This window comes from Actinoplanes subtropicus, from assembly GCF_000721705.1.
Taxonomy (GTDB): Bacteria; Actinomycetota; Actinomycetes; order Mycobacteriales; family Micromonosporaceae; genus Actinoplanes; species Actinoplanes subtropicus.
This window is the reverse complement of record NZ_JOJL01000042.1, coordinates 1-56,583: the sequence shown is the minus strand read 5'-3', so window position 1 is coordinate 56,583 and position 56,583 is coordinate 1. Positions and strand designations below refer to the sequence as shown.

50 protein-coding genes and 1 pseudogene (1 of these 51 only partly in view) are annotated in these 56,583 nt (G+C 72.0%); 18 read left to right on the top strand and 33 right to left on the bottom strand.

Features of this window, described 5'->3' with window-relative positions; all coding sequences use genetic code 11:
- Positions 1-202: the 3' end of an FAD-dependent monooxygenase gene (locus IH26_RS0143530; RefSeq protein WP_030442174.1), read on the top strand. It extends 971 nt beyond the left edge of the window; 202 of the gene's 1,173 nt are visible here — the last part of the coding sequence; its start codon lies beyond the left edge, outside the window; the stop codon is at positions 200-202.
- A 90-nt stretch (positions 203-292) separates the two neighbouring features.
- Here IH26_RS0143530 and IH26_RS0143525 read toward each other — a convergent pair whose 3' ends face one another.
- Entirely contained in the window at positions 293-901 is a 609-nt protein-coding gene (locus tag IH26_RS0143525) for a TetR/AcrR family transcriptional regulator (protein WP_245665946.1), read from the bottom strand.
- A 22-nt stretch (positions 902-923) separates the two neighbouring features.
- Positions 924-2,513, bottom strand: a complete 1,590-nt coding sequence (locus tag IH26_RS0143520; RefSeq protein ID WP_030442172.1) for an MFS transporter — start codon at positions 2,511-2,513, stop codon at positions 924-926.
- A 159-nt stretch (positions 2,514-2,672) separates the two neighbouring features.
- On the opposite strand from IH26_RS0143520, the gene IH26_RS0143515 reads away from it, so the two are divergent.
- Positions 2,673-4,862: a putative bifunctional diguanylate cyclase/phosphodiesterase gene (locus IH26_RS0143515; protein ID WP_030442171.1), complete on the top strand. Its 2,190-nt coding sequence runs from the start codon at positions 2,673-2,675 to the stop codon at positions 4,860-4,862.
- Here the strand turns inward: IH26_RS0143515 and IH26_RS0143510 are convergent.
- Positions 4,832-6,109 (bottom strand): acetyl-CoA C-acetyltransferase, encoded by a 1,278-nt coding sequence (locus tag IH26_RS0143510; RefSeq protein WP_030442170.1) that lies wholly within the window; start codon positions 6,107-6,109, stop codon positions 4,832-4,834. The two genes, IH26_RS0143515 and IH26_RS0143510, sit on opposite strands and share 31 nt — an antisense overlap.
- Positions 6,110-6,156: 47 nt before the next feature.
- Here IH26_RS0143510 and IH26_RS0143505 point away from each other — a divergent pair, with 47 nt between their 5' ends.
- From IH26_RS0143505 to IH26_RS0143485, 5 genes are all read left to right on the top strand, one after another.
- Positions 6,157-7,467, top strand: coding sequence for a 3-oxoacyl-ACP reductase (locus tag IH26_RS0143505; protein ID WP_030442169.1), 1,311 nt, complete (start codon positions 6,157-6,159; stop codon positions 7,465-7,467).
- 4 nt (positions 7,468-7,471) lie between these two features.
- Entirely contained in the window at positions 7,472-8,299 is an 828-nt protein-coding gene (locus IH26_RS0143500; protein WP_030442168.1) for a MaoC family dehydratase, read from the top strand.
- A 48-nt stretch (positions 8,300-8,347) separates the two neighbouring features.
- Positions 8,348-9,559 (top strand): acyl-CoA dehydrogenase family protein, encoded by a 1,212-nt coding sequence (locus IH26_RS0143495; protein ID WP_030442167.1) that lies wholly within the window; start codon positions 8,348-8,350, stop codon positions 9,557-9,559.
- On the top strand, positions 9,559-11,091 hold the full coding sequence (locus IH26_RS0143490; protein WP_030442166.1) for an AMP-binding protein: 1,533 nt from the start codon (positions 9,559-9,561) through the stop codon (positions 11,089-11,091). The genes IH26_RS0143495 and IH26_RS0143490 overlap by 1 nt, the downstream gene beginning before the upstream one ends.
- Positions 11,092-11,222: 131 nt before the next feature.
- Complete coding sequence (locus tag IH26_RS0143485) at positions 11,223-12,911, top strand: GGDEF domain-containing protein (RefSeq protein WP_084599624.1); 1,689 nt, start codon at positions 11,223-11,225, stop codon at positions 12,909-12,911.
- A gap of 106 nt (positions 12,912-13,017) precedes the next feature.
- Here IH26_RS0143485 and IH26_RS0143480 read toward each other — a convergent pair whose 3' ends face one another.
- The 7 genes from IH26_RS0143480 to IH26_RS0143450 all read right to left on the bottom strand — a co-directional run bounded on the left by IH26_RS0143480 (position 13,018) and on the right by IH26_RS0143450 (position 20,860).
- Positions 13,018-13,962, bottom strand: coding sequence for a helix-turn-helix domain-containing protein (locus IH26_RS0143480; RefSeq protein ID WP_030442164.1), 945 nt, complete (start codon positions 13,960-13,962; stop codon positions 13,018-13,020).
- An 8-nt stretch (positions 13,963-13,970) separates the two neighbouring features.
- Positions 13,971-14,966 (bottom strand): serine hydrolase, encoded by a 996-nt coding sequence (locus IH26_RS0143475; protein WP_030442163.1) that lies wholly within the window; start codon positions 14,964-14,966, stop codon positions 13,971-13,973.
- A 171-nt stretch (positions 14,967-15,137) separates the two neighbouring features.
- Positions 15,138-16,715: a rhamnogalacturonan lyase B N-terminal domain-containing protein gene (locus IH26_RS0143470; protein ID WP_030442162.1), complete on the bottom strand. Its 1,578-nt coding sequence runs from the start codon at positions 16,713-16,715 to the stop codon at positions 15,138-15,140.
- Positions 16,670-17,761, bottom strand: coding sequence for a hypothetical protein (locus tag IH26_RS0143465; protein WP_030442161.1), 1,092 nt, complete (start codon positions 17,759-17,761; stop codon positions 16,670-16,672). The genes IH26_RS0143470 and IH26_RS0143465 overlap by 46 nt, the downstream gene beginning before the upstream one ends.
- Positions 17,758-18,894 carry a glycosyltransferase family 87 protein gene (locus tag IH26_RS0143460; RefSeq protein WP_030442160.1) on the bottom strand — a complete coding sequence of 379 codons (1,137 nt, stop codon included), beginning with the start codon at positions 18,892-18,894 and terminating at the stop codon, positions 17,758-17,760. Before IH26_RS0143460 ends, IH26_RS0143465 begins: the two co-directional genes overlap by 4 nt.
- A 36-nt stretch (positions 18,895-18,930) precedes the next feature.
- The gene (locus IH26_RS0143455; protein ID WP_051809589.1) at positions 18,931-19,386 is read right to left on the bottom strand and encodes a sortase domain-containing protein; all 456 of its coding nucleotides are present in this window, start codon (positions 19,384-19,386) and stop codon (positions 18,931-18,933) included.
- A 142-nt stretch (positions 19,387-19,528) separates the two neighbouring features.
- Positions 19,529-20,860, bottom strand: a complete 1,332-nt coding sequence (locus tag IH26_RS0143450; RefSeq protein ID WP_030442158.1) for a jacalin-like lectin — start codon at positions 20,858-20,860, stop codon at positions 19,529-19,531.
- 122 nt (positions 20,861-20,982) lie between these two features.
- Between IH26_RS0143450 and IH26_RS64105 the strand changes: the two genes are divergently transcribed.
- The gene (locus IH26_RS64105; protein WP_030442157.1) at positions 20,983-22,710 is read left to right on the top strand and encodes a phosphatase PAP2 family protein; all 1,728 of its coding nucleotides are present in this window, start codon (positions 20,983-20,985) and stop codon (positions 22,708-22,710) included.
- A gap of 1,154 nt (positions 22,711-23,864) precedes the next feature.
- Here IH26_RS64105 and lhgO read toward each other — a convergent pair.
- Positions 23,865-25,067 (bottom strand): L-2-hydroxyglutarate oxidase, encoded by a 1,203-nt coding sequence (gene lhgO, locus IH26_RS0143435; protein WP_030442156.1) that lies wholly within the window; start codon positions 25,065-25,067, stop codon positions 23,865-23,867.
- Between the two features lie 5 nt (positions 25,068-25,072).
- On the bottom strand, positions 25,073-25,540 hold the full coding sequence (locus IH26_RS0143430; protein WP_030442155.1) for an aldehyde dehydrogenase family protein: 468 nt from the start codon (positions 25,538-25,540) through the stop codon (positions 25,073-25,075).
- A gap of 120 nt (positions 25,541-25,660) precedes the next feature.
- Between IH26_RS0143430 and IH26_RS64795 the strand changes: the two are divergent.
- A pseudogene (locus tag IH26_RS64795) lies at positions 25,661-25,780 on the top strand (hypothetical protein); the annotation flags it as partial.
- Between the two features lie 115 nt (positions 25,781-25,895).
- Here the strand turns inward: IH26_RS64795 and IH26_RS0143425 are convergent.
- The 4 genes from IH26_RS0143425 to IH26_RS0143410 form a co-directional block, all read right to left on the bottom strand.
- Entirely contained in the window at positions 25,896-26,333 is a 438-nt protein-coding gene (locus tag IH26_RS0143425; RefSeq protein ID WP_030442154.1) for a hypothetical protein, read from the bottom strand.
- Positions 26,334-26,345: 12 nt separating this feature from the next.
- Positions 26,346-26,531, bottom strand: coding sequence for a heme-binding protein (locus tag IH26_RS0143420; protein ID WP_245665945.1), 186 nt, complete (start codon positions 26,529-26,531; stop codon positions 26,346-26,348).
- A 57-nt stretch (positions 26,532-26,588) separates the two neighbouring features.
- Entirely contained in the window at positions 26,589-28,577 is a 1,989-nt protein-coding gene (locus IH26_RS0143415; protein ID WP_051809643.1) for a PAS domain S-box protein, read from the bottom strand.
- Between the two features lie 218 nt (positions 28,578-28,795).
- Positions 28,796-29,173, bottom strand: a complete 378-nt coding sequence (locus tag IH26_RS0143410) for a hypothetical protein (protein ID WP_030442151.1) — start codon at positions 29,171-29,173, stop codon at positions 28,796-28,798.
- A 277-nt stretch (positions 29,174-29,450) separates the two neighbouring features.
- Here IH26_RS0143410 and IH26_RS0143405 point away from each other — a divergent pair, with 277 nt between their 5' ends.
- A complete protein-coding gene (locus tag IH26_RS0143405) occupies positions 29,451-30,077 on the top strand; it encodes a GntR family transcriptional regulator (RefSeq protein WP_211268865.1) in 627 nt (208 codons plus the stop codon).
- A 149-nt stretch (positions 30,078-30,226) separates the two neighbouring features.
- Here the strand turns inward: IH26_RS0143405 and IH26_RS0143400 are convergent, their stop codons facing one another.
- From IH26_RS0143400 to IH26_RS0143365, 8 genes are all read right to left on the bottom strand, one after another.
- Positions 30,227-31,807: a purple acid phosphatase family protein gene (locus IH26_RS0143400; RefSeq protein WP_030442149.1), complete on the bottom strand. Its 1,581-nt coding sequence runs from the start codon at positions 31,805-31,807 to the stop codon at positions 30,227-30,229.
- A 99-nt stretch (positions 31,808-31,906) separates the two neighbouring features.
- Positions 31,907-33,319: a sensor histidine kinase gene (locus IH26_RS0143395; protein ID WP_030442148.1), complete on the bottom strand. Its 1,413-nt coding sequence runs from the start codon at positions 33,317-33,319 to the stop codon at positions 31,907-31,909.
- Positions 33,316-34,020, bottom strand: a complete 705-nt coding sequence (locus IH26_RS0143390) for a response regulator transcription factor (RefSeq protein ID WP_030442147.1) — start codon at positions 34,018-34,020, stop codon at positions 33,316-33,318. Before IH26_RS0143390 ends, IH26_RS0143395 begins: the two co-directional genes overlap by 4 nt.
- A gap of 10 nt (positions 34,021-34,030) precedes the next feature.
- Positions 34,031-34,495, bottom strand: a complete 465-nt coding sequence (locus tag IH26_RS0143385) for an FMN-binding protein (RefSeq protein WP_030442146.1) — start codon at positions 34,493-34,495, stop codon at positions 34,031-34,033.
- 16 nt (positions 34,496-34,511) lie between these two features.
- The gene (locus IH26_RS0143380; protein WP_030442145.1) at positions 34,512-35,891 is read right to left on the bottom strand and encodes a ferredoxin reductase family protein; all 1,380 of its coding nucleotides are present in this window, start codon (positions 35,889-35,891) and stop codon (positions 34,512-34,514) included.
- Between the two features lie 121 nt (positions 35,892-36,012).
- Positions 36,013-36,480, bottom strand: a complete 468-nt coding sequence (locus IH26_RS54735; RefSeq protein WP_030442144.1) for a hypothetical protein — start codon at positions 36,478-36,480, stop codon at positions 36,013-36,015.
- A gap of 79 nt (positions 36,481-36,559) precedes the next feature.
- A complete protein-coding gene (locus IH26_RS0143370; protein WP_030442143.1) occupies positions 36,560-37,108 on the bottom strand; it encodes a TetR/AcrR family transcriptional regulator in 549 nt (182 codons plus the stop codon).
- A 50-nt stretch (positions 37,109-37,158) separates the two neighbouring features.
- Entirely contained in the window at positions 37,159-38,673 is a 1,515-nt protein-coding gene (locus IH26_RS0143365) for a serine/threonine-protein kinase (protein ID WP_030442142.1), read from the bottom strand.
- A gap of 86 nt (positions 38,674-38,759) precedes the next feature.
- Between IH26_RS0143365 and IH26_RS0143360 the strand changes: the two genes are divergently transcribed.
- Entirely contained in the window at positions 38,760-39,770 is a 1,011-nt protein-coding gene (locus IH26_RS0143360) for an aldo/keto reductase (protein WP_030442141.1), read from the top strand.
- A gap of 147 nt (positions 39,771-39,917) precedes the next feature.
- Here IH26_RS0143360 and IH26_RS56665 read toward each other — a convergent pair whose 3' ends face one another.
- Positions 39,918-40,733 (bottom strand): AbfB domain-containing protein, encoded by an 816-nt coding sequence (locus IH26_RS56665; RefSeq protein WP_030442140.1) that lies wholly within the window; start codon positions 40,731-40,733, stop codon positions 39,918-39,920.
- Between the two features lie 208 nt (positions 40,734-40,941).
- On the opposite strand from IH26_RS56665, the gene IH26_RS56660 reads away from it, so the two are divergent.
- Positions 40,942-41,982: a hypothetical protein gene (locus IH26_RS56660; RefSeq protein ID WP_051809586.1), complete on the top strand. Its 1,041-nt coding sequence runs from the start codon at positions 40,942-40,944 to the stop codon at positions 41,980-41,982.
- On the opposite strand, the gene erm is transcribed toward IH26_RS56660, so the two are convergent.
- Positions 41,951-42,727, bottom strand: a complete 777-nt coding sequence (erm, locus tag IH26_RS0143345; protein WP_030442138.1) for a 23S ribosomal RNA methyltransferase Erm — start codon at positions 42,725-42,727, stop codon at positions 41,951-41,953. The genes IH26_RS56660 and erm overlap by 32 nt on opposite strands.
- 304 nt (positions 42,728-43,031) lie before the next feature.
- On the opposite strand from erm, the gene IH26_RS54725 reads away from it, so the two are divergent.
- A complete protein-coding gene (locus tag IH26_RS54725) occupies positions 43,032-43,973 on the top strand; it encodes a DUF5995 family protein (RefSeq protein ID WP_030442137.1) in 942 nt (313 codons plus the stop codon).
- Positions 43,974-44,036: 63 nt separating this feature from the next.
- Here the strand turns inward: IH26_RS54725 and IH26_RS0143335 are convergent, their stop codons facing one another.
- Complete coding sequence (locus IH26_RS0143335; protein ID WP_030442136.1) at positions 44,037-45,536, bottom strand: DHA2 family efflux MFS transporter permease subunit; 1,500 nt, start codon at positions 45,534-45,536, stop codon at positions 44,037-44,039.
- Positions 45,537-45,713: 177 nt separating this feature from the next.
- Between IH26_RS0143335 and IH26_RS0143330 the strand changes: the two genes are divergently transcribed.
- The 3 genes from IH26_RS0143330 (at position 45,714) to IH26_RS0143320 (ending at position 49,300) form a co-directional block, all read left to right on the top strand.
- Positions 45,714-46,571 (top strand): oxidoreductase, encoded by an 858-nt coding sequence (locus tag IH26_RS0143330; protein WP_030442135.1) that lies wholly within the window; start codon positions 45,714-45,716, stop codon positions 46,569-46,571.
- A gap of 135 nt (positions 46,572-46,706) precedes the next feature.
- On the top strand, positions 46,707-48,653 hold the full coding sequence (locus tag IH26_RS0143325; RefSeq protein ID WP_030442134.1) for a peptidoglycan-binding domain-containing protein: 1,947 nt from the start codon (positions 46,707-46,709) through the stop codon (positions 48,651-48,653).
- Positions 48,650-49,300 carry a hypothetical protein gene (locus IH26_RS0143320; RefSeq protein ID WP_030442133.1) on the top strand — a complete coding sequence of 217 codons (651 nt, stop codon included), beginning with the start codon at positions 48,650-48,652 and terminating at the stop codon, positions 49,298-49,300. The genes IH26_RS0143325 and IH26_RS0143320 overlap by 4 nt, the downstream gene beginning before the upstream one ends.
- 2 nt (positions 49,301-49,302) lie before the next feature.
- On the opposite strand, the gene IH26_RS0143315 is transcribed toward IH26_RS0143320, so the two are convergent.
- From IH26_RS0143315 to IH26_RS0143305, 3 genes are read right to left on the bottom strand one after another with little or no spacing between them, the layout of a single operon-like run.
- Positions 49,303-49,902: a class I SAM-dependent methyltransferase gene (locus IH26_RS0143315; protein WP_030442132.1), complete on the bottom strand. Its 600-nt coding sequence runs from the start codon at positions 49,900-49,902 to the stop codon at positions 49,303-49,305.
- Positions 49,903-49,913: 11 nt separating this feature from the next.
- Positions 49,914-50,465 carry a carboxymuconolactone decarboxylase family protein gene (locus IH26_RS0143310; protein ID WP_030442131.1) on the bottom strand — a complete coding sequence of 184 codons (552 nt, stop codon included), beginning with the start codon at positions 50,463-50,465 and terminating at the stop codon, positions 49,914-49,916.
- A complete protein-coding gene (locus IH26_RS0143305) occupies positions 50,462-51,244 on the bottom strand; it encodes an IclR family transcriptional regulator (protein ID WP_030442130.1) in 783 nt (260 codons plus the stop codon). Before IH26_RS0143305 ends, IH26_RS0143310 begins: the two co-directional genes overlap by 4 nt.
- A gap of 139 nt (positions 51,245-51,383) precedes the next feature.
- Between IH26_RS0143305 and IH26_RS0143300 the strand changes: the two genes are divergently transcribed.
- Both IH26_RS0143300 and IH26_RS0143295 read left to right on the top strand, forming a co-directional pair.
- Entirely contained in the window at positions 51,384-52,643 is a 1,260-nt protein-coding gene (locus IH26_RS0143300) for an amidohydrolase family protein (RefSeq protein WP_030442129.1), read from the top strand.
- Positions 52,640-53,422 (top strand): alpha/beta hydrolase, encoded by a 783-nt coding sequence (locus IH26_RS0143295; RefSeq protein ID WP_030442128.1) that lies wholly within the window; start codon positions 52,640-52,642, stop codon positions 53,420-53,422. The genes IH26_RS0143300 and IH26_RS0143295 overlap by 4 nt, the downstream gene beginning before the upstream one ends.
- 130 nt (positions 53,423-53,552) lie before the next feature.
- Here IH26_RS0143295 and IH26_RS0143290 read toward each other — a convergent pair whose 3' ends face one another.
- From IH26_RS0143290 to IH26_RS0143280, 3 genes are all read right to left on the bottom strand, one after another.
- Positions 53,553-54,338 (bottom strand): alpha/beta fold hydrolase, encoded by a 786-nt coding sequence (locus IH26_RS0143290; RefSeq protein ID WP_030442127.1) that lies wholly within the window; start codon positions 54,336-54,338, stop codon positions 53,553-53,555.
- Positions 54,339-54,436: 98 nt separating this feature from the next.
- The gene (locus IH26_RS0143285; RefSeq protein WP_030442126.1) at positions 54,437-55,258 is read right to left on the bottom strand and encodes a fumarylacetoacetate hydrolase family protein; all 822 of its coding nucleotides are present in this window, start codon (positions 55,256-55,258) and stop codon (positions 54,437-54,439) included.
- Between the two features lie 2 nt (positions 55,259-55,260).
- Positions 55,261-56,142, bottom strand: coding sequence for a fumarylacetoacetate hydrolase family protein (locus IH26_RS0143280; protein ID WP_034217243.1), 882 nt, complete (start codon positions 56,140-56,142; stop codon positions 55,261-55,263).
- Positions 56,143-56,583 lie beyond the last annotated feature (441 nt).

Sequence of the window (56,583 nt, the reverse complement as noted above, 5' to 3'; positions counted from 1 at the left end):
CGGCAGAAGCAGCAGCGATCCGGGGACGGCGCTCAAGCGCTACGAGACGGAACACCGCCGGCGCACCGGCCCCAAGGGCCGGAACGCCCGCCTCTCCGCCGCGCTGGTGGTGCCGAGCACCCGCCCGGGCATCGCGCTGCGAAATGCCGCGGCCCGCCTGGCAATCCGTGGCGGGAAGCAAGCCGCGCGGCAACCTGCCTGAGAAAGAACGCGGGGAGTAAACAGGCCGCCCAGCGGCCCGAAGACGGGCCGCGAGCCACGACGCGTTGAATGTTGATGGGGAATGTGAGGTTCACGCCGCGGCGCCGCGGAGGAAGGCGTCGACCAGGGCCTCCGCGAAGCCCTCCGTCGGCACCGCGAGGTTCCACTGGAACGTGTTCTGCATCATCGACGGGCCGTTGAGCATCAGCAGCGAGAGCTCGACATCGAGATCGGCCCGCAACTCGCCGCTCGCCACCCCGCGCCGCAACACCTGGCGCATCACGTCGCGGCGCGGCTCCATGACCGCCCGCCACATCTGATGCAGCCCCTCGTCCTTCAGGAACTCCGGCATCAGGCACACCGTGGCCTGCCCGAACCGCAGCGAGCGGCCCGTCCGCGACGCCTTCAGCAGCATCACCAGATCGTCGCGGACCGACTCGCCGGCGGGCACCGGCAGCGGCCCCTTCATCGAGGCCACCGCGTCGATGATCAGCGCTTCCTTGTTGGGCCAGCGGCGGTAGATCGTCGCCTTGCCGACCCCGGCCCGCGACGCGACCGCCTCGATCGAGATCGCGGCGACGCTCTGCCCGCCGCTGAGCATCTCCAGCACCGCGTCGAGGATCGCTTCGTCGGCCTGCGCGCTGCGGGGCCGGCCAGGAGCCTTGCGGTCCTGGCCGGTCTCGTTGACAGCCGTGGTCATGGCGTTCATTGTTACTTACGCGTCACGCCTCGACCAGTTCCACGCCCTGCTCCTCGGCCAGACCCTCGGCCGAGGTGGCGGCGGGCGCGGCTGCCGGACGCTTGCCGGGCAGCCACAGCACCGCGACCAGGGCGCCGAGCAGCGCCACCACCACGCTGCCGATCGACGCGTAGTGCATCGCGGTGAGGAACGAGTCGTTGGCGCCGTGGATCAGGCCCGGACCGGCGGCGCCGGCCTTCTCGGCGACCGCGTACGCCCCCGAGATGGACTCGCGGGCGGCTCCCGCCGCGGCGGCCGGCAGGCCGTCGGTGGCCGAGCCGAGGTGGTCCCGGTAGACCGAGGAGAGGATCGCGCCGAGCGCCGCCACGCCGAGCGCACCGCCCAGCTGACGGATGGTGTTGCTGACCGCGGAGCCGACGCCGGCCTTCTCCCGGGGCAGCGCCGCCATGATCGACTCAGTGGCCGACGGCATCACGTTGGCCATGCCGACGCCCATCAGGAAGAACGCCGCGCCGACGATCCAGATCGGCGTGGTCGCGCTGATGAACAGCCACATCGCCAGGCCGGCCGCGACCAGCAGCAGGCCGACGGTGCTGACCGCCTTGGGGCCGAACCGCTTGACCATCGCCGCGCTGCGCGGCGCGAACACCATCTGGGCCACCGCGAACGGGACGAACAGCGCGCCGGAGGCCAGCGGACCGTAGCCGCGGACCAACTGCAGGTAGAAGGCGCCGAAGAACATGGCGCCCATGGCCGCGAAGAAGACCAGGCCGATCATGCCGGTCGAGGCCGCGAACGTCTTGTTCCTGAACAGTCGCACGTCCAGCGACGGGAAGGCGACCCGGCGCTCCCAGGCGACGAAGCCGGCGAGCACGACGACCGAGGCGGCCAGCGTGGACCAGGCGAGGGTGTCGCCGAAGCCGTCCTCGCCGCCCTTGATCACGCCGTACGTCAGGAGGCCGATGCCGATGATCGACAGGAGCACGCCGACCACGTCGATGCGGCCCGGCTTGGGGTCGCGCGACTCGGGGATGATGATCAGGCCGAGCACGATGCCGACCACCACGATCGGCACGTTGATCAGGAAGACCGAGCCCCACCAGAAGTGCTCGAGCAGCAGGCCGCCCACGATCGGGCCGATCGCGACGCCGAGGCCGACCGCGCCGGCCCAGACGCCGATGGCGCGGCCGCGCTCCTGCGGCGCGAAGACGTTCGCGATGATCGACAGCGTGGCCGGCATGACGGCCGCGGCGCCGAGACCCATCAGGGCGCGGGCGCCGATCAGCTGGCCGGCGGAGTCCGCGTACGCGGAAGCCAGCGACGCGATCCCGAAGAGCGCGAGGCCGGTGATCAGGGTGATCCGGCGGCCGAGCCGGTCGGCGAGGATGCCGGCGGTGAACAGCAGGCCGGCGAAGACCAGGGTGTACGAGTTGATGGCCCACTCGAGCTGGCCCTGGGTGGCGCCGAGCCCGCGCACGGGGTCGGCGATGGTGCGCAAGGCGACGTTGAGCACCGTGTTGTCCAGCACGACCACCAGCAGGCTGATGACCAGGACGCCGAGGATGACCCAGCGCCGAGGGTGGCCGGTTTGCACAGCGGCAGGAGTGTCCATGTGGTTCCCCGCAATTTCGAAACGAGACGGTTCCGTATCCGAAGAAGACCCTAGGCCCCCGGGAAGCGAAACGGAACGTCTCCGTATCGGAATGTGAGGCAACCCACCTGCTACCGGCCGGATCCTGTTCCGCACGGATGACGCGCCGATCAACAACACGTGACGACCGGGAGGCTCGGCTGGCTGCGCAACGCGGGCCGGCTCGGCGACGACGATTGGGCTCGCCGCCATCGGCTGCTGACCATGCTGCTCGCCGCCACCGTCATCGGTCCAACGATTTTCGGCGCGTTCCTCGGCGGCGGCCTGGCCGGGCCGTGGCTGGTCACGGTGCTGCTGGTGCTGCCCTGCGTGCTCGCCGCGGCCCGGCTGCCCGGCCGCCGGCCGCCGTCGGTCGCGGTGGCGCTCGGTTTCACCGTGGGCTGCGGCGGCCTCGTCGCCATGTGCCACGGCCGCCCCGAGGCCCGTTTCGCCTTCTACATCGTGCTGGCGGCGCTCGCCCTGTACCGGGACTGGGCGCCGTTCGGGGTCTTCCTGGTCGCCACGACGGTCGTCACCGGCCGGCCGGACCCGCCGCTCACCGCGGCGCTGCACGGCGTGGCGCTCTTGATTGCCGCCTCCTTCCAGGTGGCCGGCTGGTACCTGACCACGGCCGAGGAACGCCGGGCGCAGGAGAACCTGGACGACTCCCAGGCCCAGCTGACCGCGGCGTTCGACGAGACGCCGGTGCCGATGGCGATGTTCGCGCCGGACGGCCGGCTGCTGCGTACCAACGCGGCCTACCGGCGATGGCTGGGCCTGCCCGAGGTGCTGCCGCCCGGCTTCACCGTCCGGGACCTGCCGCTCACCGCGATCGAGGGCCTGCCGCCGCTGTTCGACGAGATGGTCGCCGGCCGCACGAAAACGCAGACCCGCGCCTACCGCCGGCACGACGACGGCTCGACCATGTGGGTGGAGGTGCACGGCACCGCGCTGCACGACAAGGCCGGCCGCGTACGGCTGATGGTCGCGCACAACGTCGACGTGACCGTCACCCGGCGCCAGGAGGAGGAGCTGCGCCACCAGCTGCGGCACGACGCGCTCACCGGGCTGCTCTCCCGCCAGGGCTTCGAGCAGGACCTGGCGGCGATGATGGCGGCCACGCCCGGCCCGGCCAGCATCCTCTACCTGGACGTGGACCGGTTCAAGTCGGTCAACGACGGCTCCGGGCACGCGGCCGGCGACCTGGTGCTGCGCTCGATCGCGGCCCGGCTGCGCGGCCTGGCGCCGTGCGTCGCTCTGCTGGCCCGCTTCGGCGGCGACGAGTTCGTGGTGGCGCTGCCGGGCGACCTCGAGGCGGGCGTGGCGCTGGGGCACGCGATCGTCGCCGAGCTCGCCGAGCCGACCCCGGTCGACGGCCACGTGCTGGCCCTGTCGGCGAGCGTGGGCCTGGCCGTGGCCAGCGACGCGGGCCGGGCGGAGGACGCGGTGCTCTCCGCGGACACCGCCATGTACGCGGCCAAGCGCGGTGGCGGCAACCGGATCAAGGTCTTCAGCGACCGGATGCGGATCGCCGTGCAGGGCCGGATCGCGGCCGAGAAGCTGCTGCGCGAGGCGCTGAACGGGGACCGCCGGGAGACGCTGCCGGTCTGGTTCCAGCCGATCGTCTCGGCGTCGACCGGCGAAATCATGGGCGCCGAGACACTGGTCCGGATGCGTACGCCCGATGGGGTCCGGCACGGCCCGGCCGGCTTCGTGCCGGCCGCCGAGGAGACCGGGCTGGTCGTGCCGCTCGGCGAGCACGTGCTGACCGAGGCACTGCGCCACCTGGTGGCCTGGCGTGACCGGCTGGGCTACGTGTCGGTCAACGTGAGCCCGCGCCAGCTGGGCGAGCCGGGCTTCGTGCCGCTGCTCGCCGGCCTGCTCGCCGCCAACCCGGGCATCGATCCGCACCGGCTGGTCCTGGAGATCACCGAGACCGCACTGCTGGCCGCCTCGGTCGACGTCCACGAGCGGCTGGCGGCGATCAAGACCTTGGGCGTACGCCTGGCGCTCGACGACTTCGGCACCGGCTACAGCTCGCTGACCTGGCTGCAGTCGGTGCCCGCGGACATCGTGAAGCTGGACCGCTCGTTCGTGGCCGGGCTGTCCGCCGACGCCCGCAAGGCCTCGATCATCCAGGCCGTGCTGTGGCTGGCCGGGTCGCTGGGCATGTCGGCGGTGGCCGAGGGCGTCGAGGAGGAGGCCGACTGGCACGCGCTGCGCGAGGCCGGCTGCCCGCATCTGCAGGGTTACCTGTTCGGCAAGCCGATGCCGCCGGCCGAGTTCGCGACCGTCCTCGCTCAGCGCTCCAGGATGGCCACCACGCCCTGACCGCCGGCCGCGCAGATCGAGATCAGGCCGCGGCCGGAGCCCTTCTCGGCCAGCAGCTTGGCCAGGGTGGCGACGATCCGGCCGCCGGTGGCCGCGAACGGGTGGCCGGCGGCGAGCGAGGAGCCGTTGACGTTGAGCTTGGCCCGGTCGATCGAGCCGAGCGGCGCGTCCAGGCCGAGCTTCTCCTTGCAGAACGACGGCGACTCCCAGGCCGCGAGGGTCGCGAGGACCTGCGACGCGAACGCCTCGTGGATCTCGTAGAAGTCGAAGTCCTGCAGGCTCAGGCCGTTACGGGCCAACAGCCTCGGGACCGCGTACGCCGGAGCCATCAGCAGCCCCTCCTCGCCGTGCACGAAGTCGACCGCGGCGTCCTCGGCGTCCACGAACCACGCCTGCACCGGCAGTTTGCGCTGCTCGGCCCACTCCTCACTCGCCAAGAGCACGGTCGAGGCGCCGTCGGTCAGCGGCGACGAATTGCCCGCGGTCATCGTCGCCTCCTCCTTGCCGAAGACCGGCTTGAGCTTGGCCAGCTTCTCGATCGTGGTGTCGGCGCGCAGGTTCTGGTCCTGGGTGAGCCCCAGATACGGCGTTACAAGATCATCAAAGAAGCCGTTTGCGTACGCCGCGGCCAGGTGCTGGTGTGATGCGAGTGCCAGTTCGTCCTGATCCTGGCGGGCGACGCCCCACTTGAGCGCGGTGATCGCGGCGTGGTCGCCCATGGACAGCCCGGTGCGCGGCTCGGCGTTGCGCGGGATGGCCGGCTGGAACGCCTGCTGCGGACGCAGCCGGGCCACAGCCTTCAACCGATCCGGCAGCGTACGGGCCCGGTTGAGCGCCAGCAGCGCCCGCCGCATGTCCTCGTTGAGCTGCAGCGGCGCGTCCGACGTGGTGTCCACGCCGCCGGCCACGCCGGCGTCGATCTGGCTCAGCGCGATCTTGTTGGCGACCAGGATCGCCGCCTCCAGGCCGGTGCCGCAGGCCTGCTGGATGTCGTACGCCGGGGTGCGCGGGTCGAGCCGCGAGCCGAGCACCGTCTCGCGGGTCAGGTTGAAGTCGCGGGAGTGCTTGAGCACGGCGCCGGCCACCACCTCGCCGAGCCGCTCCCCCGCCAGGCCGAACCGGGCGACCAGGCCGTCCAGCGCGGCGGTCAGCATGTCCTGGTTCGAGGCCTCGGCGTACTTGCTGTTCGAGCGGGCGAACGGGATCCGGTTCCCACCCAGCACGGCGACACGACGCACGCTCTGCACGACAATCTCCTTCACTTCGGAACCCTACTCGCGAGTAGGCTACGCGCATGGGAGACAGATACGCGAGCTTCGCGAACTCTGGAGTGGGCCGCGGCGTCGTCAAACGGCTCGGGCTGCCCGATCCGCCCCGCCTGCGGCGGTACCAGGTCGGCGACCCGCTGACGAACGGCCCGGTGCTGCTCGGCGCGGCGACCGGCGGCCGCTTGGCGGACGTGATCGGCAAGCTGTTCGACACCACCACAGCCTTCGATGAGCAGACCCGCTACGGAGCGCTCGTCTTCGATGCGACCGGGATCACCGATTCGACCGGGCTGCGCGCGCTCTACGACTATTTCCACCCGGCCGCCCGCTCGCTGCGGAGCTCGGGCCGGGTGGTCGTGCTGGGGACGCCGCCAGCCTCCGCGGCCACCCCGCGCGAGGCCACCGCGCAGCGCGCCCTCGAAGGGCTGACCCGCAGCATCGGCAAGGAGTTCGGCCGCGGCATCACCAGCCAGCTCGTCTACGTCGAGTCCGGCGGCGAGCAGGCCATCGAGTCCACCTTGCGCTTCCTGCTCAGCGGCCGGTCCGCGTACGTCTCGGGCCAGGTCATCCACGTCGGCGCCGGCAGCGCGCCGGCCCCGGCCGACTGGGACCGCCCGCTCGCCGGGAAGACCGCGCTGGTCACCGGCGCCGCCCGGGGCATCGGCGCGGCGATCGCCCGGGTGCTCGCCCGGGACGGCGCCGAGGTGATCGCGCTGGACGTGCCGGGCGCCGGGGACGCGCTCGCCGGCGTGGCCAACGACGTGCGCGGCCGGGCGATCCAGCTCGACCTCACCGCGCCGGACGCGCCTTCCCGTTTGGCCGGGCATCTCACCGGGCTGGACATCCTGGTGCACAACGCCGGCATCACCCGGGACAAGACGATCGCCCGGATGGACGAGAGCCGGTGGGACTCGGTGCTCGACGTCAACCTGTCCAGCCAGGAGCGGATCAACGACCTGCTGCTCTCGGAGAACCTGATCAACTCCGGCGGCCGGCTGATCGGGGTGGCCTCGATCGCCGGGATCGCCGGCAACCGCGGCCAGACCAACTACGCCACCAGCAAGGCCGGGGTGATCGGGCTGGTCCGGTCGATGGCGCCGGTGCTCGCCCCGCGGCACATCACGATCAACGCGGTGGCGCCCGGCTTCATCGAGACCGCGATGACCGCGAAGATGCCGTTGTTCCTGCGCGAGGCCGGCCGGCGGATGAACAGCATGTCCCAGGGCGGCCTGCCGATCGACGTGGCCGAGACCATTTCCTGGTACGCGTCGCCGGGCTCGGCGACCGTCACCGGCAACGTGGTGCGGGTCTGCGGGCAGAGCCTGCTGGGGGCGTGAACCGATGGCCGTGGTCGAGCTCTCCTCGGATCCGTCCGGCATCTACCTGAAGGCGGCGCTCGGGCTGCTGCCGTCGCGGCGCGGGTCGGCGCTGCCCGACCGGGAGATCGTGCGGCGCGGGGTCACCGTCTCTCCGGCGCACCTCGCGCAATATGACCGGGTGTGCGGGTTCCGGCTCACCGACACGCTGCCGGCGACCTATCCGCACGTGCTGGCGTTCCCCCTCGCGATGACGCTGATGACCGCGTCGGACTTCCCGTTCCCGGCGGTCGGCATCGTGCACGTGGCGAACCGGATCACCGTGCGCGGGCCGCTCTCCGCCTCCTCGACCCTCGACCTCACGGTGCGTGCCTCGCACTTGCGGTCGCACGACCGGGGCCGGGTCTTCGACATCCTGGCGACGGCGAGCGTCGACGGCGAACAGGTGTGGAGCGGCGTCTCGACGTACCTCTCGAAAAGCTCGTCGAAGAGCAAGGGGAAGCGGGACCATCCGCCCGCGCCGGCGCCGACGGCCGTCTGGAAGGTGCCGGCCCGGGTCGGCGGCGACTACGCGGCGGTCTCCGGCGATCACAACCCGATCCACACGTCGCGGATCGGCGCGAAGCTGTTCGGCTTTCCGCGGCCGATCGCGCACGGCATGTGGACCAAGGCGCGGGCGGTCGCGGCGCTCGAAGGACGGCTGCCCGCGGCGTACACCGTGGACGTTTCCTTCAAGCAACCGATACTGCTGCCGGCGACGGTCGGATTCACCGCCACCGAGCGCTCGGACGGATGGGATTTCCGGGTGGACGGAAAGCGTCCGCATCTTGCGGGCCAGGTTACGCCACCGTAATGTTACCGGCGAGTACGATCCGTCTCGGTCCGAGGGGTGTCCGCGCGCATGGAGTTCTGGCTCGACCTCAATGAGGAACAAACCGACCTGCGCGATTGGGTGCACGGATTCGCCGAGGGCGTGATCCGGCCCGCGGCGTCCGAATGGGACGAACGCGAGGAGACGCCCTGGCCGATCCTGCAGGAGGCGGCAAAGATCGGGCTCTATGGGTTCGAGTTTCTCGTGAACACCTGGTCGGACATGTCCGGGCTCAGCCTGCCGCTGGTGAACGAGGAGCTGTTCTGGGGCGACGGCGGGATCGCGATGGCGATTTCCGGTACGTCGCTGGCGGTGGCGGCGATCTATGGCTCGGGCACGCCGGACCAGCTGGTGGAATGGGTGCCGCAGTGCTTCGGTGACGCCGCCGAGCCGGCCGTCGGGGCGTTCTGCACGACCGAGCCGGAGGCGGGTTCGGACGTCGGGTCGATGCGGTCCCGGGCGGTGTACGACGCCGTCAAGGACGAGTGGGTGCTCAACGGGCAGAAGGCGTACGCGACCAACGGCGGCATAGCCAACGTGCACGTGGTCACGGCGTCCGTCGACCCGTCGCTCGGGTCGCGCGGGCAGGCGGCGTTCATCGTGCCGCCGGGCACGCCCGGCCTGGTCGGCACGAAGAAGCTGAAGAAGCTCGGGCTGCGGGCCTCGCACACCGCGGACGTCTTTCTCGATGACGTACGGGTGCCGGGGCACTGCCTGCTCGGCGGCAAGGAAGCGCTGGACGAGCGGCTGGAGCGGGCCCGGTCGGGGCAGCGCGCCTCGCGGCAGGCGGCCATGCGGACGTTCGAGTTGTCCCGCCCGGCGGTCGGGGCGCAAGCCATCGGCATCGCCCGGGCGGCGTACGAATACGCGCTCGAATACGCGAAGAACCGGGTGCAGTTCGGGCGGCCGATCATCGAGAACCAGGCGATCGCCTTCGCCCTCGCGGACATGAAGATGGAGATCGATGCGGCCCGGCTGCTCGTGTGGCGGGCGGCGTGGATGGGCCGCAACGATCGGCCGTTCGACGCCGGCGAGGGGTCGATGTCCAAACTGAAGGCCGGCGAGGTGGCCGTGGCGGTCACCGAGAAGGCGGTGCAGATTCTGGGCGGGGCGGGCTATCTGCGCGAACATCCGGTCGAGCGGATGTTCCGGGACGCCAAGATCTACACGATTTTCGAGGGGACCAGCGAGATCCAGCGGCTGGTGATTTCCCGGGCCATCTCCGGAATGCAGATCAGGTAGTGGACGCGCCCTTCGTGATCGCCACGATGGCGCGGCGCGGGCTGTTGAGGCCGGGGCCGCCGCATCGGGTTGTGCAGCAATTCGTCGAACTGGGCCGGTGGGGCTACGGGCTCGCCGGGGAACTGCGGCAGGCGGCGGTCCGGTCCCCTTCCCAGGTCGCGGTCGTGGATTCCGCGGGGGCTTCCTACACGTACGGGGAAATGCTTGATCGGTCTTCCCGGCTCGGCGTGGCCCTGCCGATTTCGGCGGGCGACCGGGTCGGGGTCCTGTGCCGCAATTCGGCGGACATGATCGTCGTGCTGGTCGCGGCGGCGTCGGTCGGGGCGGATCCGGTTCTGATCAATACCGGGTTGTCGGCCGCGCAGCTTTCCGCGGTCATCGAGGCTCAGGGGCTCAAGTCGGTGGTGCACGATCCCGAGTTCGCCCCGCTTCTGTCCGAATTCCCCGGAGCGATCGATATCGAGCGAACCTCCGAGCTGATCTCGTCGTCGCCGGCGACCGTCTTGTCGCCGCCGGCCCGGCCGGGGCGCACGATCGTGCTGACCTCGGGGACGACCGGGATGCCGAAGGGGGCGCAGCGGCCGACGCCCGGCGGCTTCAGCCCACTGTGCTCGATCATCGACCGGATCCCGCTGCGGGCCGGGGTGCGGATGATGATCGCGGCACCGCTGTTCCACACGTGGGGCTTCGCGGGGCTGCAGATCGCGCTCGCGCTGCGGGCCACGGTTGTGCTGCGGCGGCGGTTCGAGCCGGCGCCGGTCGTCGAGTTGATGCGGGAACAGGAGTGCACGGCGCTGATCGCGGTGCCGGTCATGCTGCAGAGCCTGATGGAGCTGGAGCCCGGCCTCCCGCTCCCGGCGCTCTCGATCGCCGCGGTCAGCGGCTCCGCGCTGCCGGGCGGGCTGGCGACCCGCTTCATGGACCGCTACGGGGACATCCTCTACAACCTGTACGGCTCGACCGAGGCGTCGTGGGCGTCGATCGCCACCCCGGCCGACCTGCGGGCCGCGCCGGACACGGCCGGCCGGCCCCCGCACGGGACGGTGGTGGCGGTGCTCGGGCCGGACGGTTCCCCGGTTCCGCCGGGCACGACCGGCCGGCTGTTCGTCGGCAACGAGATGCTCTTCGAGGGCTACACCAACGGCAGCTCGCGGGAGTTGCGCGACGGCCTGCTGGCCACCGGCGACCTGGGGCACGTCGACGAGGCCGGCCGCGTCTACGTGGACGGCCGCGAGGACGACATGATCGTCTCCGGCGGCGAGAACGTCTTCCCGTCCGAGGTCGAGGGCCTGCTCGCCGACCTGCCCGAGGTCCTGGAGTGCGCCGTGATCGGCGTCCCCGACGACGAGTACGGCCAGCGCCTGGCCGCCTACGTCGTCCTCCGGGAGGCGGCGGCCCTGGAGGCGGAGGCGATCCGCACCTATGTGCGGGCCAACCGGGCCCGCTTCTGCGTCCCCCGCGACATCGTGTTCCTGGACGCCCTCCCCCGGAACGCCACCGGAAAGGTAGTCAAGCGCGACCTGCCTCGGTGATCCCGCGCGCCGGCGCGTGTCTGCTTTCCGCTCCCGGACGACCGTTACTAAGCGAGCGCTTGCCCTCGGGTGATCGAGTCTGCTTCGCTTGCTGTGGTTGTTCCGTCGCTGATCGCATTGGAGCGTCGCCCATGCAGGACTCCTCGCGGCGGGCCGCGCGCTTGCTGGAACGCGCACGGGCCGGCGAGGCCGACACCGTGTTGGCCGAGGTGACGGCCGGGCTGCGTACGCCCGGTGGTGATCTGGCCGGGATGCACTTCGTGCGGGTGGTCGCGCTGATCGTCCGGGGCGACCTGCGGGCGGTCCTCGACGGGGTCGAGCTCATGCTGCACGCCGCCGACCGCGAGGGCAGCCCCGGCTGGCGGGCCTGCGCCCTGGCCACCCGCGCCTCCGAGCGGCTGCGGCTCGGCGAGCGGGACGGCGACGAGTACGACGTGGACGCCGCGCTCCGCGACCTCTCCGCCGCCGAGACCGCCCTGCTGCGCGAGACCGACCCGGTGGCCGCGGTCAACGCCCGGGTCGGCATCGCGGCCGGCTACCTCCAGCTGCGGCTCTACGAGCTGGCCGGCCCGCAGTACGAGGCCGCCTACGAGCTCAGCGCCGCCTCACCCGAGCGGAACGGCAACCGGGCGATGTGGCTGTCCAACCTCGCCGGGATGCACCTGCACTGGGCGCTCGAGCTCTACCAGGTCGGCGAGGTCGCCGCGGCCAAGCAGCACACGGCGTCCGCCGAGCGGTTCGCGCTGCGCGCCGCGGCCGAGTCCGCCGGCCCGGAGGCCGCGACCTGGCGCGAGATGGCCCTGCTGATGGCCGCGTGCTCGCGCGCCGACCGGGTCGACCCGGCCGGGGCGGCGGTGGCGATCGAGCGGCACACGGCCACGCTGCTGGCCCGCGGGATCGGCCCGGCGATGCTCGCCTTCAGCGCGCCGTTCCGGGCCGTGGCGCTGAAGCGGTCGGGCCGCCTCGACGAGGCCCTGGCGGTGATGGCGGAGGCGGTCGCCAAGCTGCCGCCCGACTCCGGCTGGCTGATCACCGCCGCCACCCACCGCACCCACGCCGTGCTGCTGGCGGCCCGCGGCTCGGCCGACGCGGAGGCCGGCCTCGCCTACGGCGACACGCTCGCCGCGGCCCTGTGGCGCCAGCGCCAGCACACGCTGCACACCGCGGCGACGCTGAAGTCGCTGGAGGCGCTGCGCGCCAAGCACGAGCAGGCCACCCGCGCCGCCGACCTGGACCCGCTGACCGGCATCGCCAACCGCCGCGCCTTCGACCGCGCGGTCCGCCGGGCCCAGGCCCTGCCCGGCGCCGCCGCCACCACGGTCACCGTGATGATCATCGACACCGACAAGTTCAAACAGATCAACGACACGTACGGCCACCCGGCCGGCGACACGGCCCTGCGCGCGATCGCGGCCGCCCTCTCCGCCGAACTCCGCGACCAGGACCTGATCGCCCGCCTCGGCGGCGACGAGTTCGGCGTCCTGCTGCCGGACGCCTCCCCCGCCGCCGCGGCCGGCGTCGCCGTCCGCATGCTGACCGCCGTCCGCGCCCTCCCGGACTGCCCCGCCACCATCAGCATCGGCGTGGCGGCGGCCCCCGCGGCCGCCCTCGGCGACGCCCTGCACCGCGCCGACCAGGCCATGTACGAGGCCAAACGCGCCGGCGGCGACGCCATCCGCTCGGCCCACCGTGACGCCCACCGCGACGCCCACCGCGATGCCCACGGCGATGCCCACCGTGACGCCCACCGCGATGCCCATGGCGACGCCCACCGCCACCAGCTCCACCACGACCTCCGCCACCCCGAGCCGGCCCCCTGACCCACCGGTGGAGCCGCTACCAGGTCACCGAGTCCAGGTAGAAGGAATACCCGGGCGCACGTCGTCCACGGCCGCGCGGGCCTGAGCCGGCCGCACGGACCGGGCGCTACCAGCTGACCGCGTCCACGGCGACGACGCGCGGCACGTCGTTCTCGGCGTACGGCTGGATGCCTATGCCCGCCACCTCGGACACCGGCGGCACCGTCCAGGTCACCGTCGTCCACCTGGTGCCGCCGGAGATCGGCACCTCGCTGCCGTTGCCGGGCGTCTCCGGCGCCCACACCGGCCGGGAAACGGGATCGTAGACGAAGAACCGCACCCCGTTGCTCGGGTACGACGTCCACAGGTGCATGGTCACCCGCATGCCGCTGTGCAGGCTCCGCAGGCCGTGCGTGGTGCCGAAGGCGACATAGCCCTTGGCGGAGGCGCCGGTGATGCTCACCTCGTAGGAGTGCGCACCCTCGTACGCCAGCGAATCGGTGACCCGGCCGGACGCCGCCTGCGAGCCCCACAGGATCGACCAGCGGTCCTGCGGGCTCTCGAACCCGAACCGGAGCGTGCCCTGGCCACCGCCCGGCCGGAACGCCGCCGCGGTCAGGCCGGCCGCCAGCAGCGCGAGCACCGCGACCAGGGCGGGCCAGCGGCGCCACCACCCGCGGGCCGGCCGGGCCGCCGCCGGCGCCGGCGCATCCTCCGGCGGTCGCGTCCCGCCCGCGCCGGAGGACACATCGGAGGACGCACCAGAGGACGCACCGGAGGACGCGCCGGAGGACGCGAGCAGCAGCGCCGACTGCTGGCCGGCGCGCTCGGCCAGGGCGGCCACGCGCAGCCGGCGCAGGCTGCCGTCGTCGACCTCGAGGACCTTCTCGCAGGCGACGATCAGATCCTCCGGCGGGATGCGGCGGCCGTGCTCGTAGTCGACCAGCGTGCCGTGCGCGGTCAGCCCGACGCGCTTGGCCAGCGCCCGCAGCGACATCCCTTGCGCCAGGCGCCGGTTGCGCAGTGCGGCACCGAGCGCCCTGGTGGCTTCGTTGCGGCCGGCCCCATCCATGATCGCCGTCAGCCGCCGTTGTTCGGGGTGAACGGTTCGATGCGTTCGGCGCGGGCCGACCGGAGGGCGGTCGCCGCCGCTCCGGTCGGGAGGTTGTCCATCATGGTGCGGCCCAGCTTCGCGTGCGCCTGCACCGCCGGGTGGGTCGAGCCGTAGTTGTCCAGGTCGCCCAGGCCCTCGGCGAACATCGCGTACGTCAGCTTGGGCAGGCCGTCGGGACCGAACATGATGCCGGCCTCGTGGCGGGAGGCGCCCAGGGTGTTGAAGTCGGCGCCGTACTTGGTGGCCACCCGGCTCCGCTCCTCCGACGACATTACCCGGCGGACGCCGTCCATGTAGCCGTTGATCCAGCGGGTGATGCTCAGCAGGAACGTGCACGACTGCGGCGACAGCAGCGTCTTGGTGGCCAGCCGCCAGAGCAGGTCGTGCATCTCGCGTGGGGTCGTGACGCCGAGGAAGAACCGGTTCGGGTTGGCCACCGGCTGGACCCGGGTGTAGGTGAAGCCCTTCGCGGCCAGGATCTCGTTGACCTCGGCGGCGGGCACGACCCGGCCGCACATCCGGACCGCCGTGTTGTCGGAGACCAGGAGCATCGCGGTCAGGAAGTTCGCGATGGTGATCTCGTCGCCCCAGACGGTGTGCAGGAAGTAGATGCCGCTGCCGCCGAGGATGATGTCGGCCTGCAGGTCGAGCTTCTGGCCGAGGGACAGCTCACCCCGGTCGATCTTGTCCATGACGGCGGTCGCCACCGCGAGCTTCTGCACGCTGTAGCCCTGCGTCACGTGGTCGATGTCGTCCTCGACGATCGGCACCGGCGTGCCGGTCGCGTCCACGCCGGCGATATGGGAGTGCCAGGTGCCGCCCGCTTTCGCCTTCTCCCGCTCGTACGTCGCCTTGATGCAGGCCGGCCCGCTCGGCGCGGCCTCGGCCGGCGTGCCGATGGCGAGCGCGGCCGAGGCGGCGCCCAGCCCGAGTGCGGTGCGGCGGGTGAACTGCATGGACATGTGACTCCCCGGGACAGGTGACGACGGAAATCGGCAGGCGTCAACCTATCGGACGGGATCAACCGAGAGGCGCGGGATCAACGAAGAGGCGCGGGATCAACCGAGAGGCGCGGGCGACGGGCCGGTCGTGGGACGCCGGACCGCCGCCCGCGACATGGGGGCGGAAAAACGTCAGGCGGGATCGATGGCGATCGCGTCGAAGATGAAGTTGGGGCTCAGGAACGTGGCGCCGCTGCTACCGCTGAGCACCGAGATGGACAGCGTGTTCGTGCCGGTCTTCAGCGCGCTCCCCGGCACCGTGAAGACGTACGTCGCGTTCACCCCGCGCCACGTCCCGCGGGTGACGCCGCGCGAGTCGAGGTTGACCGGGGCGGGCGAGGCGGACGCCGGCGAGGTGAAGCCGCCGATCGCGATGGCCGGCCGGGCCCCGGCGAAGCTTCCGGTGGTGGCGATCCGTACGCGTACGCCCGCGGCGGGAACGGCCGTGAGCGGAAAGCTCAGCGCGACCGGCGAATTGACCGACTGGAAATCGGCCATCGGCAGCGTCGCCGCCGAGGTCGCCGTCCCGGTCCACGCCGACATCCGCGGGTCGGACGGGTGCATCGTCTCGATCTTGTCGGCGTTCTTGAAACCGGCCGGCGTGCCGTCGAACGTCCCGATCTGCAGCAGCTTCCCGGTGGCCGGTGCCGACCCGGTCATCGCCAACGTCGCGGTCGCGCCCGCCGTCACGGTGACCGGCTGGGTCGCGCCGACCGCCAGCTCACCCGAGTAGAGCGTCGCCGTGTACGTACCCGGCCGGATGTGCCCGATCAGGAACTTCCCGGCCTTGACCGGCCCCCAGTACTGGCCGTTCGGCCCGGCCAGCGCGACCGTGCCGCTCGGCGCCGTCCCGCTCACCCCGCCGCGCTGCGCGTCGGAGAGCAGACCGGGGAGGTACGCGGACAGGAAGTCCAGGCTGTGCCCCGTGGGCAGCGCCCCACCGGTGACCGCCAGCGCGTACGGCCCGTGTAGCCCCAGCCGCAACGACTCGGTCTGGTAGTGCCCGCTGAACATGTAGTGGGTGATGTTCACGGCCGAGCCGGTGTCGTTGACCTCGATGTCCCGGAAGAACGGCCCGCCGGAGGTCATCTCGTTGGTGCCGGGCTGCACGAAGACCCCGTGCCCGCTCCCGCTCGCGCCGAACGGCTGCTCGACGATCAGCCGCTGCGAGCTGTAGAACTTCGACGCGGTGGTGCCGTCGGCGAACCGGAAGACGTCCGAGCCCTCGACCGCGCTCACGCTGCCGACCGTCCGCGCGGCCACCGGCGAGCTGGTCAGGATCTTCGGGTTGAGCCGGGAGATGAACCGGGCCTCCCCCGGGTTCAGCGCCTTGGTGATGTTCGTGGCGATGTAGATCGTGTTGTCGTGCTTGCGGGCGAAGTAGTACATGGTCACGCCGATCGCGCTGTTCGCCGCACTGACCAGGATCGCGCCGTTGCCGAACGTCTTGCTCGTGACGGTCGCCGACTTCCAGCCCGACTCGAACTGCCCGGCGGCCTGCCCAGGGGCGGCCAGCTCGGTGCCGTTGTGCCTGAGCGACGTCAGGTTCCCGTTCGCCGAGTCGACCACGAAGGTCAGGCCGCTGCCGGTGTCGTAGCTGATGTTGCTGGCCGCCGAGGCCCACGGCTGCCCGCCCAGCAGCCCGATGCCGGCCACCGCGGCCGTCACGGCCAGCCCGCCGGCGAGCAGGGCCCGTCCTTTGATCGACATGTCTGGCTAGTGGCCGGAACTCCCGGAAAGGTTGCCACCCGCGCCCGGGTTTTTCCGGTCACCGCGACCAGCAGCGCGAGACAGGCCAGCCCGGCGGCCAGCGGCCAGGACACCGCCTCGCCGAGCAGCACCGCGTAGCCCAGCGCGGCCGCCGGCACCCACCGCCGCATCAGGGCGATGAGCAGCAGCGATGCCACCGCCGCCGGGTACCAGTAGTAGGGATGCGCCACCGGGTCGGTGGCCACCCGCAGCAGCGTGGCGGCCAGCGGCACCACCGCGATCGCCGTCCGCCGGCCGCGCATCCGCCACGCGGCCAGCGCCACCCCGGTGATCATGACCAGTCCCTGCGCGGGCCGCAGCCACCAGCCGGCCGTGCTCAGCCCGAGCAGCGACGCGGCCGTGCCGGGCGCGACCGCCCACCGGTACTGGAACATCGCGAAGTGCCCCGTGAGCGCGCACGGCAGGTACCAGGCCACGCTCAGGACGGCCGCGAGCGCTCCCAAGCCCAGCGCTCGCCACGCCCGGCCCGTGGCCAGCAGCGCCGGAATGCCGATGATCGCCCAGGGCGCGATCGCGACGCCGAGCGCGAGAAGACCCGCTGCCGAGAGATCACGGCCGCGACGGTGACAGACCATGGCGTACGCCCAGAGCACGGGCACCAGGATCTCCGCGGGATGACCGTTCCACGGCAGCGGCGCTGCCACCCAGAGCAGGGCCAGGAGGCCGGCCGCCGCCTCCCGCCGCAGGTCGCCGCGGCAGAGCCACATGATGCCGGCCACGAAGGCGGCCGACCACACCGCCACGACCGGCGGCCAGGGTGTGCCGTCCGGCGCCGCACCGGCCGTAAGCAGGCGGCTGATCAGCAGCTGCACCGGGCCGGCCTGGTTCCACGGCTGGGCGTAGACCTCGCCGAACCGCCCCCGCAGCAGCAGGTCACCGGCCCGCGCGAAGTCCGCCAGATCCGGCGTGGCGGTCGGCGTGAGCAGTCCCAGGAGCGCGGCGAGCAGCGCCGCGACCGCCCGGCGGTACCGGATCAGCAGCGTCACGCCGGCGCCAGGGCAAAGGCGGGCGCGGGACGCCGGACCAGCAGCGCCCCGAGCACCAGAAGCTCGGCGAGAACCAGCCAGCTCTGCCCGTCCGCGGTCCGCCCGAGCAGCAGCGTCAGGTATCCGGCCGGCGCCGCGAGCAGCGCCAGCCCCGGCACGAACGGCCGGACCGGCGGCCGATCCACGACGACGTGCAGCAGGACTACCGCGTACCCGATCAGCAGGAAGTGCACCTCGGAGATCCCCCCGGCCAGAAACGTACCGAACAGCAGCACCGCTCCCAGCCAGATCGGCGACGGCCGCCCGCCCGCGCGCATCTCCCGGTACACCACTAGCACCACCGCCACCAGCGTCACCACGGCCGCCGCCACCCCGACCGCGTACGGCGCGTGCCGCCCCTCCGCCCAGCCGCGCAGCGACAGGTTGTTGACCGCGTTGTCGCCGTGCAGGTTGGTCCCGGTGAGGCAGTAGCGCAGCACACTCGGGAAGGCCTTCCCGCCGGGCACCAGCCCCACCGCGAGCAGCAGCAACGCCCCGCCCGGCAGCATCGTCCGCACCAGCGGCCCCCATTGCCGGTGCAGCGCCGGCACCAGCACCAGCGGCGCCAGCAACGGCTTGACCAGCAGCGACGCCGCCAGCAGTGCGCAGCCGAGCACCCACCGCCCGCGCCGGCACGCGAGCAGCGCGCCCACCGCGACCGGCACCAGCAGCTCGCTGAGGTTGCCCAGGAACAGCGACCGGTTCGCGATCACCCCGCCGAGCAGGCCCATGACCGCGATCCCGAAGATGGCCGGGCGGCGCGACGTCGGCGCCTGGCGGGCCACGATCCCGGCCGCCAGCAGCAGCGCGGCGAGGCCGGCGAGCACCCAGGCGACGAAGCCGGCGGTCAGCGAGCCGAGCGCGGTCGGCAGCAGCAGCACCGCGGCCGTCGGCGGGTACACGAAGAGCGGATCGGTGAAGACGGACTGCCCGGCCAGCAGGGCCTGGGCCGCGTTGCGCAGCGGCAGGTAGTCGATCCCGACCGCCACCCAGCCGCCGAGCACGTCGTTCAGCTCGAGCCCGATGAAGAGCACGGCGACGGCGATGATCAGCAGCCCGCCGGTCCGCGGCGGGATCCGGCGTAGCGGTTCCACCCCCGCAGAGTCGGAAAGCGCGGGCGGCGGTTGAGGTCAGTCCGGGACGCTGCGGGCGTATACCACCAGGTTGCTCCCGTAGGCGCCGCCGCCGCGGGTGACCAGGGTCAAGGCCGGATGGTCGCGGGGGCCGTAGACCCGCTCGTTCGGGAACGCCTTGCGCGGGTGGAGCCCGACGCCGGTCACCACGAACCGGACGAGCACCCCGTCGGCCCGGCGCACCACGATCTCGTCGCCCGGGCGCAGCAGCCGCAGCCGGGAGAAGGCCGCGCCGGCATGCCCGGCCATCACCGCGGACCCGGGCTCCCCCGGCGCCGGCGACCGGCGGTCCCAGGCGACCGGCTCGTCCGCGCCGGCGGCCGGCACGTCGAGCGCCCGCTCCGGCCGCGACCCGATCGGCACCACGCCGGTCCGCACCCCGACGGCCGGAATCTCCAGCCCGACCGGCGCCGAAGGGCCGAGCACCTGTTCTTTCCCGGCGTCAGCGAGCACGGCGTCTCCCCAGAAGCGCGGCAGCGGGGCGACACCGCCCCCGCGCACCGTAACTCCGCCGGGAAACGTGCGATACGTACCTGTCTGTGATCGGTCAGAAGCGGCCGGGCCCCCGCCGGCGCGGAGGCCCGGACCGGACGACTCAGCGTTGCGTGTAGATGAACCCCACCTTGTCCACCTCGTCGCCCGAGCGGCCCTGGAAGCCGGCCACCTGCCAGCCGCTGGGCGCGGTGCGGGTGACGCAGTCCGACGTGGTGGTGCCGCCGGCCAGGGTGTCGCCGGCGCTGGTGGTGAACTGGGCGTAGAAGATGCGGGTGGTGTTGTTGTACTTGCCCTCGCAGAGCTTCACCGAGGTCACGTACTCGTTGCTGCCCAGGGTGAGCGACGACGCGGTGCCGCCGGTCCCGCCGTGCACGAGCACCGTGCCGTTGCTCAGGGTGAGCCCGACCTGGTCGACCCGGCTGCCCGACCGCATCGAGATCACGCCGGGCCGGCCGGCCGCGGGAACCGAGTCGATGTCGGTGTAGTAGTCGCCGTGCGGGCCACCGAACTGCTCGCTCATCTGGAACGCCGCGTTCGTCGACCAGGTGAACTTCACGCTGATCGGGTCGTGGTCGCTGAGCATCAGCCCGGACGAGTCCTCGAGGAAGCCGGCGTGCTGGTTGTGGTACGCGGTGGCGTTCAGCGTGACGAACTTGCTGCTGCGGTAGAGGACCTTGTCGACCACCTCGCAGGTGTCGGTGATCGCGTTCTCGTCGCAGAGCAGCGGGTCGGCCCCCATGGCCGGCGGCACACCGCCGCGCTCCAACTGCACCCAGGCGTCGGTGAGGCCGTTGCTCTGGGCGAAGGACAGGATCGTGTCCCCGGTACGGGTGTACCGCGTATTGGTGTCACCCATGACCACCACCGCGTTCCCGGCCGAGTGGGACGCGATGAACGAGCTCAGCTGACTGAGGTTGTCCGCCCGCGAGGACAGGTCGCCCGAGTTGGTGCCCGCGTTCGTGTGCAGGTTGTAGAAGTCCACGTAGACGCCCTCGGCGAGCCGTTCCCGCATGAAGGTGAAGCCCTTCGGGGTCAGGCAGTCGCCGGAGTCGATCTGGCACGAGTTCCAGTGCACCCGCTCGAAGTCGTCGGCGTCGTACGCGTAGTTCGACAGCGAGTTGAGCCCGCTGCCGATCCCGGCCCCGCCGCTGGTCGGTGTCCGGTACGGGTGCGTGTCGGCCGCGTACAGGTAGGCGTGGTAGTTGAAGTCCTCCTGGACGTGGATGATGTCGTACGGCCCGAGGCGCTGCCCGATGGCCGTGGTCGCGGTGTCGCGCGGGGTCGGCGCGCTGGACAGGCTCTCCGGGAGCCCGGCGACGTTGTAGGTGAGTGCGGTGAAGGAGCCACTGGCGGCGAGGGCGGGCTGCGGGGCCACGGCGAGGACCGCGCCCACGGTGACGACTGCGGCCAGGCCGGCCGCTATCCGAGACATGTACCGGAGAGTAGGTTTTTATCGCGGTCGATGGAATCCATGTGTTAAAACTCCTAGGTGAAAAAAGTTCTCGTTCTGGCGTCATTCACCGCCGGTTCGCCGTCGTCATCGAGCATTCGCCCATGATCAATTCTCAGCTGAGCCGTCGCGCGCTGCTGCGCGCCACGGTCGCGGCGTCCGCCGGCGTCGTCGCCGGGCCGGCCATCCTCCGCGGACTGCCCGCGGTCGCGGCCCTCACGACGTCCTTCGTAGACAACTACCAGACCAATATCGGCGCCAACGTCACCGTCGACACCAACGCCGCGGTCCGCGCCCTCTCCGGCATGCAGCGGCTCTGGCAGACCGGCACGGCCTGGAACACCGGCACCGTGCTCGACGCCCCCGCGCTGCACGCGAGCATGGGCTACGCGGCCCGGATCACCCGGACCCGCACCGCCGCCGACGAGGCCCGCGCCTTCGTCCAGGACCGGCAGAACCAGAGCTACGCCGCCATCTCCGGCCTCGGCCCGTGGGCGGCGAGCTACCGGGCCGGCGCCCTCGCGGTCACCTCGATCACCTCGGCGCCCGCCGGCACCCCCGCCACCACCATCGACGACACCGTCCCGGCCGGCGCCCCGGCCGGTTCGACCCTCGGCGCGGGCTCGCCCACCTCCGCGCTCGGCCAGGTCGTCACGCTGGTCAACACGCTGCGCGGCAACTACTCCTCGGGCAACCCGAGCAAGGCGGCCTACCAGTACCCGCGCCCGTGGCGGATGAACAAGGACAGCGTCGTGGTGGACACCGGTGCGGTCGACGCGCTCGGCTACCCGGTCTACGACTCGCCGGTCGTCGTGGTGCCGCAGTTGCTGCGCCAGCGCAGCGCCACGCCGGCCACCGACGGCGGCTTCCCGAGCGGCCACACCAACGCCTTCTTCCTGGCCGCGCTGGCCTTCGCGTACGCGATTCCGGAGCGCTTCCAGGAGCTGGTGACCGCGGCCTTCGACCTCGCCGAGACCCGCATCGTGGCCGGCATGCACTCCCCCGTCGACGTGATCGGCGGCCGGATCCTGGCCACCGCGCTGGCCGCCGCGATCCTCAACGACCCGGCCAACGCGACCCTCAAGGCCGCCGCCCGCGCCCAGGCCCTCGCGTACTTCGGTTCCGTGGTCCCGGCCGGCCCCGACGCCTACGGCGACCGGGCGGCGAACGAGCGCCTGGTCACCCCGAAGCTCACCTACGGCCTGCCCCGCGGCCGCTGCTCGGCCGGCGCGTACGTGGTGCCGAAGGGCGCCGAGGTGCTGCTCGAGACCCGGCAGCCGTACCTCTCCGCCGACCAGCGCCGCGAGGTGCTCCGCACGACCGCGATCGGCGCCGGCTGGGCGCTGCTCGACGGCCCCGAGGGCTGGGGCCGCCTCAACCTGTTCGCCGCCGCCGACGGCTACGGCTCCTTCGACCGCGACGTCGTCGTCTCGCTGGACACCGCCGACGCCTGGCGCAACGACATCGACGGCTGCGGCGGCCTGGTCAAGACCGGCGCGGGCACCCTGACCCTGACCGGCGACAACTCCTACCGCGGCGGCACCACCATCGCCGCCGGCACCCTCGCCGCCGCCTCACCCGGCGCACTGGGCCGCGGCGACCTGGTCGTCACCGCCGCCGGCACCCTGGCCGTCTCGCACACCGTCGGCATCGACGGCGACGCGGCCCTCGACGGCACCCTGACCATCGAGAACGCCGGCCGCTGCGACGGAACCGTGCTGCGCGCCCGCCGCATCCGGGGCCGCTTCGCCAAGGTGGTCGCCCCCACCGGCTACCGCGCCGAGGTGTCCTACTCCCGCACCGCGGTGGCCGTCCGCCTGCACCGAGCCTGACGAGAACCGGGCAGCCGGCACGGTCCGGCTGCCCGGGACTCAGGCGCCCGCGACGGTCCGGCGTCATTGCCCCCGCTCGCAGGTCCCAACCATGAGCGGCCCCAGCCTGACAGGCCCCGCTGAAGCGACCCTGGCACGCCGCTGAAACGCGATGCGAGACCTGAGCGTTTCCCTTTCGCACCTTTACCGTACGGGCGCCAGACAGGTCCCCGGCGTGCCCGGAGCGCCGGCTGCAACACCGGCTCCGACCCCGGCCGCCGCGCGGGCCCGGCCCAAGACCACAACCCCCGCCCCTGGGCACCATCACGCACCGGTGCACCAGAACCCACTGCTGCTCACCGCTCGCCGACGTCCCCGGCAGATCTTGAAGGCCCGCCGTTCCCCGCGAACGGAAAATCCACACCGATGCGCTCGACTTGGCCGAGAGCGGAGATTTCCGGTTAGCTGGGAACGCCGCTCCTTCAAGATCGCCCCGCCCTCGCCCTCGCCCCCGCCCCCGCCCCGCGCGCCGCGCCACCCCGCCCAGCCCCCCGCGCCACCCGCCCCGACCCGCCCCGCGCCACCGCGCCGCGCCGGCCCCGCACGCCGCAGTGGCCACGCCGACCCTGGTGTCTCACGCCGGGCGAGATACTCGCTGGGCGAGATACTTGCTGGGCGAGATACTTGCTGGGCGAGATACTCGCCGAGCGAGATACTCGCCGAGCGAGGCAACTGCTGCAGCTGTGGAAGGGGCCCCGTCCTGAAGGCGTCGACCACCGGCCAGGCCCGGGTTTGGGTGGTCGGGCCAGCGCGGACTGTCGCCTCAGCCCTCGTCAGCGCGGCGTGGGCATCACGACGCCGAGCTTGTCCGCCGCGACTTCCAGCTCGGCCCAGACCTTCGGGGCGACCGGGACGCAATTGGCCGCCCGCGACTCGGCGACCGCCGCGCTGTTTTCGCCCGGTAGCGGATCGGGTTGGCCGGGTCGTGCTGGGGCAGGCCGTGCAGGGCGGTCAGTGTCTCCGCGACGTGCCGGGTGAACTCGGTGGCGTCGCCGAACGCGGCCGGGTCGAGGGCCAGGATCAGTGCGTTCTGCCGGTGTTGGCGACCACCCGGCTCGCCGGCGGGCCGTGCTAAGTCCCTGGCGCGCAACCGGTTGTTGCAGGAAGAGTCCGCGCTACGTGGCCTTGCCGTCGATCACGTCGAGCACGTGCTCGGCGATGGCCATGCTGGAGGTGGCGGCCGGCGAGGGCGCGTTGCGGACCGCCGTGACCGGGCCCAGCCGGTGGATGCGGAAGTCGTCGACCAGGCTGCCGTCGCGGTCCAGGGCCTGCGCGCGTACGCCGGCACCGGCCCGCACCACGTCCTGCACGCCGATCTCCGGGACGTAGAGCCGGGCCGCCTTCATGTACGCGCTCTTGGAGACCGACCCGTACATCTCCTTGATGCCGGTCCGCCAGTGCTTGGCCGCCATCCGCCAGGTCCCGGGCCAGGACGCGATCCCCCACAGGTCGCGCGCCGAGAGGTCGCCCAGCCGGTAGCCCTCGCGCGCCGTCGCGAGCACCGCGTTCGGCCCCACCTCGAGCGTCCCGTCCACGCGGCGGGTGTAGTGCACGCCCAGGAACGGGTACCGCGGGTCGGGCACCGGGTAGATCAGCCCGCGTACCATATCGGCCTTTTCGGGTTTGACCTTCATGTACTCGCCGCGGAACGGAATGATCCGTGGCGCCGCGATGTCGCCCGCCAGCCCCGCGACCAGGTCGCTCTGGATGCCCGCGCAGACGATCAACTCGTCGGCCCGCACCTCGCCCGCCGGGGACAGAACGGACAAGGCACCGGTATCCCGCCGCACGGAAGTGACCGGGAAGTTGAACCGCACCTCGCCGCCCGCCGCCATGATGTCGTCGGCGAAGGACTGCGCGATCTTCACGTAATCGGTGATCGCGGTCTTCGGCGAGTAGAGCGCGGCCAGCCCGGTCCCGTGCGGCTCGATCTCCAGGATCTCCTCGGGCCCGACCCGCCGCAGCCCCGGCACCAGGTTCGCCCCCGCGCGGGCGGCCAGCGCGTCCAGCCGGGTCACGTCGTCCGCGTTGACCGCAACGACCAACTTCCCACATTCGTCGTACGGCAATTTCCGGTCCGCGCAGTACTCCCGCAGCATGGCCCCGCCGCGGGTGCAGAGCAGCGCCTTGAGGCTGCCCGGCCGGTAGTAGATGCCCGCGTGCACGACCCCGGAGTTGTGCCCGGTCTGGTGCACCGCGACGCGGCTCTCCTTCTCGACCACCACGACCCGCGCGCCCGGCCGCCGCTTGGTCAGCTCACGCCCGATGGCCAGGCCCACGATGCCGGCCCCGATGATCCCGATCGTCTCGTCCGACATCCCGGTCACCGCCCGAAGTGGATCGCGACGGTCTTGACCCGGGTGTGGGAGGTCAGCGCCTCGACGCCCTGCTCCTTGAACGCCGAGCCGCTGTCCTTGCGGGTGTCCGGGCGTACGTCATGGACGAGCGACCCGTACGCCTCCCGGGCGTGCCCCGCGCAGTAGTCGAGGAAGTCGGCGGCCTTCTCGACCTCGTCGCGCGCCGCCCGGAGCGTCTTGCCGTTCTCCGTGGCCACGCCGAGCGCGATCTCGCCGGCCCGCTCCCGCCGCAGCCCCCCGGCCCTCGCCAGCACCTTTGCACGCTCCGGCGCCGGCGTGCGCCGCCAGACCGCGAAGCCCCGCCCGGCCGCGTCGTAGATTCCGGTGACCTGGGCGGCCGTGAGCGCTGGAACCCGGACCACGGGCTGCCGCACGTCCACCGGGTCGAACACGCCGACCCCTCCGGCGAGCGTTTCCATGGTACGTACGAACATCCCCACTCCTCGGGTTCGCGCATTCAGGCCGAATAGTAGGAACCCTAATGGTGAGCAACCACGCACTCGCAGGCATGCACTGGTTGCACCACGCGCGTGCGAGCCGGAGTCGGAAATCTGATGGAATCCCCGGGCCGAATACATCGACAAGTCCCTGGAGGATCCTGTGCACTGCGCGCCTACGAGGTGCATGCCGAGGCCGAGGCGTCGCCGCCGGCCTTCAATTTGTACGAGCAATACATCGACCGATCGGCATTCGAGGCACACACCGCCAGCGACCACTTCGCGGACACGATCTCGGAACGGTCCGCCCCCGCCTCGCCCAGCGTGATGTTTCGTTCGGCGACGTCCTCGCCTAGTCCTCCGCCGGCACCGTACTCATTCCGGAGATCGCCTGCCAGAAGAGGACCGCGGCGACGGCGAGCAGGAGGACGGCGGGCGCGACCATCGAGACGGCGTGGACGTGGCCTTCCCTGAGGTTGCTGGCCCGGCGAGCGTCGTAGGTGATGTTGACCCGGTCGCCGACCCGCGTGCCGCCGTCGAGGGATTCGGTCCATAGCGTCTCGGGCGTGCCGGCCGGCGTGGTAAAAGTGATCAAATAGTCCTCTTGGCGGCCGACCCCCTGGGTGTCCTCCACGGTCGCCACGGCGTGCGCGGGATGGGACAGCAGCCCCAAGTAATCGGACTCGATGCGGAACAGCGCGAACAGGCAGCCGATGCCGAGCAGAAGCGCGCCACCGCGGAACGCCCACCGGAGGACGAGGGCGCCGACCCGGTTCGGCGGAACGCGCATGGATACCGACTCTCAGCCTCGCTTGCCCGGCACGCCCCAGGACTGGAACTCCCATTGATATCCCAAGGCCGCAAGAACCGAGTCGGCGATGTGCTGGTCCTCGTCGCCGGTGCCGCCGGCTACGCCCAGGCCGCCCAGGATTCCGGCGTCGCGTTTGATGGCGACGCCGCCCTCGGCGACGATGGGGTGGGCGACCATCGTCGACAGCGAGGCGAAGAAGCCGGGTTGTGACCCGCACCTTCACCGACACCGGGATCACCGTGGAGCACCTGTCTCCGCAGGATCGGATGGGGCGAGACTGAACGCCTCGTGCACCTTGCGCAGCAGGTCGCCGGCCGTGAACGGCTTCTCCAACAGCGGGAACTCCTCGCCGAGCACCCGCGTCGTGCCGAGCAGCCCGTTGGAATAGCCGGACATGTACAGCACCGGCAGCCCCGGCGTCCGCTCGTGCACCAGCTCGGCCAGTCGCGGCCCGGACATCTCCGGCATGATCACGTCGGTGAGCAGCGCGTCGCAGCCCTTCTCCCGGAAGATGGCGTACGCCTCGGCGCCGGTCCCCGCGGCCAGCACCCGGTAACCGGCCCCGGTGAGGATGCGGGTCACCACCCGGGCTAGCGCCGCCTCGTCCTCGACCACCAGCACGGTCCGCCCCGCGCCGCCCGGCGGGGCCGCGCCGCGGGCGACCGGTACCGGCACGCCGGCCTCGGTGGTGGCGAGCGGCAGGTAGATCCGGAACGTGGTGCCGACCCCGAGCTCGGAGAACACGTTGATGCTCCCACCGGCCTCGGTGACGATCCCGTAGACGGTGGCCAGGCCCAGACCCGTACCCTTGCCCCGGGGTTTGGTGGTGTAGAACGGCTCGAAGATGTGCGCCGCGACCTCGGCGGACATGCCCTCCCCGGTGTCGCTGACCTGCAGGCGGGCGTAGTGTCCGGCGGCCACCGCGGGCCGCATGTTGAGCTCGTCGCCGTCCAGCACCGCCTCGTCGGCCTCCAGCACGAGCGTGCCGCCGTCCGGCATCGCGTCCCGGGCGTTGATCGCCAGGTTGAGCAGCACCTGCTGCAGCTGGCCGGGGTCGCCGTGCACGGTCAGCGGCCGTCCGGCCGGCCGGGCGAAGAGGGCGATGTCCTCGCCGATCGTCCGGTCGAGCATCGTGCGCACCTCGGCGATCGCGGCGTTGAGGTCGACGTCCTGCGGCTGGATCGTGTCGCCGCGGGTGAAGGTGAGCAGCTGCCGGGTGAGATTCATGGCCCGGTCCGCGGCCGTACGCACATGGGCCAGGTCGTCCAGGATCTTCGGGTTGCCGTCGCTCTCCTCCATCGCGAACTCGGTGTAGTTCACGATGATCGCCAGGATGTTGTTGAAGTCGTGCGCGATCCCGCCGGCCAGCTTGCCCAGGCTCTCCATCCGCTGCGCCTGGTGGGTGCGCTCCTCGAGCGCCCGCTGCCGGTCGGCGGCCTCCTTGGCGGCGCCGATGTCCCGGGCCACCACCGAGGTCCCGGTGATCGCCCCCGACGAGTCCCGGATCGCCGCCAGGTTCACCGACACCTCGACGACCGAGCCGTCCTTGCGCAGCTGGCGGGTCTCGTACGCGAGATGCCGCTCCCCGCCGTTCATCCGCTCCAGGAGCTCCCGCTGCTGATCGGCCCCCGACTCGTCGGTGATCATCGAGACCGGCCGCCCGACGATCTCCTCGGCCCGCCACCCGAACATCGCCTCCGCCCCGCCGTTCCACGCGGTGACCAGCCCGTCGAGATCGACCCCGAGGATCGCGGCGTCGGTGTGCTCGGCCACCGCGGCGAGCGTGGTCCGATGATTCTCGGCGGCGTCCCGGGCCGCCCGCTCCCGCGCGTCGGCCTCGTCCAGGCGCTGCCGCTCCCCGGGCGCCACGTAGATCGCGCCGGGCCCGAGCAGCACCCCGTAGCCGCGGCGCAACGTCCAGTAGTAGACGCCGATGGCGGCGGTGAGCAGGTCCCAGACGGCCGAGGGCCAGCCGTGGCCGCCACCGGCGTGGTGCAGGTGGGCGCCGCCGTCCGCCGCGGCGGCGATGATCGCCTGGTACGTGCTGAGCGCGTGCAGGCCGTGCCCGACCGCGCAGCTGAAGAAGATGAGAGCGGTGGCCACCGCCAGCTTGTTGCTCCGCAGCTGGCCGGCCCGCCCGACCGGCACCACGATGGCCACCATGATCGCCGCATAGGCCGTCATGATGACCAGGTTGCCGAGCAGGAAAAGCTGTTCCGGCACGATCGTCAGATCGGCACCCAGGCCGAGTTGCTGAGGGCGCGCCGGACGCTCGCCCGCTTCCCGCACGCCTGGCGTGTCACTCGGCCGATGCGCCGCTCGTCAGGGCATCCCCGCGCCCCGCCCCGATCAGGTCGGGCGTCGCCCCGCTGATCTCGGCCCTGGGGCCGCCGCCCGCCTCATGCCGGCCCACGCCCGCGGCCGGTCGAGACCCTGGGCCGTCAGCGAAGCCGGCGCAGCTCCCGCGCCCGGGCGGCGGCGAGCAGACCGACAACGGCGGTGGCCACCAGCAGAACGACCGCCCAGACGAACCCCCAGGAGACCAGCCCGCGCGACGCGACGCTGCCGGCGAGGTCGCCGTCGAACAACCCGGAGAGCACGCTGATCAGGCAGAACACGCTGAGAAGGACGGCCGCGACCAGGCCGGTGGGAGGGCGTACGTTGCGGGCGGCCAGCCAGGCGAGGAGGAGTTGCACGGCCCCGACCGGCAGCGGCACGGTGGAGTTGGTGTTGAAGCCCCAGGCCTTGCCCCAGGTGGTGGCGCCCGTGGCGACGCCGATGAAGCCGCCGATCACGTCGCAGACGATCAGCACCAGCATGGCGACGAGGAGACGCCGCTCGGGGCCTATAGGCGCGATGCTAGCAGTGCGACTTTCACACGCCGAGCAAGATACTAGCTCGGCGAGATACTCGCTCGGCGAGACACTCGCTCGGCGAGACACTCGCTCGGCGAGATACTCGCTCGGCGAGACACCGGCGAGAACCGGACGGCGTCGCGTCACGGCCGGGCGGTATCCTTGCGCCCACCCGATCAGGCGGCGACCACAGGGACGACGAATATCGATGGCGGCAGAGGGCGACGGTGACCGTCGGCACGTGAGCGACGCCCTGCGCGACGCGATTCTCCAGGGCGAGTTCCTGCCCGGCGAGCGGCTGGTCGAGGCGCAGCTGATGACCCGGTTCGCGGCGAGCCGGTTCAACGTGCGCGCGGCCCTGCAGGATCTGACCGCCGAGGGCCTGGTCGAGACCGAGCGCAACCGGGGCGCCCACGTGCGCAAGGTGTCGCTCGACGAGGCGGTCGAGATCACCGAGGTACGCATGGTGGTCGAGGGCCTGATCGCCGCCCGCGCCGCCGAGCGGATCGACGCCGGGCGCGCCTCCGAGCTCGACGAGATCGGCCTGCTGATGCGGCGCGCGGTCGAGTCCGGTGAGCACCGGCGCTACCACGATCTGAACGGCAGGCTGCACGCGCTGATCCGCGAGATCGCCGGCCACCGTACGGCCGACCGGATCGTCGGCACGCTCCGCGGCCAGCTGGTCCGGCACCAGTTCGTGCTGTCGCTGCTGCCCGGCCGGCCGCAGCAGTCGCTGCCCCAGCACGAGCGCATCATCGCCGCGATCCGCGCCGGCGACCCGAAGGCAGCCGAGGAGTCGATGCGCGAGCACATCGCGAGCGTGATCGAGGCGCTGCGCTCGATCGACCAGCTGGGCGGGCCGGCCTGAGCGGCCGGGTTTCAGCGGCCGCGGCCACCGCGGGCGGCCAAGTTTCAGCGGCCGAGGAGGGCGGCCACGTTTCAGCGGCCGCGGAGGGCGGCCAAGTTTCAGCGGCCGAGGGCGGACCGGCCTGAGACCGGGCCGCCCCTGACCCGCGGTCAGTGGTGCCGGTCGGAGCGGCGGCGCTGCAGCGTGAAGCTCTCCAGCGGCACGATCTCCCCGTCCGGGACGGTCACGTTGTAGTACGTCACATAGATCCGGGTGACCGACCCCGGCCCGGTGCCCGGGTCCACCGTGAAGGCCGCGAAGCCGTACGGGTGCTCCGCGTCCCGCAACGCCAGCCAGGGCGTCTCCTCGAACACGTAGGTCGCGGGCCGCTTGCCGCCACCGGCCGGCGGCGCGCCGACCGCGGTGATCACCTTGGCCTTGTTCGCCGGGAAGAACTTGCCGTTCGTGGTGCCGCTGACGCCACCGCCGCCCAGCACCATGTGGGTGGTCCCGGCCGAGGCGTCGACCGTCGACGTGTCGGTGCCGGCCGGCCGCGGGGTGAGCGTCTCGGTGCCGGAGACCACGCCCCGCACCGGCAGCGACCGCTCGTAGTCGTGCTCGTGCCCGCAGACCACCAGGTCGACCTGGTACTTGTCGAACAGCGGGCCCCAGTTCTGCCGGATGCCCAGGTCGGAGCCGTTCGCGTCGGACGAGCTGACCATCACCTGGTGCATGCAGACGACGATCCAGTCGATGTCGTGCGAGCCGCGGGCCTTGGCGAGCTCGTTCTCCAGCCACCGGCGCTGGCCGCCGCCGGAGTAGCCGCTGACGTAGTTGTCGCCGCCGTCCTGCAGCGCCACGTCGTCGTTCTGCAGGCTGATCACCCGCACCGAGCCGACCGTGAACGCGTACCAGAGGCCCTGCAACTCGGCCGCGTCGCCGTTGCCGGGGAGCTTGAAGTACGTCTGGTAGGCGCTGAACCCGAGCGGCCCGTTGTTCTTCTCGTTCTCGTGGTTGCCGGCCGCCGGCATCCAGGCCCGGTAGCGCGCCGACCGGGTGTTGTTGGCGAAGAACGAGTTCCACGTACGGACCCGGTCGGGGTCCAGGTTGGCGTAGCACAGGTCGCCGTTGAGCAGGTGGAACAGCGGGTTGATCTGCTCGATGCCGGCGACGATGTCGGCGTTGGCCGGGGTGTTGTTGGCGTTCATCTGGGGCGTGTAGCCGCCCTTGCCGTCCGGCTGCCAGGTCACCTGCGGCACCGACTGGTCGCCGAAGCTGGTGAAGGTGAACGCCGACCGGCCGCGCGGCGCCGTCTGGAACGTGCCGGCGTCGGGCCGGCCGCCGTCGTGCAGCGCCGCGTACGTGTAATAGGTGTCCGGCCGCAGCCCGGCGAGCGTGGCGTGATGCGCGTACACGGTCTTGCCGGAGAGGCCGTCCACGTACGTGCGGGTCTCCGCCTCGACGCAGTTCCCGTGCCCGCCGTCGAGCGAGCCGTAGCTCACCCGCGGCCGGCGCACCGCGGTGTGCGTGATCCAGGAGACGACCATGCGGGTCGCCGGGTCGGCGCCGAAGGTCAGGTGCAGGCCCTCGACGGGCGGAGCGCCGAGGCTCTCCGGCTTGCCGAGCAGCAGGGGTGAGGAGGCGGCGGCCGCCGGCGTCGCGTCCGTCGCGACGGTGGCCGCCGCGCCGACCGCGCCGAGGGCGATCAGCGCGCCGCGGCGGCTGATCCCGTTGTTGACCATTTCGCTCATGCGCCGGACGCTATGGGCCGGCACTGCACTCACGGAAAACAATATCTGGCGGCGACACATCTACGCGCTGACACGGAAGTTTCCTAGAACGTCGTCTAATCAGGACGTCGCAGGTAGGCGAATCGTCACGGTGGTTCCCCGGGGCGGATTCGGACCGGCCGTGACCGTTCCGCCGTGGTGCGCCGCGGTCTGCGCCACGATGGCCAGCCCGAGGCCCGATCCCGGCATCGAGCGCGCGGCCGTGGCCCGGTAGAACCGATCGAAAACGAACGGCAGGTCGTCCTCGGCGATGCCCGGCCCGGCGTCCGAAACGGTCAGCGTGCCGTCGGCGGTGAGCGTCGTGGTCACCTCGCCGCCGGGCGGGCTCCATTTCGCGGCGTTGTCGAGAACGTTCACGACCATCCGCTCGAGTTCGCTCGGGCGCCCGGTCACCGTGACCGGGGTCAGCTTCGTGGTGAAGGTGAGCCCGGGCGCCCTGATCCGTACCCGATTGATCGCGGCCGTGACCACATCGCTCAGCTCGACCGGTTCCGGCTCCTCCCGGGTGGTCTCCTCGCGAGCGAGTTCGACCAGTTCGGTGGTGAGCGTGGCGAGTTCGCGCACCTGCGCGTCGAGGTCCTCGAGGAGCTTGGCCCGCTCCTCGGGCGGCAGCCGGTGCGCCAGGTCGGGCTGCCGCTCGACCGCGAGCAGCAGTTCCACGTTGGTGCGGATGCTGGTCAGCGGCGTGCGCAGCTCGTGCCCGGCGTCCTCGACCAGCGCCCGTTGCGCGCGGCGGGAGCTGTCGATCGCGGTCAGCATGGTGTTCACCGACCGGCCCAGCCGGGCAATCTCGTCGTCGCCGGTCACCTCGATCGGCCGGGTCAGATCGGTCGTCGCCGCGACGTCCTCGACCGCCGACGTGAGCCGTTCCACCGGCAGCAGGCCGGCCCGCGCCACGGCCCGGCCGGCGAAGGCCGCCGCGGCGATGCCGATCACGCAACCGGCGGCCAGCAGGAAGGCCAGGACCGCCAGCGTACGGTGGGAATCGCCCTCGTTGATGGCGACCTGCACCGCGCCCCCGCCGGTGAGCGGCATGGTGAGCATCTGGTAGCTCTCGCCGCCGATCGCCACCTGCTCCTGCACCGGATGGCGGCGGGTCTGTCCGGCGGCCGCCTGCCGGGTGAGCGCGGTCACCGGCAGCGGGCTGTCCGCCGAACTGGTCACGGCTCCCGACGAGTCGACGATCTGCCAGCGCGGGCCCAGCTCCCGGCGATGCGGGCCGAACCGGCCCGGCCCGCCGCCCCCGGGAAAGCCCGGATCGGGCAGCACCGCCCCGGTCGCCGCCCACTGCCCGGGCGCCTGGGAGATGGCCAGCGCGTCCGCGCTGAGCTGCTCGCTGATCCGATGCTCCTGCAGCTCGCGCACGGCGATCCAGGACGCCACCGCGAACGCCACCAGGGCCAGCGCGACCGTCCCCGCCACCAGCAGCGCCAGCCGCGAGTGCAGGTTCTGCCGGCCCCACCAGGCGGTCACAGCGGCTCCTCGCGCAGCGCGAAGCCCACCCCGCGCACGGTGTGCAGCAGCCGCGACTCGCCCTCCGCCTCCAGCTTCCGCCGCAGGTACCCCAGGTAGACGTGGATGCTGTTGGACGACTCGCCGAAGTCGTAGCCCCACACCTGCTCGAACAGCGCCGCCCGGGTCAGCACCTGGCGCGGGTGCCGAAGGAAGGCCTCCAGGATCGCGAATTCCGTACGGGTCAGCCGCAGCGCCCGGTCGCCGCGCCACACCTCCCGGGTGGTCGGGTCGAGGCGTACGTCGGCGAACGTGAGCACGTCGTCGCCGGCCGGCTCGGCCGGGCCCGGCGGCGTGGTCAGTACCGATCGCCGCAGCAGCGCCCGCAGCCGGGCCAGCAGCTCCTGCAAGGCGAACGGCTTCACCAGATAGTCGTCCGCGCCCGCGTCCAGCCCGGCCACCCGATCGCCGACGCTGTCCCGGGCGGTGAGCATCAGGATCGGCAGGACCACGCCGTCGGCGCGCAACAGGCGGCAGGTCTGCAAGCCGTCGAGCCGCGGCATGCTCACGTCGAGGATCATCGCGTCCGGCTCGGCGGACCGCACCGCCTCGAGCGCCTGCACGCCGTCCTCGGCCGTGTCCACCCGGTGGCCCTCGAACCGGAGCGTACGGGCGAGCGAGTCGCGCACCGCCGCGTCGTCCTCCACCACCAGGATCCGCACGGGTCCCCTCTCACTTCAGGTTCGCGGCGTCCAGCGCGGACTGCAGCGACTCCTTGTAGCCGTCGCTGGTGACGGTAGCGCCGGAGACCGCGTCGATGTCGGCGCTCTGCTTGTCCAGGGTCTCCTGGCGCAGGACCGGCAGCGCCCGCGCGTTGATCTCGACGTCCCGGCCGTTCTCGTTCGGATAGGTCGGCACCGCCACGTCGGTGACCTTCCCACCCGACACGGTGATGCTGACCTGCACCGGCCCCCAGCGGGTCTGCGCGATCGACCCGGTGTAGGTCTTGCCGCCGCTCGACGTGCCGCCACCGGTCGAGGTGCCGTCGTCCTCGTTCTCACCCGACCCGCCGGCGAGCGGCGCCGAGGCCACCGCGGTCGACGAGGACGCCGACGGCCCCTCCAGGCTGGTCCGGTAGCTGAACAGCAACACCACCGCGGCCACCGTGGAGAACAGCCACAGCGTTATCCGACGCATCTCGACCCTTCCGCCTTCACCAGGAGAACAGCTCGGTGTGCACCCGCGCGGCCGGCGCTCCCGCCTGGCGCGCGGCCGCCCGGGCCGCCTCGGCCCACTCCTCGGGCCCGCAGATGTACACATCCGATCGCGCCACCTGGGGAGCGATCTCGGTCAGCGCCGCCGCGTCCGCGTGGTCCGCGTACCGGGCCGGCAGCCACGACTCCCGCTGCGCGCGCCGGCCGAGCAGATACACCACCCGGACCCCGCGCCGCGCCGCGAACCACTCCAGCTCGTGCCGGAACGCGATCTCCGCCTCGCTGCGCGCCCGGTAGATCAGCGTCGCCTGGCCCGGCCCGTACGGCAGCTCGCCGAGCAGCGACAACAGCGGCGTCACGCCGATCCCGCAGGCCAGCATGGTGACCGGGCCGCCGGCGTACGTCTCGCTGGTCAGTTTGCCGTAAGGCCCCTCGACCAGGACTCTCGTCCCCGGCCGCAGCCCCGCCACCCGCGCGCTTCCGTCGCCGAGGTCCTTCACGGTGATCCGCAGCAGGCCGCCGTGCGGCGTCGCGCTCAACGAGTACGGATGCGATCGCGACCAGCCGGGACCGTCCAGAAAACGCCATTGGAAGAACTGTCCGGCCCGCACCGGCAGCCGCTCCAGCGCGCGCCCGCTCAGATAGACCGAGGTGAGACCCGGCCCCTCCGGCGCCACGTGCGAGACGACCAGGCGGTGCCGCCAGTTGCGCCAGGCGGGCAGGCCGATCCGGTACGCCAGGATCGCGCCCGCCGACACCGCCCACAGCGTCCACCAGTAGACGGTCGCCGCCACCGACCCGAGGAAGTCCTGACCGGTCCACAACTGATGCGGAAGCGCCAGGCCGACGCCCAGGTACGCGTACAGGTGCAGGAGATGCCACGACTCATAGCGCAACTTCCGGCGCGCCGCCCGCAGCGAGGTGGCCACGACCAGCACGAGCAGCGCGCTGCCGGCCACCGCGAGCAGCATGCCCGGATAGTTGGCCGTCAGATCCCACAAGGTCGGCACGAACCGGGCGAGGCTGCCATATCCGATCGTGATCAGCACGATGTGCGCCACCATCAGCCAGAACGAGCTGAAACCCACCCATCGGTGCCACCGCGCCAGCCGATCCTGCCCGAACGCGCGCTCCACGATCGGGATCCGCGCCATCAGCAGCACCTGCAGCAGGAGCAGATCGGCCGACCACAGGCCGGTGAGCTGCCCGGACGCGAGCGGGAAGCCCGTCGAGAGCGCCTGCACGCCGCCGTCCGACACCCACAGGGCGGTCACGATCAGCAGCGACGTCCCGGCGGCCAGACCGCCCAGATCCGCCCACCACCGTGGCGCCGCCCGGGGGAGGCGGGCGATCGGTGGCGACAGAGTGGTGGCGGACATGCTCCTACCTTCGGGCGCGCGGGTTAAAGGTCCTTCACGCTTCCCTAAGAGTTGGATAAGAGGGCCGACCCGCGTCTCCGCTGATGGTGCCTCGTCCGGCCGCTTCGAGCCAGTGCGCCGGTCAGGCCGCCCGCCAGCGGGCCCGGTCCTCGCCCGCCTTGCGGGTGCAGCGCATCCTCGTGCCCTTCGACGTGTAACCGATCGCGCCCTCCGGTGCGCAGAACGCGCCCGGGTGCACACCCTGTTGCCCGGACGGCGGCTTGGTGGTCGGCGTCGGGCTCGGCTTCTTCGTGGTCGGCTTCGGGGTCGGCCTCGGGCTCGGCTTGCTGGTCGTCGCCTTCGGCCGCGGTTTGACCGTGGTCACGGCCGGCGCCGGAGTCTTGGTCGTCGCCTCGGCGGCCGGGGTCGCCTCGGCTGTCGGGGTCTCGGCGGCCGGGGTCGCCTCGGCCGTCGGGTCGCCGGCGGCCGGCGTGCTGGTGACGACATCGGCGGCCGGCCGGCCGGGCTGTTCGGTGGCGGAGCAGCCGGTGAGAAGGACGCCGAGGACGGCGAGGCTGATCAGGGCGGGTTTCGGGCGCGGCATGGTCATCGGATCACTTTCGGCCGTACGGAACCCGGACGCGATCGACCGTTCGTGTACGGCTGCCTGCCCACAGCGGCTCGAACGGTCAGCCCTTCAGGATGCGGCGGGCCGCCGCGAGCAGGTGGTCGCGGAAGTCCTCGTCGTCCAGGCCGGCCACCGCCGGGTCGGCCCCCGCCATGATGAGGCCGCCGCTGAGCACCGCCATCCGCACCCGGCTGCCCGGGTCGGGCGCGGTGCCGCCGAGCAGCCGGCGGACGCGGTGCAGCGACCGCAGGGCCGGATGGGCGCGGACGAGGCGCTTCACGACCGGATCGAAACTGAGCGTCGTCGCCACCTTCCGCTGCTGCACGACCAGGTCGACGATCCCGGCCAGCACGGTGTCCCGCCGGGCGGTCTGGCCGCGCTGCGCCTCGGCGTGGTCGGCGATCGGCCCGAGCCGCTCGAGCGCCGGATCGATCACGGCGAGCACGATCTCGTCCTTGGTCTGGAACTGGTGGTAGACCGCCGCCTTCGTCACGCCGAGCCGATCGGCGATCATCTGGAGCGAGGTGCCGCTCACGCCGTGCTCGGCGAACAGGTCGAGCGCCGCGGCCAGCAGCCGCTCGCGGGCCGTGCCGGGCCGGTTCTCGTACATCCCGGGATGCTACCGGTTGCGCCGGGCGCCTAGCCGCTCGGCTAGCACGGTCAGCTCCGCGGCCGGAAACTGCCGAAGACCAGTTGGAGATCCGCGTACGCGCTGCCCCAGGAGGCGTCCGGCGCCTGCCAGTAGATCCCGTACGCCTGATGGTCGTTCACCACCACGCCACGATTGTTGACGTGCTGCCGGGCGCGCGACCCGTCGAAGGTGAACTCCCAGTCCGCGGCCTTGACGAAGTACTTCACCGCCTCGATCCGGATCTCCCGGTAGCCGGGGAAGTCGCCGTGCGCGACCCGGTAGCCGGCCTTTCCGCGCCAGTCGGCGACCGGGTTCATGTTCGGGTGGGTCGTCTGATCGATGCCGAGCACGCGCCCCGCGCCCCGGAAGTACACGATCGACCCTCGTTGCGACCTGGTCCACCCCTTCGGCACGTACACCGAGAACCCGGTCGGGTCGTGGTAGTCGATCCACCCGGTCGGCGGCCGCTCACCGGCCGGGCTGGTCGGCGGCATGGGCGTCGACGGCCCGGCGGAGGCCGTCGGCCGCGCAGCGGTCGAGACGACGGCCGACGCCCCGAGGGAGGACGGCGCCGGGGCGATTGCCTGCCCCTTTCCCGACCGCCCGCCCCGAGCGACGACCACCGTCGCGGCGACCGCCAGCAGCGCCACCACCACGACCAGCGCGACGATCACCGGCCGGCGCCGCCACCCGCCGCCCGCGATCCCCGAAGCAGCGGGCAGCGCGACCGGCTCGGCCGCGCGAAGCAGCCGCCGCCGCGCCTCCTCCGCATCGATCCGCTCCTCCGGGTCCTTGCGCAACAGCCCGTCCAGCACGGGCCGCAACTTCCCGGCCCGATGCGGCGGCTCCGGCTCCTCCGCCGCCAGCGCCATCAACGTCCCCACCGCCGACGGCCGCTGATACGGCGGCCGCCCCTCCACCGCCGCGTACAGCGTCGCGCCGAGCGACCACAGATCCGACGCCGGCCCCGACTCCCCGCGCAGCGCCCGCTCCGGCGCCATGAACTGCGGCGAGCCGAGCAGTAGTTCGGAACTGGTGGTATTGCCGTCGTCCTCGATCGTCGCGATCCCGAAGTCGGTCAGCACCACCCGACCGTCGCCGGCCAGCAGCACATTGGACGGTTTCACGTCCCGGTGCCGCACCCCGGCCCGGTGCGCCGCCCGCAGCGCGGCCAGCACCGCCAACCCGATCTCGGCCACCCGCCGCGGCTCCAGCGGCCCCTCGGCGTCCAGCACCTCCTGCAGCGATCGCGACCGAACATGTTCCAGAACGATCCACGGATGGCCGTCCGCCTCGAACACGTCGAAGACCTGTGCCACGTTCCGATGGGTCAGCCGCGCCGCCGCCCGCGCTTCCCGCAGCGTCCGCCGCCGCAGCGCGTCCCGCTCCCGCGCGACCAGGTCCGGAGGCAGCACGACCTCCTTGACCGCCACGTCCCGGTCCAGCACCACGTCCCGGGCCAGCCAGACCCGGCCCATGCCGCCCTCGCCGAGCGACTCGGTCACCCGGTACCGTCCCGCCAGCAGGCCCGGCTCCGCGGTCATCGCTCCGACTTACCCCCGAACCGGCCGGGCCACGCGTGACCGCGACGCTTGACCTGGAGCGCGCTCCAGGAAATAGCGTCGATCGCATGCAGACGATCGAACTCGGCCGCACCGGCCAGCAGGTCAGCCAGCTCGCGCTCGGCGCGATGCAGATGGGAAACGCCACCAGCGAATCGGATTCGATCCGGATCCTCGACCGGTACTTCGAGGCGGGCGGCTCGTTCGTGGACACCGCCGACTGCTACGAGTGGTGGGCCCGCAAGGGCGGCCGCGGCGGCGACAGCGAGGAGTTGCTCGGCCGCTGGATGCGCGACGGCAACAAGCGCGACCGGGTCTTCCTGGCCACCAAGGGCAGCGCGCTGCCGCACCACTCCCCCGAGCTGTGGGCCGAGGACGGCACCCCCAACTGGGACCTGGCCCGCCGCACTTTCGCCGGCGCCGGCGCCAAAACGCTCACGAACGCTCTCGACGGCAGCCTCCGCCGGCTCGGCACCGATCACGTCGACCTCTATTACATCCACGTCGACGATCGGAACACGCCCCTGGAGGAGACCCTGGAGGCGCTGGCCGGCTTCGTCCGGCAGGGCAAGGTGCGTTACCTGGGCTGGTCGAACGTGCGCACCTGGCGCCTCGAGCGCATCCGCGGGCTGTGCGAGCGCAACGGCTGGCCGCTGCCGGTCGCGGTCCAGCAGCAGCACAGCTACCTGCGGCCGAAGGCCGGCCTGGAGTCGGCGTCCATCGTGGACAGCGAGCAGCTGGACTACCTACGTGCCAACGACGACCAGACGCTCGTCGCGTACTCGCCGATCGTGCAGGGCGTCTACGACAGCCCGGAGAAGCGGACCAGCCACTGGATGATGGACAGCTACGCCGGCCCGGACGCCGACGCCCGGCTGACCGCGGTCACCGAGGTGGCCGCCGACGCGGGCGTGACCCCGAACCAGTTGGTCGTCGCCTGGCTGTTGCACCAGACGAGCCCGCGCATCCTGCCGCTGATCGGCCCGCGCACCCCGGAGCAGCTCGAGAACCTGCTGCCCGCCCTCGACCTCAAGCTCACCGAGGAGCAGCTCACCCGTCTGGAAAACGCAGGAGCCTGAAACCACTTTGCCGTACGCGCGGCCCAGGTCCCCGATGAGCCGGACCGGCTGAGCGTTCGGCCGGCCTCGTCACCCGGCCGCCGGGCTGACCCGTCGTGGCGCCCCGGGCCCGCGGGCTCCGCCCGCCTCGCCCGGGGCGTCCGCCCGTCAGAACGGCGACCGCACCAGGAACGGCGTCCCCTCGGCCTGGTCGAGATGGATCACCCCGTCCGAGTGCACCACCAGCGACCAGCCCGGATAATTGATTGATTCCAGAACAATGGCGTTCCCGTCCCGGGCGGGCGCCGCGCAGAACGTGGCGTCCTGCGCGAACAATGGCGACGGGTCGCGCCGGTCCAGCCGCAGGACGAAGTTCCGGTGCCGGAGGAAATAGCCCGGATAGTTAACTGATTCGAAGGAGACGCAGCTGTCGCGGCCAAGTCCTTTCCGGACCACGAAGGTGGAATCCGCGCGTTCCAGAGGGCTCGCGTCCGATCCGATCCGGTCCACCCGGCCGATGAAATCGCGGTGCCGCAGCCGGTAGTCCGGCGCGGCGGCGACCACCAGGCTCACCGACTCGCCCACCTTCAGGCCCGGCGCCGGAGTCGGTCGCGGGGTCGGCGAGGGCGTCGACGACGGCGCCTTCCCGGCCCCCCGCGGTGTCGTGCGCGGCACCTGACGCGTCCAGGTCGGCTCGACATACCCCGGGCTGGAGCTGAGACTGCTGCTCGGCGCCGGAAGAACCGACACCGGCGGGGACGGGACCCACAACCCCGACGGGTCGATGAGCCGCTCGGCCACCGGGGCCGGGCCGCGCGGCTCGTCGAACGGGTAGAGCAGCACCGCCAGACCGGCCACCCCGGCCGTCACGGTGAGCGCGCACGCCACGAGCACCCGCCGGGCCCGGGCGGCCTCGGCCTCGGCCGCGGCAGGATCTGGCGGAAGAGCGCGATAGGCGATGTTCCGTTGGTTGTCATGGTGCATGTATTATCCGCTCCTGCGGCCATCGCCTAAGACGCTCTTAAACTCTCGAAAAGGCATTCTTGCGGCGAAGGGCACGAAGGGCAAGAGTGAGATTTAAGCCCTTCTTTGGCGGTCCGGTCGATCGCCGGGCCGGAAAATGAACTCCTCCCCGGGGCGCTGCGTATTGCCAGTCGACGCCATCCGCAGCCGCACCCGAGGAGACGATCGCGTGGACGCCTCCGACCCGCAGAACACCGCAGAATGGCCGCGCATCTCCGACTACTGGCCCGACGCTCCCCATCGGATGAGCCCGCAGGCCGACTACTACCCCGACACCGACGACCAGGCGACGGCCGCTCCCCCGGCGTACGGCGAGACCCCGCAACCGAACCGGGTGATCAGCGCACCGCCCCCGCCGGCCCGCAGGGGCCTGCGGCTGCTGCTCGGCGCCCTGGCCGTGCTGGTCTTCGTCGGCGGCAGCGGGGTGGTGCTCGCGCGGCTCGTGCTGCGCTCCCACACGACCACCGTGACCAGCGCGCCCACCGCCCCGGCCGGGACCGCCGATCCGACGCCGAGCCCCCCGGTGTCGATCGAGCCGGCCCCGCCGCCGGCCGCGACGAGCACGGCCAGCCCTCCGCCGCAAACGGTCACGATCGCTCCGCCGCCGGCCACCCTTCCGTTCACTTCCGGCTCGTTCGAGCTCGGGTCCGACGTGGCGGTCCTGAACGTCTCGGTCGCCGCGATCGGAACCGATCCGGTCCGGGTCAGCACGCCCGGCGGCAGCGGCCTCAGGACGCGCCTGACCCGCGACGGCAGCAGCGTGAAGCTGACCACGACGGTCGTCGACAAGAACGGCTCCGGGCAGGTCGACGTCCAGCTCAACAGCAAGGTGACCTGGTCGCTGCTGCTGACCGGCGGCGCACGCGAGGAGAACTTCGCGCTGGCCAAGGCCTGGCTCCGGCAGATCGACCTGGTCGGCGGCGTGGCCCAGATCACCATGGCGCTGCCGACGCCGGACGAGACGCTGCCGATCCGGATGACCGGCGGCGTGAACACCTGGAAAATCACCACGCCGGTGCGCGTACCGGTCAAGGTGCTGCTGCGCGACGGCGGCGGCAGGGTGAAGCTGAACGGCGACGAGACCAAGGGCATCGATCGCAACACGACACTTCGCTCCAAGGGCGGCGACAACGACTCGGGCGGCCTGGACATCGACGCGGTCGACGGCCTGGGCACGCTCATCGTGGCCCCAGCAGACGGAACAGGGTGAGCCACTGCTCCGGCCACACCTCGCCGACCGGCGCCCGCGGGTCGAGCCGCGCCGCCCTGGTCACGCCGTGGGCCCGCCGGCCGTAGCGACGGACGAGGGTGGCGTGCAGTGACCCGCCCGCGCCGGTGAAGCCGACCTCGACCAGTCGCCGCCAGGCCGGCATCAGGTCGGGTCGCACCAGCGGCACCGGCCGCCGGTCGAGCTGCAGGATGCCGCCGTCGACCCGGGGCGCCGGCCGGAACGCCGTGCGCGGCACCCGGCCGGCCAGCCGCCAGGCGAACTCCGGCCAGGTCAGCACGGTCGTCCGGCTCCACCGGCCGTAGTCGCCCGATCGCTTCCGAGCGTATTCGAGCTGAGTGAGCAGAGTCGCTCGCCGCAGCGTGGGCGCGGCCAGGCACCAGCGCACGACGCCCGCGGTCAACGCGTACGGAATGTTGCCGGCCACGACGAAGCTCTCCGCGGGCGGCCTTGCCGCCAGGAAATCCTCGGTCCGCAGGCTCAGCCGCGGATCGTCCGGCAGGTGCCGGGTCATGCTCACATCGATCTCGTACGCGACCAGTTGCGCACAAACCGCCAGGAGCGGCCGGGTGAGGTGTCCGCGCCCGGCCCCCACCTCGTAGACGAGCGTGCCGGGTGCCGGCACCGCCAGCTCCGCGAAGCGCCGGGCCAGCGCGGGGTCGGCGAGAAAGTTCTGTCCCAGAGTGCGCCGGGCGCGGGCATGCTCGCGCCGGGTTGGTGCTGCCATGAGGCCATGGGTCCCGTCTGACTCACGGGCAGGCCGAAGAGGGCCGCCCGATCCGGATTGGACTCGTAGGCCCCGGCGAGGAGAGGAGCTCGGCTACGCGGCGATCGCCGGGGCCAGGCCCCGGGTGCGTGTGCGGAATGGCTGCTGCGGTCCCCGCGAGGGCGCGAGAACCAGGTAGGTCACTGACATCGGGCGACCATATCCGTCGTCCGTACGGTCGTCAGCCGAATTTTCGGTCGATCTCTCGTGACGTGTACCCGACCGGGTGGTGGTGGGATCGCCCCCAGGTCAGCACCCTGTTGGCATGACGACAACGTTCGATCGGGAGCGCGTCCGCGGCAGCGCCGAGACGCTCCGGGACAAGCGTCTCGAACTGTCCACGCTGCCGATCCCGGCGGGCCGCGGCTGGGACCCCATGCGGGACCGGATGACCGACGTGCTGGCGACCCGCCCGGCCGGCATCGCCGACGTCATCGAGAAGCTGGACGCCGTCCAGGTGATCCTGGACGAGCTGCCGCCGAGCCCGGCCGCGAACCGGGTGGCCGCGTTCAACTCGCTGTACAACCGGATCACCCGCCGGGTGGACGACGCCCTGCGCTCGGGCGACCAGGTCAACCAGCCCGACTTCCTGGAGCTGCTGGACGTCCAGTTCGCCCGGCGCTACTTCGCCGCGCTCGAGCTGTGGAACCAGGACGACGAGGACACCCCCGACGTGTGGGAGGTGCTCTTCAAGCGCGGCCGGGACCTCGAGATGAGCAAGCTGACCGCGGCCATGCTGGGCGTCAACGCGCACGTCAACCACGACCTGGCGCTCGCGCTGATCGGCACCTGGGCCGACCTGGGCGCGCCCACCGACGATCTGATCCACCCGGACTACCTGCTGGTCAACCAGATCTTCTACGAGGAGATCCCGCCGCTGCGGCGCGGCTTCTCCACCCGCTGGCAGCTGGAGATCGACGATTTCGTCGGGCAACTGGACGACTGGAGCCAGCGCATGCTGGTCACCGTGACCCGCGCGCACGCCTGGGACCAGGGCCTCCGGCTGTGGGCGCTGCGCGACGACCCGGAGGACCTCGAGCAGGCCCGCCGCGCCATGGACCGGGCGGCGTCGCTGGTCGCCGAGTTCGCGATCGTCGGCGACCGGCTGGTGAACACGGCCGGCTGGGCCGTCACCCGTACGTGGCACGTCTTGAACCGGGTCTTCCACCCGCGCGGCAAGCGCCGCCTGATGAACGGGCGACGCTAGGCCGTACGCGAATCGCCCCGGCCGCGCGGTGAGCGCGACCGGGGCGACAGGCCGGGAATCGGGTCAGTGGGCCATGGCGGGCGGCGCGTCCTGGTCCACGTCCAGCGGGCCGGTGCGGAACAGCAGCGTCGCCACGATCGCGGCCAGCACGAAGAAGCCGCACGAGCACCAGAACACCGTGTGGTAGCTGGCCAGCTGGGCCTGCGCCGCGAGCAGCGCCGACGGGCGGTGGCTGGTCGCGTAGTGGGTCGCCGCGGTGGTCGCGAACGAGCTCAGCAGGGCGGTGCCGATCGAGCCGCCGATCTGCTGCACCGTGTTGATCATTGCCGAGGCGACGCCCGCGTCGCGGTGCTCGACGCCGCTGGTGGCGGCGTTCTGCGTGGGGGCGAAGACCAGGCCGAGGCCGAGGCCGATGATCAGCAGGCCGGGCAGGACGTTCGCCGCGTAGGTCGAGTGCAGGTCGAGCCGGGTCATGAAGGCCATGCCGCCGGCCGCGACCAGCGCGCCGACCGGGACCAGCGGGCGCGGGCCCACCTTCGGGGTCAGGATCGAGCCGGCCGTGGTCGCCGAGGTCATGATCGCGGCGAGCATCGGCAGGAAGGCGAGACCGGTCTGGATCGGCGTGAACTTCAGGAACACGGTCAGGTAGTACGTGAGGAACAGGAAGATGCCGAACATGCCGGCGCCGGCGATTCCGATCGAGGCGTACGAGCCGCCCCGATTCCGGTCGAGAACGACCCGCAGCGGCAGCAGCGGGTGCTCCACCCGGGTCTCGATCACGACAAAGGCGATCAGCACGACGACGCCCACGATGATCGGGATCAGCGTGACCGGGGCGCCCCAGCCGTCGGTCTCCGCCTTGCCCAGGCCGAAGACCAGGCCGACCAGGCCGCCGACCGCGGTGACGACGCCGGGGATGTCGAGCTTGTTGCGCCGGCCGACCGGCTCGTCCTGGAGCTTCGTGAGCGCTCCGGCCACCGCGATCGCGGCGATGACCAGGTTCACGTAGAGGCACCAGCGCCAGGACGCGTACTCGGTCAGGACACCGCCGAGCAGCAGGCCGACCGCGCCGCCGGCGCCGGAGATGGCGCCGAAGATGCCGAACGCCTTGCCCCGGTCGAACGGGTCGGTGAACGTGGTGGACAGCAGCGACAGAGCGGCCGGGGCGAGGGCCGCGCCGAACGCGCCCTGCAGGGCCCGCGCCACGATGAGCATCTCGAGACCGTTCGCGGCGCCGCCGAGCGCGGAGGCGAGCGCGAAGCCGATCAGGCCGATCAGGAACATCCGCCTGCGGCCGAAGAAGTCGGACAGCCGGCCGCCGAGCAGCAGGAGGCTGCCGAACGCGAGCGCGTAGCCGGTGACCACCCACTGCCGGGAGGCGTCGTCGAAGCCGAGGTCACGCTGCGCGGTGGGCAGCGCGATGTTCACGATCGTGGCGTCCAGCACCACCATGAGCTGGGCCATCGCCAGAACGACGAGCGCCCACCAGCGGCCCGAGCCGCCGGCGGCGGAGGCGGCCGGGGGCGGTGCCGAGCGGGGTAGTTCCGTAGTGCTGGTACTCATCGAGCGCCTTTCGCGAGCGAACGGACGGAAGCGGTCTTCCGTGGGTTCGGTCACGCCGGGCGCAAGTTGAGCCGACGCTCGATTAGCAACTGAATCGGCAGGAGCGATCCTGGCCCTGTCACACCCAGGATCGGCAGGGCACTGCCTGCGCGAGGGCGGGCGGGCCAGGCTTTGGCCATGACTACTTATCCCCTTGCCGGCGCCACGATCTCCCGGATGGGTTACGGCGCGATGCAGCTGGCCGGTCCCGGCGTCTTCGGCCCGCCGCGCGACCGATCGGAAGCGATCGCCGTCCTGCGCACCGCGGTCGAGCTGGGCGTCAACCACATCGACACGGCCGACTTCTACGGGCCGCACCTCACCAACCAGCTCATCCGGGAGGCCCTCGAGCCGTACCGGTCGGATCTGGTCATCGTCACCAAGGTGGGCGCCGTCCGCGGCGAGGACGGCGCCTGGATCCACGCGCGCACCCCCGATCAGTTGCGCGCACAGGTGCACGACAACCTGCGCAATCTGGGCGTGGACGCGCTGGACGTGGTCAACCTCCGGGTCGGCGGCGGCCCGGACGGCCACACCCCGGTCCCCGGTTCGATCGCCGAGCCGTTCGGCGCCCTGGCCGCGATGCGCGCGGAGGGCCTGATCAAGCACCTCGGCGTCAGCGTGGTGGACGCCGCCCAGGTGGCCGAGGCGCAGTCGATCGCCCCGATCACGACCGTGCAGAACTGGTACAACATCGCCCACCGCGGCGACGAGGAGCTGATCGCCGCCCTGCACGGCCGGCGGATCAGTTATGTCCCCTTCTGGCCGCTGGGCGGATTCAACCCGGTGCAGTCGGCGACGCTCGACGACGTGGCCAAGCGCCTGGAGACCACCCCCACCGCGGTCGCGCTGGCCTGGCTGCTGCACCGGTCGCCGAACATCCTGCTCATCCCCGGCACGTCGAGGCTCGCCCACCTGCGGGAGAACGTCGCCGCCGCGTCGCTCGCGCTGCCGGCCGACGCCCGGGCCGAGCTGGACGCGATCGCCACGGCGTAGCCGCCGGTCACCCGATCGAGAAGTGCTCGAAAGGACGCCCGGACTGCCCTTGGCGGCGGCCGCGCGGCGGTCGAACCTCTCCTTGTCGGCCCCCAGTCGAGGTCGGCCCGTCGAGCCCCTGATCGGAGGCGTGCCGTGACCGACGCCTCGGAAGCGATCCTTCCCGAACGGAAACCGCCGGATCCGGTGACCGTCCGCCCGCCGGAGACGGAGACCGCCGGCCCGGTCCTGCTGCCCGGGGCGGGCAACGCCGCGATCGCCCGGTTGCTCCAGGGCTCGCCGTCGCCGGCGGCCATCGCCGAGTTGTCGCAGCTCGGCGGCAACGCCCAGCTGGCCCGCCTCGCCGGTCCGGGCGGCGGGTCGGGCGCGCCGCCCGCCCCGCCGGTGGGTGGTGGCGGCGTCGCGGACGTCCGGGTCGGGGCGCACGGCGAGGCGGTCCGGGACGCACAGGTGAAGCTCAGCCGGGTGCAGGCGTCGGCGGACCCGCTGACCGAGGACGGCCGGTTCGGGCCGCTCACCGAGGCGGCGGTGCGCACGTTCCAGACCAGCGTGGGCATCGTACCGGCGACCGGCGTGCTCGACCCGGTCACCAAGGCCCGGCTGGACGCCGCGTTCGCCGCCCTGCCGCCACCGGTGCGCGCTCTGCTGACGATGGGCTCGACCGGCGCTGATGTCGGGTTCGCGCAGCAGAAGCTGAACGCGCTGGGCGCCAGTCCCCGGCTGACCGTCAACGCGGTCTTCGACGGGAGCATGCTGGTCGGCGTCATCGCGTATGAAATCGGTGTTTTGAAGAGGTTTCCCTCCGGCACCATCGACGCCCCGATGTGGGCGGACCTGGATGCGAAGGTCAAGGGCGGGTTCGTGGCGCCGGAGGGGGCGAGCGGCCGGAACGTCGAGCAGGACACGCCCAGCGGCACGGCGAACTCGCTGGGCACCCAGGTCGCCGGCAGCTCGCTGCACCCGGTCACCGGCGCCGGCGGGCTGACCCAGGGCCCGGCCGTCAAGGAGCTGCAGCAGAAACTCAACACGGCCGGCGCCGCGCCGCCGCTGGTCGTCGACGGCGTGTTCGGACCGAAGACGACCGCCGCGCTGCAGACCTTCCAGACCGACAAGGTGCCGGTCACCGGCACGGCCGACAAGGCGACCTGGGACGCGCTCGACGCGGTGGCGCCCGGATCGACCGTGGGCGCCGTCGAGCGGCAGTGGACGGAAGTGGTCGGCGGCGCCACGTACGGCATGACCGGCGGGAACGCGTCGCGGTACTCCTGGGAGATCCAGGCGAAGCGGATGCTGGTCACGGTGAAGGTCAACTTCGTCGGGCTGGCCCCGCCCGGCGCCTGGTTCACGCACGTGCAGACGGCGTGGAACCAGTACATGGGCGTGGAGCCGGCCTCGGGCAAGTCGATGCCGGTCGACTTCCGCATGATCCGGGGCGCCGGCGGCGACGCCGAAACGGTGCAGGTGGTGGCGGGCACCGGCCGGGCCAACGCCGGGCAGTGGTACGTGGCCGACCCGAACGCCGCGTCGACCATTCCGCACGAGTTCGGTCACCTGATCGGCCTGCAGGACGAGTACCAGCTGCACCCCGGCGACTATCTGCGCGCCACCGGCCACGAGCCCCCGGTCGGCGACGCGACCGGCCCGGGCGTGCCCGCCGCGACGATCGCGACCAACCTGCAGAATGCGATGGTCGCCCGGAACTCGGTCAACGCCCGCGCCGCCAGCACGGGCGCGGGCGTGCACGAGGGCGCCTTCGCTCAGCAGGTCGTCGAGGCGTACGCCAAGCTGCCGACCACCAACGTCCCCGCGGTCGCCGCCTCCCCCGGCCCGCCGCCGGTCCCGTTCCAGCCCGCCGTGGCGCTCACCGGCGATCTGCTCTTCGACCTCAACGCCGCGCTGCCCGACGACAAGGACCGCTACGCCACCATCCAGGTGTTCAGTTACTCGAGCGCCTCGCTGATGGGCGACCCGGGCCGCGAGTTCGACCCGCACGACCACGGCGCGCAGCCGCGCCACATCGCCGAGTTCATGGCTATTCTCGGCCGGGCACTGGGCGGCACCTGGGAGGCGAAGCGCCGATGATCCTGCGACTGGTCGTCACGGACGGCAGCCAGACACCCGCCGTGGCGGAGAGCGTCGAGGTGTCCGCCGACGGCGCCATCTCGGGCTGGCGCAGCGTGAGCGAGGGCGGCGTGGGCTGGTTCGCCGGCGTGCTCCCGGCCGCGGAGCTGGCCGGGCTCCGGGACCTGATCGGATCGGCCGGGTCGGCGCCGCCGGCCGCGCCCCCGCCCCCCGATTCCGGTCAGGAGATGCTCGAATTGGCCGCGACGGGCCCGATCGCGATCGCCGGCCTCGGGTCGCCGCTGGCGGTCGCCGCCCGGAACCTGCTGACCCGCCTCACCGACTTCCCGCGCGCCGCGGTCGCGGTGTCCCACCCGTCGCCGACCGTCGCGCGGCTGTCCCACCGGGGCACCGATCCGATCAGAATCGATCTGACCACCGTCGAGTGGCGGGAAACCGCCTGGCGCGGCTACTACGAGTCGGCCGGCGACTGGTCGGGCGTCGCCGCGGGCCCGCCGGAGGTGACGGCCGGCCCCGGCTGGACCTTCGACATCCCGATCGTCCCGACCGATGCGGCGGTCCACCTGACCGCCGATTTCACCATCCTGAGCGGCTCGACCCGCGTCCCGGTCCGGGCGAAGCACACACCCGCCCTCGCGGCGCCCTGAGATCAGGCGCGGACGGCGCGCAGCAGGTGGGCGCGCAGCGACAGCGGCGGCTCGCCCTCGGGCATGGCGGTCACCTGGATCGGCTCGACGCTCGTCCCGGTCCACAACGGCGCGGCGAACGCGTCCCGCAGGAAGCCCTCGGTGATGCCCCATCCCTCGCCCGCGTCGATCGACACCGCGACGATGAAGAGGGCGCACCCGGGCGCGGCCAGGCCGGGCAGCTGAGCCAGGTAGGCGCCGACCTGATCGGAACCGATCCGAAACAGGCTGTGCAGCAGGCCCGAGTCGAAGATCGAGTGGAACGAGGCGGCCGGCAACGACAGCCGGGTCGCATCCTGCACCTCGAAGGTGACCGAGAGACCGGCCGCGGCCGCTTTGGCGCGAGCCTGATCGATCGCCACGCCCGAGATGTCGAAGCCGGTCACCTCGAAGCCGCGGCGGGCCAGCTCGATCGCCAGATCGCCCTGGCCGCAGCCGGCGTCGAGGACCCGCGGGCCGCGGACCTCGCCCTCCAGCACCGGGGCGAGCGCGGGCTGCGGCCCGCCGATCTGCCAGGGCGGCCGGCTCGAGCGGTAGACCTCGTCGTAGTCCATGACGCTCATAGCCGTCGATTCTAAGTGCGGAAGACCCGCATCTGCAGGGCCAGCGTGGCGTAGTAGCCGACCAGCGTGGTCAGCTCGAAGACGATCGGCAGGCCGAGCGTTTCGACCGCCTCCGCGTACTCGTGATCGGCGAGATCGGAGCGAGCCGCGAGAGCGTCGGCGATCGAGAAGACCGTTTTCTCGTACGGGTCGGGGAAGACCGCCGGGTCGCCCTCGGCCAGCGCGGTCAGCTCGGCCTCGGACATGCCCGCGGCCCGGGCGACGGCCTCGTGGGCGTGCCGCTCGAAGGCGCTGTCCCAGACGCGGGCCACGGTGAGAACGGCGATCTCGCGGGCTCGGGGGCTCAACGCCGTACGGTAGCGAACCGCTCCGCCGAGACCCTGCAGCGCGGCACCCAGCGCGGGCTGCAGCAGCATCGCGTTGAACGGCCCCTCGAGCGCGCCGTCCTCGCCGACCAGCGCGAACGGCCCGGAAGCCCGCGGACCGCCGGCGATCGTCTCGTACAGCGCGCGCTGGTCGCCGGTCAGCGACGACGGCCGCAGGCGCGGCAGGCGCTCGCTCATCCGGCGAAACCCAGGATCGCCGAGATGTCGTCGCAGGCGGCGGTCACGAGCGGCCGCAGTTCGCGGACGATGCGCTGCGACGACCAGTCTCGCGACTGAACGGCCAGATTCGCTCCAGCCACGACCGAACCGTCCGCGCCCCGCACCGGCGCGGCGACCGCTCGCAAGCCGTACGCCAACTCCTCGTCCTGCATGGCCCACCCGTCCTGTCTGATCTTCGTGAGCTCGTCGCGCAGCTCGTCCAGCGAGAGCTTCGCGTTCGGCCCGTGGTTGAACGCGAACGAATCCGCCGACACCCGCTCCTCGAGGCCGGCGTCGTCGAGGTGGGCGAGCGGCAACTTTCCGATCGAGGTGTGCACCGCGGGCAGCGTCGACCCGACCTGGATGTTCGCGGTCACCAGGTCGGCGTTGCGCAGGCGGACCAGGTAGAGCACCTGATCGCCGGTGAGCACGGCCAGGTCGACCGTCTCGCCGGTGGCCGCGGCCAGCCTCTGCAGGTGCGGCGTGGCCGCCTCGACCAGGTCGAGACCGCGCAGCGCCGACGTCCCGAGCGTGAGCACCCGCTCCGCCGGCCGGTAGTCGCCGGTCGGCAGGTGATCGAGATAGCCCTCCGCGGTCAGCGTCATCACCACCCGGTAGACGGTCGGAAGCGGCATGCCGACCGCCGGCCCGATGTCGCTGACCCGCCAGGTCGGCCGCTGCTCGGTGAAGAGCGAGAGGATCCGCAGTCCCTTGGCGAGCGCCTCGACCCGATACCCGGTCCGTCCCCGCGCCGTCATGACGTGGAAGCTACTTTCGGAGAGTGAGAAGTGCAAGGTCGCGGAAGTTCGGGTGGGAGCATTGACACCCACGTCACAACCGGAAACACTCGGGTAACGGCCGATGGAAGCCGTTTTCGCCTGGTGAAAGTGGGAAGTCATGGCGCGCACGGTCTTCACCAACGGGCTCGTCTTCGACGGCAGCGGCGCCGCGCCCGCGCCGGGCGAGGTGGTGGTCGAGGGTGACCGGGTCGTCGAGGTGCGCCCGGCCTGGCAGGACGATCATGGCGATGACCAGGTGGTCGACGCCACCGGCTGTACGGTCATGCCGGGCATGGTCGAGTCGCACGCACATCTGACCTTCCCGTCGGCGGTCGGGCACATCGACCCGTCGTTCAACCCGCCGCTGGACGTGTCGTTCTTCCATCACATCGAGGGCCTGCCGAGCGAGCTGGCGCGCGCCGAGCGAAACGCGTCGATCCTGCTCGACGCCGGCTTCACCTCGGCCTACTCGGCCGGATCGATCCTGCCCATGCCGGTCGAGGTGATCCTCCGCGACAAGATCAAGGCGGGCGCGGTGCCGGGCCCGCGGATGCGCGCGGCGAGTATGGAGCGGGACAATCATCCGGTCCGCCCGGACGGGCACGTCGAGCCGGACTGGCAGGGGCCCGAGGCCTGTGCGCGCTGGGTCCGCGACATGGCGGCCCAGGGGTACGACAGCGTGAAGTTCCTGCTCAGCAACGATGACGTGTTCATCGAGGGCGGCTCGCAGATCACCCAGTACACGCTCGAGGAGGCGATGGCGGCCGGCGCGCAGGCCCGCGAGTCGGGCGTCTGGCTCAACTGCCACGCCCAGTCCGCCGAGTCGGTCAAAATCGCGGTCAAGGCCGGTTTCCGGTCGATCTACCACTGCACGTACGCCGACGAGGAAGCGCTCGATCTGCTCGAGTCGGTGAAGGACGAGGTCTTCGTGTCGCCCGCGCCGGGCATCATGTACGCGAACGTGTACGAGGGCGAGGAGTTCGGCATCACCCGCGAGGTCGCCGAGAAGATGGGCTCGGTCGCCGCGCTGGAGGGCATGGCCGCCGTCTACCCCGAGATCCGGCGCCGGGGCATCCGCGCGCTGCCGGGCGGCGACTACGGGTTCCCGAACAACCCGATCGGCCGCAACGCGCGCGACCTCGAGTTGTTCGTCGACGTTCTCGGCTACACCCCGCTCGAGGCGCTCACCGCGGTCACCCGGTACGGCGGTCAGCTGCTCGGCCTCGGCGACATCGGGATGCTGAAGCCGGGCTGGATCGCCGACGTCCTGGTGGTCGAGGGCAACCCCGCGGAGGACGTACGCGTACTGCAGGACCGCGACAAACTGCGGGTCATCATGCAGGCCGGCCGCTTCCACAAGGCACCCGCGGTCGCATGAGCATTTCCGTTCACCGCGACGTCGTGTACGCACGGCGCAACGGGTTCCGGCCGCTCGCCCTCGATCTGTACGTGCCGACCGGCGCGACCACGCTCTGCGTCTACCTGCACGGCGGCGGCTGGCGCGTGGGCAGCCGGCGCGAGGGGCCCGGGCCGGCCGCGTCCTGGTTCTTCGCGGAGGTGGCGTCGCTCGGGCTGGCCGTGGCCAGCGTCGAGTACCGGCTGAGCGGCGAGGCGCTCTTCCCGGCCCAGCTCGACGACGTCCAGGCGGCGCTGCGTTTCCTCGGGGAGTCGCGGCAGGCGTACAGGATCGAATCTGATCGGTTGGTCTGCTGGGGGACGTCGGCCGGTGGCCAGCTGGCGGCGCTGGCGGCCCTCGCCCCCGGCTCGCCGATCGCCGCGGTCGTCTGCTGGTACGCGCCGACCGATTTCGACGCGCTCTCCAAGGACATCGACGATGCGGGCGGCACGGGCGACCGCAGCGCCGGCTCGCGGGAGGGCCAGCTGATCGGCGCCGCTCTCGACGAGCGGCCGGATCTGGCCGCGGCCGCGAGCCCGGTTCATCACGCGCACGGCGAGGCGCCGCCGTTCCTGCTCCTGCACGGCACCGCCGACCTGGCGGTCCCACCCCGGCAGAGCGCGCGGCTCGCGTCGGCCCTCACCTCGGAAGGCGCCTCCGCCACGGTCGAGCTGATCCCCGGCGGCACGCACATGTTCGCGGGCCTGGACGAGCCGGCGGTCCGGGAGCTGGTCCGCCGGTCGGTGGCGTTCCTGAGCTGAGCGCGGAATCCGGCGAGTACCGACGCGCCGGCCTGATCGCTGATGACACGGTTCGCGGATGATCCGGTGCGGCACGGCCGACCGGAATCGCCCCGGACCACGGCTGGGTCACCGCGGCCGGGGCCCGTTGTCAGTCGTCCAGGAAAGCGGTCAGGAACGGCAGCGTCCGCTCGAGCGACCCGCTGTCGCCCGCCGCGGCCAGCACTTCGCCCAGGTAGTCGCCGTGGCCGGCGGGCACGATGAGAAGCCGTGCGTTTCCGATCAGCTCGGCCAGCCGCGCCGCGTGCTCGACCCGGATCACATCACGGTCGGCCGCGACCACGAGCGTGGGCGCGGCGATCGAGGCGATCAGGCTGTCCGGGAAGTCGGTGAAGCCGGTCAGCATCTGCTCCCGATCGAGATGGAACATCCGCACGCCGTGCTCCGGGTCGCCGCTGACCGCGAGGTCGGCGTCGAGGTAGACCTGTGGCATGTCGGCGAGGGTGCCCGCGGCCATCCCGTCCCAGAATCCGTCGATCATCCCGTCCCGGCGGAACGGCGCCGACGCGACGATCAGCCGCCGGATTGCTTCTGGGTGCCGCGCGGCCAGCTGCAACGCGACCTGACCGCCGTTGCTGAACCCGAGCACGTCCACCGGCCCGGCGCCCAGCTCCGTCAACAGCGCGGCCAGCCCGTCGGCCGATCCCTCGAACGAGGCCGGCCCCGAACCCGACCCGGTTCGCCCGTGCCCCTGCAACTCGATCGCGAGGAGGCGGCGCGATCCCGCCAGCGCCTCGATCAGCAGCGCCCAGTTCGACTCGATGGTCGAGCCACCGCCGTGAATGAGTAGCAGCGGGGGCTGGTCGCCGGCCGCCTTGCCGTGCCATTCGTAGTAGAGCGGAAGTTCTGCCGAGGAGTAGCCGCGCTCGTCACCCATGGCGCCCAGCCTAGGGGCCGGCCGGGCGCCCGGCATTCTCGAACCGCTGGCCTCCGTCGGCCCCCTCCTGGCCGACGGTTGGCCGTTCACTGTCGACCTCAGACGAAGGTCTGGCGGATCTCCCCGATCCCGTCCACCCGACTGACCAGTGTCTCCCCCGACCGCAGGTAGCGGGGCGGATTGCGGCGGTTGCCGACCCCCGCCGGCGTACCGGTGAAAATGAGATCCCCCGGCAGCAGCGGGCAGATCGCCGAGATGCGGGCGACCAGGTCGTCGAGCGGGAAGATCATCTGACTGGTGCGACCGTGCTGGACCACCTCGCCGTCGAGGCGGCACTCGAAGGCCAGGTCGTCGCGAGACGGCAGTTCGTCTGGCGAGACCACGACCGGCCCGATCGGCCCGAACCCGGGGAACGACTTGCCGAGCGAGAACTGCGCCGGGGTGCCGCGCGACTGGACCACCCGCTCGGAGAGATCCTGCCCGACGGTCAGCCCGGCGATCGTTTCCCACGCCCGATCGCGTTCGATCCGATAGCCGCCACGACCGATCACGGCGACCACCTCGATCTCCCAGTCCGGCTTGCCTGGCGGCAGGGTGACCTCGGTATCCGGGCCGGCGATGCAGGACGGGAACTTCGTGAAGACCAGCGGCTCGCCCGGGGGCCGGAAGCCGGCCTCGGCGGCGTGCGGGCGATAGTTGAGAGCGACCGCGAAGACCTGCCGGGGGTTGGGCACCGGCGGGCCGAGGTTCTCGGCCGGCACGGCTTCCGAAAAGTCCGCCTCGGCGGCCCAGGCGGCAAAGGCGTCAAACCGCGCCAGAACCTGCAGCGGATCGCTCGAGAACGAGCTGTGCCGCGCCACGTCCAGCGCCAGCCCCTCGCGCACGACGACGAGCCGGCCGTCGATCGTCCCGAATCGCATGATCAGACGTCCTCGGAGTACAGCGACCCCGAGTAAGGCGGCGTGTCGTGCGCGGCGCTCCACGGCACGACGTGGTTGCGCAGCGTGCCGACGCCCGCGATCTCGGCCTCGACGACGTCGCCGGGCTTGAGGTAGAAGTCGAACGGGTTCGGCTGCACCGCCGCGACGCCGGAGATCGTGCCGGTGGTGATGATGTCGCCGGCCGTGTAGCCCTGCGGCGAGTGGAACGCGACCAGGTGCGGGATCGAGAGCACCATCTGGTCGGTGTTGCCGCTCTGCCGCACCTCGCCGTTGACCCGCAGCTCCATGGCCAGCTTCTGCGCGTCCGGCACCTCGTCGGCGGTCACGATCCACGGCCCGATCGGGCAGAACGTGTCGATCCCCTTCGAGAACGAGAACACGCCCGACTTCATCTCGCGCCGCTGGATGTCCCGCGCGGTGATGTCGTTGAACACGGTGTAACCGGCGATGTAGTCGACCGCCTCCTCCGGCCCGAACCAGCCCCCGGTCTTCCCGATGATCACCGCGAGCTCGAGCTCGTAGTCCAGCTCCCTGGTCAGCCCCTCGGGATAGACGATCGCGTCCTCCGGCCCGATGATCGCGTCCACGTTCTGGAAGAACACGATCCCCTTGTGCACCGGATGTGACCAGCTGACCTTCTGCAACTCCTCGTGATGCACGGCGAAGTTACCGGCGGTGTGGAAGAACTTCTTCGGCTGGATCGGCGCACGCAGCGTCACGTCCGCGAGGGCGAGCCGCTCACCGGTCTCCGGCACACTACCGCCGCGCTCGAAGAACTCCCGCGTCGACCCGCAGCCGAGCTCGATCACGGTCTCCCCGTCGATCCGCCCCACACGCCCGTCGTCGAAAGTGATCAGCCGCATCGCACTCTCGCTCTCCGAAAGTAGGTTTCTCCGGGAGGAATCTTCCGCCGATGCGCCGCCGACGTCAAGGCGACTTGGTCACCCTGCGAGATCCGGTTCCACACTTCGCCGGTACGGGATCAAGCCGAGTCCCCGGTGCAGCGGACCGGCCGGGCGCGGGGGCACGCTCCGCGCCCGGCCGCCGGGCGGGCCCGCCGGGTCCCGCTCCAAGCCCGGCCGCCGGGCAGGCCCGCCGGGTCGCGCGACGCCCGGCGCGGGATCACAATCGAGGTCGACAGCAATCGCAGCGAGGAGGCGACCAGAGATGGCCAACGCGGCGCTGCTCCTGACCGCCGTCGTCGCCCTAGTAGTGCTTTGTCATCTTTTGGGTGGTTGATGGTGACAGCTGTGGCTTGATCTTGGTGTCGTCAAGGCATGGACACCGTTGCTGTGCACCGTCTC

Excerpts from the sequence above, each read along its gene's own strand:
- IH26_RS0143495 (WP_030442167.1), top strand. The coding sequence starts at position 8,348 with ATGGAGTTCTGGCTCGACCTCAATGAGGAACAAACCGACCTGCGCGAT.
- erm (WP_030442138.1), bottom strand. The coding sequence starts at position 42,727 with ATGGCAGCACCAACCCGGCGCGAGCATGCCCGCGCCCGGCGCACTCTG.
- IH26_RS0143505 (WP_030442169.1), top strand. The coding sequence starts at position 6,157 with ATGGGAGACAGATACGCGAGCTTCGCGAACTCTGGAGTGGGCCGCGGC.
- IH26_RS0143290 (WP_030442127.1), bottom strand. The coding sequence starts at position 54,338 with ATGGGTGACGAGCGCGGCTACTCCTCGGCAGAACTTCCGCTCTACTAC.
- IH26_RS0143450 (WP_030442158.1), bottom strand. The coding sequence starts at position 20,860 with ATGTCTCGGATAGCGGCCGGCCTGGCCGCAGTCGTCACCGTGGGCGCG.
- IH26_RS0143305 (WP_030442130.1), bottom strand. The coding sequence starts at position 51,244 with ATGACGGCGCGGGGACGGACCGGGTATCGGGTCGAGGCGCTCGCCAAG.
- IH26_RS0143320 (WP_030442133.1), top strand. The coding sequence starts at position 48,650 with ATGATCCTGCGACTGGTCGTCACGGACGGCAGCCAGACACCCGCCGTG.
- IH26_RS0143315 (WP_030442132.1), bottom strand. The coding sequence starts at position 49,902 with ATGAGCGTCATGGACTACGACGAGGTCTACCGCTCGAGCCGGCCGCCC.
- IH26_RS0143300 (WP_030442129.1), top strand. The coding sequence starts at position 51,384 with ATGGCGCGCACGGTCTTCACCAACGGGCTCGTCTTCGACGGCAGCGGC.
- IH26_RS0143410 (WP_030442151.1), bottom strand. The coding sequence starts at position 29,173 with ATGCTGGTGCTGATCGTCTGCGACGTGATCGGCGGCTTCATCGGCGTC.
- IH26_RS0143525 (WP_245665946.1), bottom strand. The coding sequence starts at position 901 with ATGACCACGGCTGTCAACGAGACCGGCCAGGACCGCAAGGCTCCTGGC.
- IH26_RS0143295 (WP_030442128.1), top strand. The coding sequence starts at position 52,640 with ATGAGCATTTCCGTTCACCGCGACGTCGTGTACGCACGGCGCAACGGG.
- IH26_RS0143380 (WP_030442145.1), bottom strand. The coding sequence starts at position 35,891 with ATGTCCGCCACCACTCTGTCGCCACCGATCGCCCGCCTCCCCCGGGCG.
- IH26_RS0143425 (WP_030442154.1), bottom strand. The coding sequence starts at position 26,333 with ATGCGCGTTCCGCCGAACCGGGTCGGCGCCCTCGTCCTCCGGTGGGCG.
- IH26_RS0143330 (WP_030442135.1), top strand. The coding sequence starts at position 45,714 with ATGACTACTTATCCCCTTGCCGGCGCCACGATCTCCCGGATGGGTTAC.
- IH26_RS0143520 (WP_030442172.1), bottom strand. The coding sequence starts at position 2,513 with ATGGACACTCCTGCCGCTGTGCAAACCGGCCACCCTCGGCGCTGGGTC.
- IH26_RS0143400 (WP_030442149.1), bottom strand. The coding sequence starts at position 31,807 with ATGAGCGAAATGGTCAACAACGGGATCAGCCGCCGCGGCGCGCTGATC.
- IH26_RS0143430 (WP_030442155.1), bottom strand. The coding sequence starts at position 25,540 with ATGTTCGTACGTACCATGGAAACGCTCGCCGGAGGGGTCGGCGTGTTC.
- IH26_RS0143285 (WP_030442126.1), bottom strand. The coding sequence starts at position 55,258 with ATGCGATTCGGGACGATCGACGGCCGGCTCGTCGTCGTGCGCGAGGGG.
- IH26_RS0143335 (WP_030442136.1), bottom strand. The coding sequence starts at position 45,536 with ATGAGTACCAGCACTACGGAACTACCCCGCTCGGCACCGCCCCCGGCC.
- IH26_RS64105 (WP_030442157.1), top strand. The coding sequence starts at position 20,983 with ATGATCAATTCTCAGCTGAGCCGTCGCGCGCTGCTGCGCGCCACGGTC.
- IH26_RS0143280 (WP_034217243.1), bottom strand. The coding sequence starts at position 56,142 with ATGCGGCTGATCACTTTCGACGACGGGCGTGTGGGGCGGATCGACGGG.
- IH26_RS54735 (WP_030442144.1), bottom strand. The coding sequence starts at position 36,480 with ATGACCATGCCGCGCCCGAAACCCGCCCTGATCAGCCTCGCCGTCCTC.
- IH26_RS0143500 (WP_030442168.1), top strand. The coding sequence starts at position 7,472 with ATGGCCGTGGTCGAGCTCTCCTCGGATCCGTCCGGCATCTACCTGAAG.
- IH26_RS0143310 (WP_030442131.1), bottom strand. The coding sequence starts at position 50,465 with ATGAGCGAGCGCCTGCCGCGCCTGCGGCCGTCGTCGCTGACCGGCGAC.
- IH26_RS0143480 (WP_030442164.1), bottom strand. The coding sequence starts at position 13,962 with ATGGATGGGGCCGGCCGCAACGAAGCCACCAGGGCGCTCGGTGCCGCA.
- IH26_RS0143475 (WP_030442163.1), bottom strand. The coding sequence starts at position 14,966 with ATGTCCATGCAGTTCACCCGCCGCACCGCACTCGGGCTGGGCGCCGCC.
- lhgO (WP_030442156.1), bottom strand. The coding sequence starts at position 25,067 with ATGTCGGACGAGACGATCGGGATCATCGGGGCCGGCATCGTGGGCCTG.
- IH26_RS0143365 (WP_030442142.1), bottom strand. The coding sequence starts at position 38,673 with ATGACCGCGGAGCCGGGCCTGCTGGCGGGACGGTACCGGGTGACCGAG.
- IH26_RS0143385 (WP_030442146.1), bottom strand. The coding sequence starts at position 34,495 with ATGCGTCGGATAACGCTGTGGCTGTTCTCCACGGTGGCCGCGGTGGTG.
- IH26_RS0143360 (WP_030442141.1), top strand. The coding sequence starts at position 38,760 with ATGCAGACGATCGAACTCGGCCGCACCGGCCAGCAGGTCAGCCAGCTC.
- IH26_RS54725 (WP_030442137.1), top strand. The coding sequence starts at position 43,032 with ATGACGACAACGTTCGATCGGGAGCGCGTCCGCGGCAGCGCCGAGACG.
- IH26_RS56665 (WP_030442140.1), bottom strand. The coding sequence starts at position 40,733 with ATGCACCATGACAACCAACGGAACATCGCCTATCGCGCTCTTCCGCCA.
- IH26_RS0143370 (WP_030442143.1), bottom strand. The coding sequence starts at position 37,108 with ATGTACGAGAACCGGCCCGGCACGGCCCGCGAGCGGCTGCTGGCCGCG.
- IH26_RS0143470 (WP_030442162.1), bottom strand. The coding sequence starts at position 16,715 with ATGTCGATCAAAGGACGGGCCCTGCTCGCCGGCGGGCTGGCCGTGACG.
- IH26_RS0143420 (WP_245665945.1), bottom strand. The coding sequence starts at position 26,531 with ATGGTCGCCCACCCCATCGTCGCCGAGGGCGGCGTCGCCATCAAACGC.
- IH26_RS0143485 (WP_084599624.1), top strand. The coding sequence starts at position 11,223 with ATGCAGGACTCCTCGCGGCGGGCCGCGCGCTTGCTGGAACGCGCACGG.